Here is a 57,671-nt window from a genome sequence, read left to right as displayed (position 1 = left end):
AAAGACATCCTGATCAAAGCGAAAAAGCCGCTGATCATCTCTGGTGGTGGTGTTCATTACTCGCTAGCAACAGACGAGCTTGCTCAGTTCGCAGCGAAGCACAATATCCCAGTTGTTGAGACCATTGCTGGTCGTGCAACCATGCTACAAGACAACCCGCTAAATGCTGGCCCTATCGGTGTAACGGGTTCTAACTCTGCAAATTACCTAGCCAATGATGCCGATGTGGTACTGGCTATTGGTACTCGCTTGCAAGACTTCACCACAGGTTCATGGTCGGTATTTAAGAACCCTGAAATGAAGCTTATTAGCATCAACGTCGCGAAATTCGACGCCGTTAAGCACATGTCTTACCCAGTATTGGGTGATGCGAAAAGTTGTATGACCAAGCTGTCAGGCATTCTTGGTGACTGGCGCTCGGGAGATGACTGGTCAGGCCGTGCTAAAACACTGGCTGATGAGTGGAAAGCTTTGGTTCATCGCCGTACAAACCCGCAAGAAGGCGAGCTGCTACCTGGTATGTCTTCATACGCAGAAGTGATTGGCAAGCTAAATAAGTCAATGGAAGAAGGCGATACCGTACTGACAGCAGCAGGCGGCCTACCGGCTGAGCTATCAATGAACTGGCAGAACTACCAAATCGGTAAGTTCGATATCGACTTTGGTTACTCTTGCATGGGCTACGAGATTGCGGGTGGCTGGGGCGCGAAGATTGCCAACCCAGACAACGATGTGGTTGTCCTTGTTGGTGACGGTTCATACCTAATCCAGAACTCAGATATCTACTCTTCTGTACTAACAGGCCACAAGATGATTGTGGTGGTGTGTGACAACGGCGGTTTCGCGGTTATCAACAAACTACAGAACAACACAGGTAATGAGTCTTTCAACAACCTGCTTGAAGATTGCCGCCGCCCAGATGGCGAGCTAGCTCGCGTTGACTTTGCTAAGCATGCAGAAGCACAAGGCGCGATTTCAGAAAAACTGACGTCAATCGATGAGTTTGACGCTGCCTTTGCCCGCGCGAAAGAAGCTGACCGTACTTATGTAATCGTGGTTGATATCGACCCTGTGTCACCTGCGGCATGGTCTAAGTGTGATTGCTGGTGGGAAGTTGGTCTGCCTGAGGTCACTCGCAACGACCACACAGCCCAGAAAGTGGCTGAGTGGGAAGAAGGCCGAGCAACACAGCGTCGTGGCGTGTAACCCATCTTAGTGAATAAGAATCTCTGTAAACAAGAACACATTATTTCCAATATCTGAAACGCAGGTATCTCTCGTAATAAGCGGTGGGGATACCTGACAAGGAGTAAAGCTATGTTTAATGAAGAACGTCATTTTGAGCAGCCGATTCGTTGGGCAATGGTAGGTGGTGGCCGTGGTAGTCAGATTGGTTACTCGCACCGTAATGCTGCACAGCGTGATGGTCTGTTTAAATTGGTAGCTGGTGCATTCGACCTTGATCCTGAGCGTTGCCGTGATTTCGGTATCAACTTGGGCCTTGAAGGCGACCGTTGCTACGCCAACTACAAAGAGATGTTCGAGAAAGAAGCACAGCGTGAAGACGGTATTCAGGCAGTGTCTATCGCAACACCAAACTCTACTCACTACGAAATCTGCAAAGCGGCACTAGAAGCAAGCCTACATGTGGTCTGTGAAAAACCAATCACTTTCACCACCGAAGAAGCAGAAGAGCTAAAAGCTATTGCTGCGAAGAACAACCGTGTTATCGGCGTGATGTACGGCTACACCGGCTTCCCAATGGTGCAGCAGGCACGTGAAATGGTTCAGCGTGGCGACCTGGGTGAAATTCGTGTCATTAACATGCAGTTTGCTCACGGTTTCCACAACGAAGAATACGAGCTAAACGATCCAGGTCTGAAGTGGCGTGTAAGCCCAGAAGTTTCTGGCCCAACTTACGTACTGGGTGATATCGGTACTCACGCATTCTACCTATGTGAAGTTATGACTGGCCTTGAAGTTGACCGCCTGTCTTGTATGCGCCAGAGCTTCATTAAGTCTCGTGCACCGCTAGAAGATAACGCGCACGTGATGATGGAATTCAAGGGGGGTGCCGTAGGTACTCTATGGGCATCAGCAGTTAACTCAGGCTCGATGCACCAGCAGAAGATCCGCATCGTTGGCTCTAAAGCGTCAATCGAATGGTGGGATGAGCAGCCAAACCAACTACGTTACGAAGTTCAGGGCGAACCAGCACGCGTACTTGAGCGTGGTATGGGTTACCTACACCAAGATGCTGCAGGCGTTGCCTCTAACCGCGTTGGTGGTGGCCATGCTGAGGGTTACTTCGAGTCTTGGGCAAACTTATACCACCGCTTTGCGCTTGCGTTCGATGCGGCTGACCGTGACGACCAAGAAGCGCTAGCAGGTATCTGGTTCCCAGGTATCGATGCGGGTATCGAAGGCGTACGCCTATGTGAGAAGTGCGTTGAGTCAGCAGACCAAAACGCAGCTTGGGTTGAATACAAGTAATAGGAACGGACCATGACAAAGATTGCACTTCAGCAAGACCGTAAGCTGGATGCCATCGTGTTGGGACGTGCGGGCGTAGATCTTTACGCCCGTGAATCAAACACGGATATGGCAGATATTTCAGGCTTCAACAAGTTCGTCGGCGGCTCGGCAGCCAACATCGCAGTGGCAGTGAGCAAATTAGGCGGCAAGGTCGGATTTATAGGTTGTGTCGCTGATGATGCATTCGGCGGCTATGTGAAGCAGTACATGTCAGGCCAAGGTATCAACCTTGACGGCATGATGACAGACGACTCGGGCTCTCGCACTTCTGTCGCGTTTACCGAGATGAAGCCAAGCGACTGTACAGTGTTGATTTACCGCAACAAAGCGTCTGACTTGACCATCAAGCCAGAGCAAGTAGACCCAGAGTACATCGCAAGTTCGAAAGTATTAGTCGTAACCGGCACCGCGCTTTCTGAAAGCCCGAGCCGTGAAGCAACCCTAATCGCAATGGAACATGCGCGTCGCAGCAACACGCTAGTTGTATTGGATGTGGACTACCGCCCATATTCATGGCGTACCGATGTGGATGCATCTATCTACTACGGCATCGCAGCAGGGTTATCAGACATCGTTATCGGTAACCGCGAAGAGTTCGACATGATGGAAACCGTGTTGGCGCCGGGCAATAAAGATGACGATGCCACTGCCGAGCGCTTCCTGCGAGCAAACACCCAGGTTGTTGTGATTAAAGCGGGTGAGTATGGCTCTAAGGTTTACTGCCGCGACGGTTACAAGTTTGAACAAGGTATCTTCCGGGTTGAAGTCCAGAAGCCATTTGGCTCAGGTGACTCGTTTGCTGGTGGCCTGATTTGGACACTAGTAAACGGTGGTGAACTGGAAGACGGCGTGAAGCACGGTACTGCAGCTGCGGCGATTAACGTAAGCGGCAATAGCTGTACAGAAGCAATGCCAACCAAAGAACAACTGTTTGACTTTATTGAGACCAGAGAAAAAAACCTGTAATGGTCGCCATTTCGCGGCGAGACAAGGGTAATTAAGGTCAGCCGGGTCGGTGCCCATGGCTCAATCAGTCTGCCACAGGTACAAACCATCGAGACCCGGCTTTTTTATTTCAAAAAGCATCGAATAAACATAACTGTAAGAATAATAACGCTGAACTGAATGTCGCTAAGAAAAAGCAGGGCAGTGAGGAGAGAGAATCATGGGTAAGCATATCCCACCATTTGATAATAAAAACCAGCCAATCATTGATGTGAACGATGAAGTAACACCACTATGTTATTTCAACCAAGTTCGCCTAGCACAGGGTGAGTCGCATCAGCATGTTGTAGAAGGCTATGAGTCAGTTATTGTGCTAGCCGGCGGTACTTGTTCAATCACAGTCACTAACGGTGAAAAAACAGAAGTTTTCGACAACATTGGTAAGCGTAAATCAGTATGGGACGGCAACCCAGAAGCGGTGTATGTGCCACTGGGCTACAAAGCTGAAATCGAATGTGTGAGTGAAAATGCCGATGTCATGATTGCCGGTGGTAAGTTCGAAGAGTCGCTAGAACCATTCTGCGTACGAGAAGAGAACGTCGATATTGTTCAGTACGGTTCTGATGACACCAAAACACACCGTAAGATCAAGCACGTACTTGGCCAATCTAATGCCGATAACCGTGGCCGCCTGTTGGTCAGCGAACTGTTCACCGTTGGTGCGGGTGGTTGGTCTGGTTTCCCTCCTCACAAGCACGATGAAGACCGTGTTAAGCCTGACGGTAGCAAAGAAACGCTATACGAAGAGGTTTACCAGTTCCGCTTCAACCCTGATTTCGGTTTCGGCGCTCAGTTCTTGTATGAGCATGAAGACGACTTCGGCCCTGTATACCACGTACGTACCGGCTCTGTGATTGCCATTGATAAAGGTTACCACCCAAGCGTTGCTGCTCCGGGTTACGAGATGTACTACTTCACCATCATTGTGGGGAAAACAGAGAAGTCACTGATTCAGCACTTCGACCCGCATCATGAGTACCAAGTAGAAACTATTCCTGGCATCAAGGACATGATCGCCAAATTCAAATAACACGGAGGGCAATAATATGCTCGTAAACTTAAATGATTTATTGCCGCACGCAGCAGCGTCAGATTACTCAGTCCCATGTTTCAATGTATTTGGCTATGAAGATGCACGCGCAGTAGTTGAAGCGGCTGAGGAAGTGAATAAGCCAGTTATTTTGGCCTGTAACAAAGACGTTGTTGATTTCTACGGGGTAGAAACGGCCGCTGCAATGTTCCTAACCTTGGCGAAAAATAGCTCAGTTCCGGTCTGTTTGCATCTGGATCATACATACGAAGAAGAGATCGTATTCCGCGCATTGAAAGCTGGCTTTAGCTCGGTTATGTTCGACGGATCTCAGCTACCGCTGGAAGAGAACATTGCGCGAACTCGAAAAGTGGCGGATGTCGCCCACGCACTAGGCGCGTCGGTTGAAGGTGAAATTGGTTCTGTCCCTTATGATGAAGGTCGTGACCACATTAAGACCATTGACACTAGCCCTGCTGATGCAGCGCGCTTTGCTGAAGAAAGTGGTGCCGATTGTGTGGCAATCTCAGTGGGTAACGTACACCGTTTAACTGAACCAACTTGTACGATCAACTTTGGTTTGCTGGATAAAATCGCGAACGAAGTATCTATTCCATTGGTGATTCACGGTACAAGCGGCATTCGTGATGAAGATATGCAGGTGCTAAAACGTACCCGTGTCTCTAAATTCAACATTGGTACCTGCTTGCGTCAGGCGCTAGGTCACAACCTGCGCGACTTTATGAACGAAGAGCCGAACAAGTTCGACCGTATTTACTTCATGAAGAAGGCGATGCCGTTTGTGAAGGAAGAAGCGATACGCAACTTTAAGCTACTATCGTGAAAAAAACATACCCCAGCTTAATTCAGGCTGGGGTATAATTTATTGTTATTATTGCATTCTAGGAGGTCGGCGAAGTATGGAAGTTGCAGAACACGTACCTGCTGATTTAGACACATTACGAGAACTGATTGTTAAGCGGTACGATACACTAAGTGGCCGACTACAGCAGGTTGCTGACTTCGTAATGGCTCAGCCTATGCTCGTGGCTGTTGAAACGATGGCAACTATTGCTGAGCAAGCCAATGTGCCACTTTCAACATTAAGCCGCTTTTCTAATGCGATGGGTTTTTCTGGTTTCAGCTCTATGCAGGCGCTGTTCCGTGACCAATACCTGAACCGCCCTCGTGATTATAAAGAGCGAGTAAGAAAAGCGCGTGAGGGTGAAGAAGTTCGCCCCGAGTCGCCAACGGCTATTTTTGAAGATTTTGGTACAGCCAATGTCGATGCGCTAGAGCAATTGCAAATGCGGGTATCGCCGCAGAAGCTTGAACGTGCTGTTGCCTTGATGGATGCGGCAGACACGATTTATATCCAAGGCATGCGCCGTGCTTACCCTGTTGCCTTCTATATGTGGTATGCCTTGATGAAGTCAGATAATAACGTGGTGTTGCTCGATGACCACGGTGGTATGCTGACACCGATGACACGTCGAATGAATAAGAATGACGTATTGTTCACCGTCACTTTTGCACCTTATGCGCCTGAAACCAGTGAGTTGATTGAATCGGCTTACGAAAAAGGGGTACCAGTGGTGGCGATTACAGATAACCAGATGACCGCCCATGGCAGCAAAATGGACGTGTGCTTCGAAGTGCAAGAAGGCGAAATTATGGGCTTCCGCTCATTGAGCTGCTCGATGTACTTAGCTCAAACCTTGGCAGTCAGTTTGATGTGTCGTGAAACCGAATAGTGCTATCTGGCCTGATTAATTTAGGCTCCTTAGCAAACTCAGACTACATAAAACTGGCTTCGGCCAGTTTTTTTATGTGTGTCATCTTTATTCCATTAGTCGAAATGTCGGTAAATGACATTTATTCACCATTTCGCCTTCGGCTAGGATATAATGACTTATTAATTGTCATACAATACCCGCACTTTTTATAGGAACACCATGAAACTAGAGCGACGTGCCGATTTTATATTGGTAGCCACCACCATGCTTGCAGCTGCCGGTTGGATTTTTTCCAAGGAGGCGATACAAGGCTTACCAGCATTTGGTTTTGTTGGTTTGCGGTTCCTTCTAGCGTCGCTGTTACTATTGCCATTTTGCTTTCGCAGTATTCGCCAAGTAAAAAACAGCGATATGGTCAAGGCTATGGGGGTCGGGTGTATTCTTGCAACTGCGCTCTTGGTGTGGATCTATGCCATTTCAATTAGCGATACGCTAGGAGAGGGGGCGTTCATCATGAGCCTCTCCATGCTGTTTGTCCCGTTAGTGGCATGGCCGCTGTTTAAGCAAGCTCCATCACGCTTGTTTTGGATTTCGTTGCCTATTGCTATCGCTGGGCTATTGATGCTGTCATTGGGGGGCGGGAATGGATGGCAAGCGTCTGCCAGCCAGGTATGGTTTTTAGCATCCGCTGTTTTGCTGGCAGTCCATTTTAACTTCAATGGCAAATATGCCCGTCGTATTCCCACCTTGTTATTAACGTGCTTACAGCTGTTTGTCACAGGCTCCATGGGCTTAATTGCCTCCCTACTATTTGAGACCCGACCGGAATCGGTAGGCAGTGATATTTGGATGTGGTTCTTCCTCAGTGTGGTGGTCGCAACCAGTATCCGCTACGTAATGCAAACATCAGGTCAGAAGCATTCAACGGCCGCGAATGCCGCCATTATCATGTTATTAGAACCCGTGTGGACGGTGGTACTCAGTGTGTTGTGGTACGGTGAGGAGATGCCAGCCCACAAGGTGCTTGGTTGTCTGATGATTTTGTTTTCACTATTGATATACCGTGGCAGTGGCTTAGTGGTCGGCAAGTTCAAACAGTACAGAAAATCGCGGATGGAAAGGTTGCTGTAATAGGCCGTGTTGGAAAGTTTGTTATACAGATAAATAATAAAAAGTACCAAGAAAGCATTTGTTTATTTCGGCAAATGCTTTTTTATTAGATAACTGCTTTTTATTTCTATGCTAAATATAAGTCGGTATTGTATTTGCAAATTTTATTTAACTATCTGTGTAGGCTTTTTAATGTACAACTATGTCTAATTGTCATAACAAAATTTGACTCATATACCTAATAGGTGGCTATTTAACTATACAAAGAGGGGTAAGGTGTTTATTCTTAATTGAGTAAGCTAACTCGTTTTAGTGATTGCTGGTATTACCTATATATAAGATAAGTCTTAATCATATAGGTATTATTAATAAAAGTATAAATCGCTCAACATATTATCAGCATGAATGGTTGGTAGCCCAAAAGGAAGAAGTTTGATAGTGGTGGTTGAATGATATATATAGATACAGATAACTATCAGAAGAATGAAATAGTTAATTTAATATCCGAAAGCTTTCCAGGCTTTTTCACCGTTAGAAAGATGAGCGGTGAGCATGTTGCTTATAATCAAATCTATAAAAGCTTTTTCCCTTTTGAAGTCATGGGAAAGACCCTTAAGGATATCTCAGAGTTAGTTGACGATAGCGATGTGATTGATTTGCTGATCCAGTGTCAGCATAATGACGAGCAGCTTTTTGAAAGCGAAGAGTCCATTCTTGTCTTGATTGAGTCAATGGGCTCAAGCTATTTTGAGTCAGTTAGGTACTTTCTTGAAATCGATAATCAACCGCACGTTGCTTTGATGGCTTGGGATATCACCGACCGGGTGAAGGTTGAGAAGAAACTTAAGTTTCAACTCGAACGTGATGGTTTAACGGGAGCATTAAACAAACACGCATTGCTGATGCGTACCTACCAAGAAAATCAAACTATTGCTTATTTAGATCTCGATAATTTTAAGCAGGTTAATGATCACTTCGGGCATAGTGTTGGTGATGAAGTCTTAATTCTCTTTACTCAGTATATGCAGCAAGCATTAAGTCGACACGACTGTGTTTATCGGATAGGTGGCGATGAATTTGTCATTGTTTTTGACTGTGCATCAATTCAACAAGCAGAGAATATTCTGGTAGAAGCCCGATCGTATGTTGAGCGGAGTGAAAGGTTCAAAGGTGTTTCATTTAGCTTTGGCTTGGATGCAATGAGTAACCATGCAGATTTTGATGCATCATTAAAAAACGCCGATGTAAAACTCTACCAACAGAAAAGAATGCGTAAGATGAATACATTAGCTGTGTCATGAGTTTATCCGATTTGTAGCAGCAAGTGACTTTAAATCTTCGATATAAAAATCCGCGTGTAATAACGCGGATTTATATATACCCAAGCTACTTCAAGATGCAGTAACTTGGGTATATGACCACTCATTATTTCGGCCAGCTTTCTTCTTCAATTTTTGCCAAGGCAGCAGCGGCGCGTTGCAAGGCTGGAAGGAAGTGCAAAGCTTGTTCTGGCTTTAAGCGCATAATTGGCGCTTGGATAGCGATACCCAAGTTCGAACGGCCGTTTTTAGCTGGCACCAAAACTGCGACACAGAATAAACCTGGTAGGAATTCCTCATTATCAATGGCATAGCCATTGGCTTTGACGAGGGCTAGCTCTTCTTCAAGTGCCTCGAAGTCGATAATGGTTTTTTTCGTATACTGGGTGAGGGGCACATTGTTTAACAGGCGGCGGCGTTGTGATGGGCTCATATTCGCCAAAAAGAGTTTTCCTGTAGCAGAGCAGTGGACTGGTACTCGTGATCCTGGATGCAGGTAAAAACGCAGCGGGGCTTCGGTCTCGACTCGGTCGACATAAATGATCTCGCCACCCGATAGTGCGGTTAAGTTACAGCTTTCGCCCACCTCTTCTTTTAGCTGAGTCAGTACAGTGTGCCTAGCACTGTGCGTGGTGCTATTGAGCAAGAGCTTCTCTGCGAGGTTACGCAAACGTACGCCTGAGCTGTAGTGGCGGTCATCGCCATCACGCTGGATAATGCCTGCATTCTCGAGTTGTTGGAGCATGCGGTGCAAGGTAGGCTTTGGTAATCCGGTTTCTTCAACTAGCCCCTGTAGGGAGAAAAATTCGTCTTTCTCTGCAATTACTTCGAGCAAAGAGAAAAGGCGAAGCGTTGGGGTATCCCCTTCAATACGGGTAGGCTCTGTGTTTTTCACTATTTCTGCAATTGTCATATCTGTTTGATTCCTTTCAACATAATATTATCAACTTAATACTATACCCAAGTCATCTCGAACTCACTTATGTCCATTGATTATATCATTTATTTGAATCTGCGTTGACGATTTGCGATATAGTGATTAATATTTGCACATGTATCATTAAATGGAATTATTTGTCTCATTATTTGTTGTTTGTATTGTGAGGCCGATTAAGGCAGGCAGAATGAAAGCAATTAATAGAATCATAGAGCAAGCAAAGAAACACCCTAAACGCATTGTATTGTGCGAAGCCGAAGACAAGCGGGTATTGCTTGCTGCACAAAAAGTGGCTGCGCAAGGATTGGCGGAAATCATACTGGTTGGCGATGCGCAAAGGATCAAAAGGGATCTAGAGCAAATGGCGATGCCACTCGATGGTATTGAGCTTATCGACCCCAGAATGTCGCCTCACACACAAGGTTTTGCTGATGCTTTATATGAGCTACGTGCGAAGAAGGGAATGACATTATCGCAAGCAGAGCAGGAGGTACTTAAGCCGCTCTGCTTTGCTAATATGCTGGTGAGGCAGGGGAGAGCGGATGGCTCAGTTGCAGGTGCTGTTCACACCACTGGCGATGTTGTCAGGAATGCGATTCAGGTCATCGGTATGAGCCCAAACAGCGAGCTGGTGTCGAGCTTTTTCTTGATGATGTTATGCCAGCCTTTTCATCACCTTAAAGGCGGCATGATCTTCTCGGACTGCGGCCTAGTGGTGGATCCCAATGCTAAGCAGCTCGCCAATATTGCGCTATCGGCTGCTGAAAGCGCGAAAAGTTTGTTGATGGAAGAGCCGAAAGTGGCCATGTTGTCTTTTTCAACCAATGGTAGCGCGAAGCATATGGCGGTTGATAAAGTAGTCGAGGCATCCGAATACGTTAAGCAGCAGCAACCGAACTTGGCCATTGATAATGATGTACAGCTTGATGCGGCAATTGTGGCTGAGATCGCCCAGAAAAAACTGCCGAATTCCAAGGTAAAAGGGCAATCGAACGTGCTGATTTTCCCAAACCTGGAAGCGGGAAACATTGGCTACAAACTGGCTGAACGTGTTGGCGGTGCTATCGCCATTGGCCCACTCCTGCAAGGATTAGCCAAACCAGCCAATGATTTGTCACGAGGATGTAGTGTTGAGGATATATACCATGTTATTGCTGTGACAGTGGTACAAGCACAACAAGCGGCCAAGCTTGAACAGCACCAGCCAAAAGAAGTATTCATTCAAACGTAAGGACGCAAAACGTGGCAATAGAAAACCTTTTCCTGTTGCTCGCCGTGATAATGGTGGGCACCTACTTTCAGACCGTCACCGGATTTGGTTTGGGGATCATTGCCATTGGGGCAGCGACGGCTTTTGAGTTGACCACGGTGGCGATTATGGCCGCCGTGGTCAGCCTTGTGACATTGGCAAATTGCGCATTTGCTTTGCCGGGTGCGACGAGAAAGCTGGATTGGAAGGCGGTGAGGGCGGTGGTCATCGGGGTATTGCCTGGTGTTGTGGTTGGGGTCATGCTGCTGGAGTTTCTTAGCTACTCTGCCGCCAGTGCATTGCAGTGTTTGGTCGGGATTATGATCGTTTATAGTGGCGTTAATTTCATGCTCCGTCCGGCGCAGCAGTCAGAGCGTTCAGGGGATACCAGCTTCTTTGTGAGTGGTTTTGGTTCAGGGTTAACGGGTGGCCTGTTTGGCATGGCTGGGCCTCCGTTGGTTTATCAGTTTTATCGCCAGCCGTTTGATATCGGTATTATTCGTAACATGCTGCTGGTGGTATTTGCCTGCACTTCGGCATCACGCAGTATGTTTATTGGTGTGCAAGGGCAATTGAGTCAGGAAATTTTGATATTAACGGCTGTCGCATTGCCAGTAGTGACAATCACGACGTTTTTAGGTCGACGGTTTCCGCCTCCGTTCAGCGCAACAACCATGCGACGGGCGGTATTTAGCCTGTTGATGGTTATTGGCGTCTATCTCATTGTCACAGCTATCATGGGCATGGTGGCTTAGTATCGAGCCCGAGATGCCAATAATCTGATTATGTCGTTAATGTGCACTTGGCTAACAAGCTTATCGGCATCAAGGGCAAGGTTGTAACGGTAGTAGGGGCTGAGATCCAGCCCTACGCCCAGCCCGTAAATTTCGACTTGGTCTTGGTACTGGCTGACGACTTCTTTTAGGTGGTTATCCAAATAGTATTTATCGTTGGTCAGGTTGGTTGCGGTGTCCATCGGGCAACCGTCAGAGATGACAAAAAGAATGCGCCTCTGTTCACTTCGCTGGATAAGCCGCTTGCATGCCCAATCGACTGCTTCACCATCTATCCCTTCCTTAAACAAATCAGCTTTCAACAGCGCGGCGATATCTTTGCGGGCATGGCGCCAGTGACGATCAGCTTCTTTGAATATAAGGTGGCAACGCTCGTTTAGCCTACCGGGAAAACGTGGACGCCGTTGTTTTAGCCAGTCGCCATGTGCTTTGCCGCCATTCCAGCTGTTGGTGGTAAATCCCAACACTTCGCTATCAATATTGGCCATGCCCAGTGCTTTAACCATAGTGTCTATTAACATCGCGATTTGGTTCACGTGCTCACGCATCGAGCCGGAGCAATCAATGAGAAAACTCACCGTGCTGTTGGGCGAGGGGCGATACTGCTCTTGGCAAAATAGTCGCCTCTCGTTGGGTGAGCTAAGCAGCTGGCTCAACCGCCGGCCGTCAATGTAACCCTCTTCTTCACCGTATTGCAAGCCATCTCGCTGGGGCTGGTATAAACAATTTGCTAGCTGGCGGGAAAGTTGCCTTACGTTGATCCCTTGGTGCTGTAGTTGGCTATCTAGTTGCTCTCTTAGCTGTGTGAGCAATGCTTGACGAACTAATTTGGCAGCATGTACCTCGCGGTCGTATGCCGTGGTAAAAATCTGGTAGCGACTATGGTTTTCACGGTAAGCGTGGCTTACGCCGGTGGCTGCAGTGGCTATGGATTCATTCGCTGGGTTCTCGAAGTCAAGGAGCAATGAAAACGATGAGATGATCTTTTTGGTTTCATTCTCTTCGGTTTCATCTTTGGTTTTTTGCTCAGCTTCAATCATGCCATCAATAATGGCAGCAAGAGAAAGCGCATATTGGGCATATTGGCTTTGGTGCTGTCGGTGTCTTCGCAGCCCAGCCAATTCCGAACCAATGATAGGTACGATGCCAGCTCGTGTTGCTTCGATAAAGTCTTCAATATGGGGGGAAACAGGTATTGCGTTTAACCTGGAACGGCTGATTTGTACCACGGTGAACAACAGGTTTCCGAGATGGGTATCTGCCATTCCCGAGTGATAGAACGCCATCGCCCATGAGTCGAAATTGGCTTCGATATTGGTTTTCATGCCGAGCAAAGTGGTTGAGGGATGGGCGGCATAACTTTCGCATCTCAGTTGTTCCAGTATTTCAAAGATTAAACGTGCTATTGGTGCTTGCGGGCACAGTTGGCGATGTAATTCTGGATCTGAATAGCGCAGACGCAGCGAGATCGCATCAGCTTTACCTCGCTGAATAATAAAATCAGTTGCTGCTATCGAGGCTGCTTCTTGCTCTCTAAGATGGGGAGCATGAACCGGTACTATCTCGTTTTTTATATAGAGGTGATCCCCACGATAATGCAATTTTTGCTCATTACTTAATGCCCTGAGTGTAGAAACGCAAAGTTCTCGGCGCTTTTGATGTTCACGCTTGAGCGGCTTCATTCGGTTGCTCCTACTTTCGTTTGTACTAACCAAGACTCATTAAGTTCTTCGTTAAAGCAGCGTTGGTAGTATTCCGCGACGAGAGGGCGTTCATATTCATCGCATTTATTGAGGAAGGACAGCCGGAAGGCGAGGGCCGGGTTATTGAAGATCTCGCAGTTCTCAGCCCAAGTAATCACGGTACGGGGGGACATTAGGGTAGAGAGATCGCCAGCAGCAAAGCCTTTGCGGGTAAGATCGGCCAATGTGACCATACGTTCGATTAATACCCTACCGTTCTCGGTATCTTTGCTGGGCACGCGTGATAAAACGATGGCGGCTTCTTCGTGGGCTTCTAGGTAGTTGAGTGTGGCAATGATATTCCAGCGATCCATTTGGGCATGGTTTAGAGATTGCGTGCCGTGGTAGAGGCCAGAGAGGTTGCCAAGGCCAATGGTATTGGCGGTGGCAAATAGCCTAAATGCTGGGTGAGGCTGGATCACCTTGTTCTGATCAAGCAAAGTAAACTTGCCATCTCGCTCCAGTATTCGCTGGATCACGAACATAACGTCCGGGCGGCCTGCGTCATATTCGTCGAATATTAACGCCACCGGGCGTTGCAGAGCCCACGGTACAATGCCTTCTTGAAATTCAGTCACCTGCTTACCATCGCGAACGACAATGGCATCTTTGCCGACGAGATCAAGGCGGCTTAAATGCCCGTCAAGGTTGACTCGTACACAGGGCCAATTCAGCCGGGCGGCGACTTGTTCTATGTGGGTGGATTTACCGGTACCGTGCATACCTTGGATCATTGTCCGGCGGTCTTGGGCAAAGCCCGCGAGTATGGCAAGGGTCACTTCAGGGTTAAATCGGTACGCATGATCAATTTCTGGAACATGATCATCTCGGTAGCTAAAGGCAGGCACTTGGAGATCGGTATCGATACCAAATAACTGCCTTACGGATACCATTTTATCGGGTCCGCTCATCATTTTATCCGCCATTCCTTCTCTTCCTTTCTTAGCAAGGTTCCATTTTGAGCTGTCTTTTTGCTCAAGATTTATTCATTTTTTGTCATTTTGTACAAAACGGAAACGCCAAAATGGTAAAAATGCCACACTGATATCACTTTTCGGAATAATTTGTATCGAATATTGATTTTTGTTTGACGTATAAAATTCGACCGACTAGGGTTTAATTGAATTTAGGAAATCGAGACGAAATATTCCATTTAATGGATGCGTCATCCATCACCAAGGAGATACAGAGAATGAGCGAACTAGATGCACGTACTGTAGTAAGTGGCCCAACGAAAATGACCCCTTCAGAAGCCTTTGTTGAAACCATGGTTGCGAATGGCGTAACCGATATGTTCGGCATTATGGGGTCTGCATTTATGGATGCGATGGATATCTTCGCGCCGGCAGGCATCCGACTTATTCCAGTCGTACATGAGCAGGGCGCAGCCCATATGGCAGATGGATACTCGCGAGTATCTGGTAACCACGGCGTTGTGATCGGGCAAAACGGACCGGGTATCAGTAACTGTGTGACAGCCATTGCAGCGGCTTACTGGGCACACAGCCCGGTTGTCATTGTTACGCCTGAAACGGGTACGAATACAATGGGCTTGGGGGGCTTCCAAGAATGTAACCAGCTGCCGATGTTCCAAGAATTTACCAAGTACCAAGGACACGTTACTCACCCATCACGTATGGCTGAATACACTGGTCGTTGTTTCGATCGTGCCATGAGTGAGATGGGCCCAACCCAGCTGAACATCCCTCGTGACTATTTTTATGGCGAAGTGACTTGTGAAATCCCTAAACCAGCTCGGTTGGATCGCGGACCAGGTGGTGATCAGAGCTTGAATGATGCGGTTGAATTGCTAGCTGAAGCTAAATTCCCTGTCATTATTTCCGGTGGCGGCGTGGTCATGGGTGATGCCGTAGAAGAGTGTAAGGCACTGGCAGAGCGTCTTGGCGCGCCAGTTGTGAATAGCTACCTTCATAATGACTCTTTCCCTGCTAGTCACCCTTTGTGGTGTGGTCCACTTGGCTATCAAGGATCAAAAGCGGCAATGAAGTTGATTTCTCAAGCTGATGTCGTCATTGCACTGGGTTCTCGCTTGGGTCCATTCGGTACACTACCGCAGCATGGTATGGAGTATTGGCCTAAAGATGCCAAGATTATCCAAATTGATGCTGACCACAAGATGCTGGGCCTAGTGAAGAAGATTTCAGTTGGTATTTGCGGTGATGCGAAAGCGTCGGCGGTGGCATTAACCGAGCGACTAGAAGGTCGCAGCCTATCTTGTGACGCTACGAAAGATGAGCGCTTTAACAAGGTACAGGCTGAAAAAGAAATCTGGGAAAAAGAGCTGGATGAGTGGACGCACGAACGCGATCAATTCAGCTTGGATATGATTGAGCAAAATGCGCAGGAAAAACCGTTCTCAGGTGGTGAATACCTACACCCTCGCCAAGTGCTTCGTGAGCTTGAAAAAGCGATGCCGGAAGATGTCATGGTCTCAACGGACATTGGTAATATTAACTCGATTGCCAATAGCTACCTACGCTTTGAAAAACCACGCAGCTTCTTTGCCGCAATGAGCTTTGGTAACTGTGGCTATGCGTTCCCAACCATTATTGGTGCGAAAGCAGCGGCACCTCATCGCCCGGCCATCTCGTATGCGGGTGACGGTGCATGGGGCATGAGCTTGATGGAAACCATGACCTGTGTGCGCCACAACATCCCGGTGACTGCTGTGGTGTTCCATAACCGCCAGTGGGGAGCAGAGAAGAAGAACCAGGTCGATTTCTACAACCGTCGCTTTGTTGCGGGTGAGTTGGACAACCAGAGCTTCGCTGAGATTGCACGTGCGATGGGAGCTGAGGGTATTACTGTCGACCGCTTGGAAGATGTAGGTCCAACCTTGCAGAAAGCGATTGATATGCAGATGAACGAAGGTAAGACAACAGTCATCGAAGTCATGTGTACCCAAGAGTTGGGCGACCCGTTCCGCCGCGATGCACTGTCTAAGCCTGTTCGTCACTTAGATAAGTACAAAGATTACGTTTAATTTCGTAGCTAACTCTACGTAACCCACTTAGCCTGACCAGTATTGGTCAGGCTACCTAAGCACCCAAAAATTGATTGTACTACTTATTAACAACCTAGGGTGTAAGCCAAGCGAGGGATGGCTATGACTACGCGTACGTCGAAGATCAGCTCGTCGAAAATAAAACACTCAAATGATTCAAAGCCTATTTTTAATGAGGCGAAAAAATGGCTACCGGGCTTTTTACTTTGTAGTGTCATTGCAGCAGCAGCCTCATTTGTTTCGGCGCAATATGGCGGGCCAACATTTCTGTATGCGTTATTAATCGGGATCGCTTTTCATTTCTTATCAGACAATCATAAATGCATTCCTGGTATTGAAATGTCAGCAAAGAAATTAGTCAGAATAGGGGTGGCTTTATTAGGAGTAAGAATTGCAATTAGTGATGTGAATGCCATTGGAGCGGCTGGTGTTGTTGCCTTAGCAGGGGCGGTGATATTAACCATTAGCTTTAGTTTGTTATTAGCTCGACTATTAAAGCTGCCTTCCATGCTTGGGATTTTGTCTGGCGGTGCTACGGGAATATGCGGTATTTCAGCGGCAATGGCTATCTCATCAACCTTGCCCCAGAACCGGGAAAATGAACACTATACATTGTTAACTGCCATTGGGGTGGCGAGTTTTTCAACTGTAGCCATGGTGCTATACCCATTAGTGGTGACGGTGTTAGGGTTGAACACCTTTGAGGCCGGATTGTTCCTCGGGGGCTCTATTCATGACGTTGCCCAGGTCGTAGGGGCGGGGTTCATGGTGTCATCGGAAGTCGGCGATGCAGCAACGTTGTCGAAGATGTTCAGGGTGGCGATGCTGATGCCTGTGGTGGTTTTCTTCGCCTTTACATTTCGCTCAGCCCGTGAAGCTGGCAGTGATAAGGCGGCCGCGAAACAACCGTTAGTGCCACTGTTTTTGGTTGTATTCATCTTGCTGGTGGTGATTAACAGTATTGGCCTTATTCCAACGGAGGTTGTTACCTTTAGCTCAGATCTTTCTAAGTGGTGTTTGGTGATTTCTATTGCCGCACTAGGAGTGAAGACGTCATTTGAAAAATTATCAGAATTAGGCTGGAAGCCAATCATTCTTTTAATGGGCAACGCGGTATTTATTGCCGCTTATATGTTAGCCGTTGTGTTCATGTGGCGTTTTATTAGTTAGTTATCCAGTAAGTCGAATAACCATCACTATTAATGGCAGCGCAATCGTATTTTATTTTGCTGTGCCATTGAATATATGCTTACACATATTAGCCGGGGGAAGTATGAATTCTTTACCATATATAGGCTCGTTAACAAAGTATCTTACGTTGATTGATGAAATCAGCCAAGGCGATGAATTGGTCTTGTTTAGAGGCCAACCAAATAAAAGAAAGTCGTTACTACCATCTATTGCGCGGGAAAGTGAATATATCAGCACGATCGCGAAAGAAAAGGATATGCTCGACTGTCTTTATCGCTTGGGCCGAAACAAGCTTGAAACAGAGAGAGTGGACTATTGGCATTTATTGTCTGAAGCCCACCACCATGGTTTGAAAACACGCCTGCTGGACTGGAGTAGTAACCCATTGGTGGCTTTGTGGTTTGCTTGCCAAACGCCGGGCAACCATCCTCATGTCTATATTTTGAAAGCTGGCGGTCGACAAGTTGATAACTTTTCCTCTGACCCGTTTGAATTTAGTGAAACCAAAGTGTTCCAGCCTCCTGTCATACACCCAAGGGTCAAGGCGCAAAGTGGTTGGTATAGCATTCACCCTTCCGTTACCGATTCGGGCAATAAAGAGCGCTTCACGCCGTTTGAGCACGAGATTGCCAGTAGTGATGAAGTGTATGAAATTCCCATCCTGCCCGAGATGAAAGAGCAGTTGCTGATTGACCTCAATAAGTGCGGAGTGAATGAACGCCTCATTTATCCAGACTTGACGGGCTTATGTTTACACATCAATAAGCTATTCGAGCAGCCATCGACCTTGAGTTCCAGTGAGGACAACCCATCCAACGATGGGGTTGGTGAGGACAATGAGGCTTTGCTGGCGTCTAACTTGGTTGAATACCACCATACGCCTTCTTCTTCGGTGTTGGCGAATGAGTCATTGCAGCAATTAAATCAACGCGAAATCAATGGTGGTTTGCAGCAGTACCGCCATACCTATACCGATGATTTTGACTTTGATTAAACTCTGAAGCAATTTATTGGAATAATTCGTTTCATTAAGTGGAAATTATATTGACCAAACAATAGGTCGAGACTAAAGTTAAGTTAAATATTTGTTAATGAAATGGTGGGTTCGAGAATTTATCAGCCAGCGTACACATAAGCCAACCTTGACGGTTAGCTCGTAGCGAATAGCGATAAGTTCCATCGTAACCGTAACCTGGGAAGGTTTCATCTGAATTTTCAAATATAGGCGAATAAGATTGCTGATTTGGGATGAAATAGTATCAATGTCTCGTTTATCAATAAGTCTCATTGACGTGTTATTTACAGGAATATAACTTAACCAAAATTTAACATTTGAGTTTCGTAGTTGGTTGATAGGTCTTAGTAATACTTACTTTTAAAAGGATAGAAAAATGAATACTCAGTCTGTTGAAAACACTCAAAATGAAGTCAATGTCGAATTTTTACAGGCCTTCAATGATGCGTGGAACAACCATGACATTGATGCATTGATGAGTTTTGTCACAGATGACTGTGTTTTTCACACAGTAGCGGGGCCGGAACTCCAAGGTAGTACTATTTCTGGTCGCGATGCGGTTCGAGATAGCTTTCAGCAAGTATGGAAAAACTTCCCGGATGCAGCTTGGCTTGATGGTGAACATTTTATTAGTGGTGATCGTGCCGTCTCTGAATCCACCTTCAGCGCTACAAAGCCTGACGGCAGTAAAATAGAAGCTCGTATGGTGGATGTCTTCACACTTAAAGGCGGCAAAATCCAAGTGAAAAATGCGTTCCGCAAAGATCGCCCAGCCTTTTTTGAATCTAACTAAAGCACCTGAGTAGAGACTGAACTTAAGACGTTGACACGAAGGAGCTGACAATGAACTCTCTTGCTGAAAAGATACGCTCTCCGCAACAGGAGCAGTCACCAAATTCAACACAAACGGCCACTAAACCGTTCAATAAATATGATCCATCGTATGACCCTCTAACCGCGAAAACGCCAGGCCACGGTAGTGAATATGCGCCTACCTACTGGGTGGGAACAGCGGGCGAACCGCCAGCGGATGATGGGCCGATCCTCAGTGATGTGGATGTGGATGTCGCGATTATCGGATCAGGTTTCACAGGATTAACCACAGCTATCCACCTCGCTGAGCAATACGGTATTAAAGCGACCGTATTAGAGGCTAACCGAGCCAGCTGGGGGTGCAGCACCCGTAACGGTGGCCAAGCACAATGTGCGTCGGGACGCTTGAAGCGGTCACAGTGGATACAACGTTGGGGACTAGACACTGCATTGAAGATGCATGAAGAGTGCCTTGACGGGATGGAAACCTTCAAAGGTTTAATCAAAGATATCGACTGTGAACCCCAGCATGGAGGGCACCTTTATGTTGCCCACCGAGCGAAAGTCATGCCGACGCTGGAAAAAGAAGCCAAGTTGCTGCGTCAAACCTTTAACTATGATGCCCAAATACTTGATGCTGATACTGTTAAGCGACTTTATGTTGGGGATCAAGAAGCGGCTGGTGCCATGCATGAGCCAGAAGGCATTGGTATTCATGCGGGAAAATTAGCCTTTGGCTATTTGAAAAAAGCCCGTGCACTGGGCGCTACCGTTCATCCTGCTAGCCCTGTTATTGGCTGGGAAACCAAAAATGGCGTCCATCATCTGCGCACCCCTGGCGGTATTGTTCGTGCTCGCTCGGTCGGCATTGCCACGGGTGGGTATACATCGCAAGGGCTACACACCCAGCTGAAAAATCGCCTACTACCCATATTGTCAAACTCTCTGGTCACGCGTCCGTTAACGGCTGAAGAGTTAGCTGCGTGTAATTTCAAAACCAATCAAGTGATCACCGATACCCGAGTATTGCGTCATTACTATCGCTTGCTCCCTGATAACAGGGTTCAGATTGGCACACGCAGTGCGATAACCGGGAAAGCGGCCCCAGAGGCCAAGTATGAGCAAATGCTAAAGGCTGATCTGGCCAGAAAATTCCCAACACTTGACGGGATCCAAGTTGATTATTCATGGTGGGGCTGGGTGGATGTTAGCCACGACATGATGCCTCGTATCTATCAACCAAATGCCAAAGAGTCTATTTATTACGCGCTAGGTTATGGCGGTAATGGGGTGATGTACTCAGCCCAAGCCGGTAAACGCCTCGCACAGTGGATTGCTGGCGAGGGTAAGGAGCTCGATCTCCCTATTTTCCAATCTAAATTGCCTTTCCCTAATGTAAGAGAGGTTGTCGAATCAGAAGCTTTTGCGCCATTCAGGCGATTTGGTCAGCGGTTTTTGTACCGTTGGTATCACCTGAAAGACGAAGTCTTGTAACACGCCAATTAGAAACACCTGCTGTACGTAACACACATAAACTTTGACCAGGATGTCTTCGCACGTTGTTCCGTGGTCACCTTTAAATACTTCGCAATCACAGCGATAAAATAGAAAAGGTCACGACTATTATGTTCACGAAAAGCAAACTATTACCCTTTGTTACTGCTGTCAGCCTTGCCGTTTCATCACCGTTTGTAATGGCAAAGAATTTTAAAATGGCAATTGGTGACGCCGCTGGCGGCACACAATGGGAATTGGGCACTAAATTTACCGAGCTGCTAGAAGAAAAAACAAATGGGGAAGTGAAGGTCGACTTATTCCCAAATGGCCAGTTGGGTAATGAACAAGATACAGTGAATAACGCCGCGATTGGCTTACTCGACTTTTCGATTTTGGCAATTAACAACGTCACACCGTTCTCACCAACGGTAGGGCTGCTAACCATGCCTTACGTTATCCAAAGTGCGGATGAAGCAAAATTGCTCACCCAGGGTGAAGTAGGGCAAGAGCTCGTTGACAATACATTGCGCGATGCGGGTGTCAGGATCATCGGCTGGGCATATTCAGGCTTCCGTGTACTGACCAACTCTAAGCGTCCTGTTAAATCACCTGAAGATCTTAAAGGTTTGGTCATCCGTGTTCCACGTAATGAAATCATGATTTCGTCATATCAAGCATGGGGCGTTAACCCAACCCCAATGGCATGGTCTGAAACATTCACTGGCCTACAGCAAGGTGTTGTTGATGGGCAGGATAATCCATATATCACTGTTTATGCGATGAAGTTTAACGAGGTTCAGAAGTACGTTACCAATATTCGCTATATCTTCTCACTTGAGCCACTCATTATCAGCGAATCGATTTTCCAGCAGCAGTCACCTGAAATGCAGGCCACTATTCTGGAAGCGGGTCAAGAAGCAACCGATCACAGCTTTGCTTATCTCGCTCAAACAGAAGGCAAGATCCGCAAGGATCTAGAAGAGAAGGGCATGGTATTCACCGATCCTGCTAATGATGAAAAAGAGTGGATCGAAAAAGTCACGACAGCGGTATGGCCTAAGTTCTACGCTAGCATCGGTGGTAAAGAAAAGCTTGATGAAACATTGAAGTTACTGGGGCGTTAATACTACTGCCCATCAATGAAGACATGCTTTATTCAGGTGGTCGGCATCTGGATAAAGCATGAGGCCACTTGTTCCCCTTAAGTCAATAAACAACGCAATTACAGCAATAACAACAGGGGAATTGAAGTTGACTGGAGGCTATATGACTGTCACGCAAACCATTCGAAAGCACCTGAATAATATTGAAGAATATACGTGTTGCTTGCTACTTGCTGTTTTTGTTTTACTTTTATTTGCTCAAATCTTACTTCGTCAATTTTTCCAATACTCTATACCTTGGGGTGATGAAGTTGCCACTTACATGTTTGTTTGGTTTGCTTATTTAGGCGCAGTCGTTGCCGCAAAAATGTCAGCCCATAACCGAGTAAGTTTTCATTTCAAATTCTTCCCGCCCATCGTCAAAACTGTTTGTGAAACCATTGCTGATATGCTTTGGGTTGCGTTTAACGCCTACTTTGTTTACCTCAGCTACGACTTTGTTTTCAACAAGATGAACCTATTCTGGAAATCCCAAACGACAGGGATCCCGATGAAGTATTTCTACATGATCCTCCCTCTGGCATTTACTTTGATGACAATTCGAATTCTATGGAATAACTACGAACGTTTGTTTAAAGGGGTTGAAGCTGAAGATCCCGAAGCCAAAGAATTGAAGAAAATGCAAAAACTCAATGTTCAAAAGTCGCCAGTATAAATAGAGGCGAGGGAATTACTCATGGAAGATTATTTAACACTGATATTATTTGGCGGCTTCCTGGTCATGTTGATCTTAGGTGCGCCTATCACGGTATCGCTAGCAGGCGCGTCGATGGCGGCCTACTTGGTGCTTGATAAAAACCCCATTGCGTTAGTACAAATTGCTTTTACGTCAGTGGGAAACTTTCCGCTGATGGCGCTGCCGGCATTTGTGCTTGCAGGCGCGTTAATGGAAGCGGCTGGTATCTCAAAGCGGTTGGTTGATATCGCAGAAAGTCTCGCAGGGCCGGTAACCGGTGGCTTAGGCGCGGCAACCGTTGTCGCTTGCCTATTCTTTGGTGCGATTTCAGGCTCGGGGCCAGCGACCACCGCTGCGGTGGGTATGTTGATGGTGCCAGCGATGGTGAAACGCGATTATGAGCGCAGCTATGCTTCGGCTGTCACGGCTGCCTCCGGAGGGTTGGGGATCATTATTCCGCCGTCGATACCCGTGGTTATTTTTGGTATCTCGGCAATGGGCTTAATGCCACCTCCTGAAGCGATTGCACAGCATGGGCAGTTTGCCTCTTTATCTATCCCTAAACTGTTTGTTGCAGGTGTTGTGCCTGGGCTTATCATGGCGTCGACCTTGGTGTTCACCAATTACTTTATTGCTAAGAAGCGTGGCTATAAAGGGCTCACTGAAGATTGGTCTTTTGGTGATATTAGAGGTGCATTTCGACGCGGGATTTGGTCTATATTGGCACCGTTTTTGATTCTTGGCGGGATCTATAGCGGTATGTTCACCCCGACAGAGTCGGCCATTGTGGCAATTTTCTATTCGCTGTTTGTGGGCTTTGTTATTCACCGCGAGCTGGCATTTAATAACATCATTAAATCGCTGACGACAACAACTTGGATCACTGGCCGTGTCTTACTGATCTTATTCGCCGCTACGGTATTTGGTCGCTTGCTTATCGAACAGAAAATACCGGTAGTGGTTGCCGATTCATTGCTAAGCCTTACCGACAATATGTATATGGTGTGGGCGCTGACCATTATGTTGCTGTTGTTTATCGGGATGTTCATGGAAACATTGGCGGCAATCATGATTATCGTTCCGGTGTTATTACCGATTATGTACATGCTGGGTGCCGATCCAACCCATGTTGGTATCGTGGTGGTGTGTGCGTTGTCCATTGGCTTTGCGACCCCACCACTGGGAGAGAATATTTTTGTCGCATCCGGTATTGGTGGCTCCACCGTTGAGCAAATTACCGCACGTATACACCCATTTGTGATTGCTTCCGTTATAGGGGTATTCGTGGTGGCCTTTTTCCCTCAACTTAGCCTGTGGCTACCGTCGTTAGTTGGCTATTAATAATAGATTGGCTACTAATAGGTTGGCCACTAATTGGTTTGGTATAGCTTTATGAAAAATAGATTTATGAATAATCGCTTTAAGAAAAACAGTGTTGTGAATAATAGGTCTATGAAGAAAGTGAGTAGTTTGGTCATTATTGCCCTCTTAATTTTGTTAATTGGCAGGGTGGGGGCATTTGATGATACCGCTCAATCGGATGAAGGTTCATTGGTTGCTGACTTGCCTATTATTACTGAAGACGCTCAGCGGACGATAAGTTTACTGGATAAGGCGGTAAACCATATTAAAGAGCGAGGTAAGGACGGGGTGTCTGATTTTGCCACCCAGTCCCGATTCACCGATAACGAACTTTATGTGTTTGCCCTCGATACGGAGGGGATGTTTCTCGCCAGTGGTGGTTCGTCGGCTGGACTAATAGGTGACAATGTAACAAATACACCTGATACCCACGGTAAGCTTTTCTTTCGCGATATGATCGCGTTAGCAAAAGAACACGGTGAAGGGATTGTGGAGTATTACTGGACTAACCCGGTAGATAGTCGGGGTGAACCCAAAAGGACCTTGTTCAAGCGAGTGGGTGAGGTGATAGTGGCGGTAGGTTACTACCCGTCACGATCAACGGACTATCAAGCAAGGGCGTTTTTGGATGAAGCGACCAAAGCACTGATCACTGATGAAAAAGATGCACTTACTGAGTTCAATCATCATGAAAGTCCATTCGTGAAGAACGACTTGTATGTGTTTGTTTTAGATAAGCGTACAGGGGTATTTCTCGCTCATGGGGCAACACCTTATTTGGTTGGAAAGGTTTTCAATATTGAAGGTAAGCCAATGGTCGAAGACATGTTAAAACTGGCAGAGGACACAGGCCGAGGTGAAATTAGTTACCCGTGGCTGAATCCGACATCGGGCAAAGTTGAGAAAAAACACACTTATTACCGTATCCTTGATAATAAATTGGTGGGTGTTGGTTATTACCAAAGAGCGCCTTAGCCTTAGATAGTATGCGAAAGCATCATTTTGAATGGCTCGCCTTGATGAGGCGGGCCATTTTTTATGCCAATTATTTCATCATTATTGATCAAGTTTTGCGCATGTTACCTCGTCCACAAAGTGAATCATTTGTTTCATAATTGCTTTGAAAAGGTTTTTTTATTTCTATATGATTTTTGAAAAATAAATTTCGGCAATTTCTTTCTCGGGGGCGGTTCATGTCTAAGTTGCTTTCAAAATACCATGCACCAGATCAGTACGGAAACACTCAAAACATCACACCAGAGTCGGCTGAGTGGGGCTACGTAGGCTTCCAGGCGTATGAATTAGAAACGGGACAAAAATTGGAACTGCCTGCTAGTGACAATGAGGTTTGCCTTGTGCTAGTGGGTGGGTTTGCCACTATCACAACCGCCAATGAAACGTTCGAGAACATTGGTGATCGCATGGGGCCGTTTGAAAGAAAGAAGCCTTATGCCGTTTATGTCGCAAAAGGCGAGCCAATCACTGTTGTTGCTAATACCCAGCTAGAACTTGCCGTGTGTCAGGCGCCGGGTGAGGGTAATTACCAGACTCGATTGATTGCGCCTGAGAACATTGACGCTGAGCAGCGTGGGGTGGGTAACAACAAGCGCTATGTACATAGCATTCTGCCTGATTACAAAGAAGCTGACAGCCTGCTTGTGGTTGAAGTGTATACCGATGAGGGCTGCACGAGCTCGTACCCAAGCCATAAGCATGATCAGGATGCAGAGCCAAACGAAACTTACCTTGAAGAAACGTATTACCACCGTCTGAACCCTTCACAAGGGTTCTGTATGCAGCGTGTTTATACCGATGACAGGTCACTGGATGAATGCATGGCGGTATACGACAAAGATGTCGTGCAAGTACCAAAAGGTTATCACCCGGTTGCAACGATTGCGGGGTATGACAGCTATTACCTAAACGTAATGGCTGGGCCTACTCGCAAGTGGTTGTTCACTTGGGAAGATGATCATCAGTGGATCAACGAAGAGCAATACTCAGAAAAACACCAATAATTTAATTCCGGCAAAGGAGTGAGTCATGTTTAATATTGCGTTATTCGGCGCTGGCAGGATTGGCCAAGTGCATGCTGTAAATATTGCAAAGCATCCCAAAACGAAGTTGTACTCAATTATTGACCCCTATGTTGAAGGTGCAAATAAGCTAGCAGCAGAATACGATGCGCAAGTGCAAAGTATCGAGCAAGCAATGGCTGATCCGAATGTTCATGCGGTATGTATTTGTTCTGCGACCCACACTCATGCCGACCTGATAGAACTGGCGGCTCAAAATGGCAAAGTGATCTTCTGTGAAAAGCCAATTGATCTTGATATCAGTCGTGTTCGCGATTGTTTGGCAACGGTAAGAAAGCATAGTGTACCGATGATGGTTGGCTTCAACCGTCGTTACGACCCTCAGTTCCGCACTATCAAAAATCAGCTCAATGCGGGGGTAGTTGGCCAGCCTGAATCCTTGGTGATCACTTCTCGCGATCCGTCGCCACCGCCAGCTGAGTACACTAAGGTGTCTGGTGGTATGTTCCGTGATATGACAATCCATGATTTGGACATGGCTCGCTTTATTATGGGCGAGGATCCTGTGTCGATCACGGCACACGGCAGCTGCATGGTTGATCCTGCCATTGGCGAAGCTGGTGATATTGATACGGCGGTATTGGTACTTAATTTCCCATCTGGTGCAATTGCGACCATTAATAACAGCCGACGCTCAGGCTATGGCTATGATCAGCGTATCGAGTTGCATGGTTCTAAGGGCTTGCTACAAGCTGACAATGTGAAAGAGAACTTGGTACAGAACTGGGGTGATGACGGTTGTGTTGCTGCTAAGCCTCAACATTTCTTCCTAGAGCGCTATGAAGCGGCTTACATTGCTGAATGGCAAGACTTTGTCGATGTACTGGAAGGCCAAGAGCCTGAATGTGGCGGTGCCGATGGTGAGTTCGCTTTAGTACTGGCAGATGCTGCCCTTGAGTCGATGAAGCAAGGTAAAACCATTAAGCTTTAGCTTCTCGGTTTTTAAATCGAGATAACCTGCTCCTGAGTGACGGTGGGCTTAATTGAATCGTACCCCCGATATCGTCAACTAACCTACACTGTTCACTCTTTAAGCCTCGCGAATGCGGGGCTTTCTTATATCTACAATCTTTTTCTTTAATCGTTTTTTCTTTTAGGTGCTTTATTTAGCGCCAAAAATGCCGTTGTAGCAAAACGCTAAACAACGGCATTGTGAATACTATTTTTATTGCAGCTGGTTTTGGATTGCAGCAGGTCTTCGAGAGTAACTGGATACCGCAAAGTGGATCAGGCTGGATCAGCTATCAGCCACTATGGGAGCACTCGTACTCGCCCCTTGCCTGTAAGCCAATGATACCGCCAGTGTTTGTGCCAAGCATAATGAAGCCGACTGAGAGCGGAATGCATCCACTTGGGCTTCTTTTACTACAAAGCAAACATCGCTGAACGAAGCGAGTGGGCTGATTTGACTATCGGTGATAACAATTTGTTTTGCACCGGCTTGAGAGGCAACTTCACTCAGGGTGACGGTTTCCTGCGCATATGGGCTGAAACTAATAGAGAGTACCGCATCGTTTGGACCGATCATTGACAGTTGTTCTTTGAACATGCCGCCCAAACCATCGATGAGAAAGGCGCGGCGCTCAAGGTGACGTAGGGCATAAGTCAGGTACGATGCCACGCTAAATGAGCGTCTCAGGCCGATGAGATAGATGTTATCGGCCTTACTTAATATCTCCACCGCTTCTTCTAGTTTGTCTTCTGGTGTTTGTGAAGCCAGGTGATTCATTGCCTGTGTATTGGCACGGGCAAACTCTTGCAAAATCATCGCAGGCTTTTCGGGTGAGTTTTGCTCGGTTTCCAGCTCTTTGAATAGTTTGGCACGTTCGGTATAGCTGGTGGTTTCCTCCACCAAATTACGCCTAAATAGCTGCTTCATGTCGTTAAAGCCGCTAAAACCAAAGGCATTGGCAAATCGAATGAGGGTGGATGGCGGTACATCGGCTTGGTTGGCAATAACTGCAACCGTATCGAAGGCCACGCTATTAGTATTATCAAGCACATAGCGTGCGACTTGTTGCAAGCGCTTGCTCAGATCACCGTAACGAGTACGGATCTGATCTTGCAATTCAGTAAGGTTGGTAGCAACAGACATTATAAAACTCCCTTAGCGTGTACCACTATTCATTGTAAGGTGTTGAGCTTAAGTGTGAAATGTTTTTTTCATAAATTGACACATATATTCATTATTAGAATATACATTCCAAAGCGTGCGGGCAGTAAAGCATAGCCAGCACCCCGGCACTTTCTAATCGGTATGTACTCTAGAATGTCATCTGTATGAGGCTTTAAACGACGACCGCGCTATAACCGTTGATGATTTCTGCCACATTGCCGGTATTTCCCCGCTGGAGGCGACGATAGTGGTTTAGCGTTTTGGTGATGTACCTTGCGATGACATCTTCTTGTTTGGCGCAATTTGTTTGCCAAATTTGGCTGCCAACGGCATCAATGGGGTCATTTTTCTCAATCATCGATGAGACGAGCATAATTTCGTAAAAGCGTTGGTTATCCTCAATTAGCACTTCTTGCTTTAGGCCAAAATCTAATTCGATTAACTTTTGGCGTAGCGTAAATGGGTTGTTTACCGGACACAGCAAGAAATCAATATTCCTGTTTTGGTGGTGATGGTAAATCGATTCAACCAGTTCGGCCATTAAGTCGCCGCCTACGCCGGCGATGATAACAAGCTGTTTGCCCTCAAATTGACTAAGAGGGAGAGCCGAAACATCTTGGCAGTGCACTTCCCAAGCGCCTTCCGGATAGAAGCGTTGTAGGTTGCTTTCTACTGTCAACATTAGCTCAGGAACAATATCAACGAAATGAACACATTCTGCAGATAGTCGCGACAATAGGGCGGCACCGATAAGCCCATGGTCGCAGCAGCAATCCCAAATGTGGGTATAGCCAGGTGTTACCATTTGTTCTATCTGCTTTAATCTTTTACTGAGTTTCACTATGAAGCGCCTGATTACGTGTTAAACCGCGCGCATTTTAAAGGTTTTCTTTCCTATAGCAAGTCGCTTCTCTGGCAGAGAGATGAGCATTTGTGCGAAAAAAAAGCCACGCACCTAGGGGGGAAACGTGGCCACTTCAACGTGAAGCCCTACAGTAAAGTTAATTCGTTTTTGTATTTTTCAATTACTGATAAACCTATTTACTCTTCTTCTGGCGTTTCATATCGAAGACCACAGCGACGACGATGACCAAGCCCTTAACGACTTGCTGCCAGTAGGCGGAAACGTTCAGTAGGTCGAGTCCGTTTTGGAGTACACCCATTATCATGGTACCGATGATGGTGCCTTGAATGGTGCCGATACCACCGGCGTGCGAGACGCCACCAACGGTTGCAGAGGCGATGGCATCAAGCTCGTACATGACACCCAGACCAGGCTGACCAGAGTTGATACGTGCCGATAGGATAAGGGCAGCGATACCGGCGAGAAGACCCGCATAGGTATAAACTAAGATTTTGTATTTCTTAACATTAATACCTGACACATAGGCTGCTGTTTCGTTGCCACCAATGGCGTAGGCATATTTACCGAATCGGGTGTAGTTAAGCAGGATATAAGACACGATTGCCATGACTATGAATATAATCACCGGAACAGGAATACCCGCAACCGTGCCTTGGCCTATCCACTGGTAAGAATCAATCAGGCTACTGACTGGGCGCCCGTCAGAGTAGAGTAGGGCAGCACCACGGGCGATGATCATCATCCCCAGTGTTGCGATGAACGGGGGAATACCTGTGTAGGCAATCAAAGCACCATTGATATAACCACAAAGTGCACCTACGGCTAATGCCACAAGAATTGGCACAATAATCGGCAGTTCTGGCATGTTCGGGTACATCCGCATTCCCCAATCTAGGGTCTGCGCCATACTGGCTGATGCAACCGCGGCGACCGCAAGAACCGAACCGGACGACAGGTCGATACCTCGGGTAATAATGATGATGGTGACACCCAATGCCAATAGGCCGATACTGGCCATTTGGGTGACAACGTTAAGCAAGTTGGCAACGGTGAGGAATACCGGTGATAGAATCGACATCACCACACACATGGCAATGAAGACAAAATAGATCGCATACTTCGAAATAAATCGTTTGTAATTATGTGGCGATTTCGAATCAGACGTTGCTTCAATTAACTTCGCAATCATAATGACTTTCCTTGAATAATTTTATTGCGTCACCCTGTGCTATAGGGAGACTGTTAACTGTTCTGTTTTTATGTGGTGCTAGGCTAGGGCCATCGACATGATCTTTTCTTGGGTAGCGTCACTACCTTCGAGATGTCCTTTCAATTTACCTTCGTGCATCACCAAGACGCGGTCACTCATACCAATCACTTCAGGTAGCTCTGATGAGATCATCACCAAGCTCTTACCCATACCGGTAAGCAGGCGCATCAGCTTATAGATTTCCGATTTAGCCCCGACGTCGATACCTCGGGTTGGCTCATCAAGGAACAAAATGTCGGGTTTTGTTAGCATCCACCGCGCCAGCAGCACTTTTTGCTGGTTGCCGCCGCTGAGGTTGTCGATGGCTTCGCTCATGTGAGGGGTTTTCACTTTCAGCTTTTTACAATGGTCTTCACTGTCTGAGCGCATTTTGCGCACGTCGAGCACATTGGTCACGCGACTTTTGTAAGCGTCTAAGTGGGCAATAGAAGTGTTAGCGAAGATATCCAGCATCAGGTACAGCCCTGAATGGCGGCGGTCTTCGGTGAGGAAGGCCATTTTGTGGCTGATGGCATCTTGCGGGGTGCGGATCTCCACTTCTTCGCCATTGATCCAGATTTCACCGACGTCTTTATCGCGAACACCGAATAGAGTTTCGATAAGTTCGGTACGCCCAGCGCCCACCAGGCCGGCGATACCGAGGATCTCACCTTCATGCAGTTTGAAGCTAATATCTTCAAATGCGCCTTCAACGGCAAGGTTTTTCACTTCAAGGCGGATTTTGCCCGGCTTCGCTGTTGGGGGAGGGAACACATCGCCTAAGTCTCGGCCTACCATCATCTGTACCAACTCTTCATTATTGGTATCTTTGGCCTCACGTTCACCGATATAGCAGCCATCCCGGAATACGGTGATGTCATCACAAATTTTGAAGATTTCATCCATTTTGTGGCTGATGTAGACCATTGCTACACCTTGAGATTTAAGCATCTCGATAATTTCAAATAGATGGGCAACCTCTTTATCAGTCAATGCAGATGTTGGCTCATCCATAATGATGATTTTCGAATCGAAAGAAATTGCTTTGGCAATTTCGACCATCTGCATGGTAGCAACCGTTAGATCGCTCATTAAAGTGCGAGGGTCGAGGTCCAAATCGAGGCGTTTTAGCAGTGCCTCGGTGTCGGCATACATTTTGGTATGGTCGATTAAGCGCAGCGGGCCTTTTAGCGGCTCACGACCAAGCCAGATATTTTCTGCAATATTACGGTGCAGCACAGGTGATAACTCCTGGTGAATCATTGAAATACCACTTTCAAGTGATTCTTTAGCGCCCGAGAAGTCAACAAGCTCACCCTGATAGCGTATCGTGCCTGCATCCCTATGGTATGTGCCAAACAGCACCTTCATTAGGGTTGATTTTCCTGCCCCATTTTCACCCATGAGTGCCATTACGCGGCCTTTCTTTAGGGTCAGCTGCACATTATCGAGTGCCTTTACACCGGGAAAGGTTTTGGTAATACCGCGCATCTCAAGTATTACTTGGCTCATACTGATTTGCTCCAGAATGGGCTCTGCAACGTAGTCACAGTATGCAGAGCCGGATTATTAGGATGTTAGTGAGGGAGGTGGTTAGCCGTTTTTCGCTTGAAATTCAGCTAGGTTGTCTTGAGTGACAAGTTCAGCAGGGATCCAAGTGACTTTTTCGTTTGGCTTGTCGTTGATGGCGTTCAACGTTGCATCAATAGCGCCACGTGCTTGCGCGTTACCATCCTGGAATACGGTGCCATTTAGGCTGCCGCTTTTAATCGCCATGATGCCATCTGGTGTTGCATCAACACCGACAACAATGGTCTCGTCAAGTTTGCCTGCCGCTTGTAGGGCTTGGATTGCACCCAGCGCCATGTCATCGTTGTTTGCAAGGATGATGTCGATTTTGTCGCCTGAGTTGATCCAGTTTTCCATAACAATCATGCCCTGAGAACGCTGCCATAGGCCTGTTTGTTTACGAACAACTTGGAATTCAGGTTTATCAGAGAAGAATTCTTCTGCACCCTTAGTACGACCAAGTGCTGCTTCTTGGGTAAGCATACCCATAATGATACCGACATTGCCGCCTTCTTTTAGTTTGCTAGCCGCAAACTCAGCTTGGGTTTCACCAAATTTAACTTCATCAGAACCCACGTAGTAGACATTCTCAGGTAGGTAAGAAGGGCGACGGTTTAGGAAGACCAATTCGATGCCAGCTTTTTGGATACTATCTGTCATTGGTTGGGTTGCATCGGTATTTACCGGTACCAAGATAATGCCGTCAACTTGTTGGACAATGAAGTTTTGGATTTGGCCAAGCTGCTTAACAGTATCCTCTTTGGCGTCAACGAAAATTAACTCGACATCACCAAGCTCCTCGGCGTATTTCGCCATTGAGTCTTTCATATAAACCATGAAGGTATCGTCAAAGTTCGGGATAGCGACCCCAATCCTTGTTTTGCCTTCATCTTCTTCACCGCCACAGGCAGCAAGTAAAAGAACTGCACCCACTACGGCAAACTTGCGCAGTAAGCCTTTGGATAATGTTTTTGTCGTCGAAATACAGTGTGTGAGTAGAGAAGTAAATCCATGCATCAGTGATGGCATTGTTGCCTCCTTTATTATTGTGTACCAAAACGTCATCTTGGGCGGAATGTATGTTTCATAAAAATTGACGTTTTAGTGCTATTTGCTTTCTTGAACGGAAAATTTGTTCAGAAAGCTGTTTCACGTTGAGTTGGAATAAATTTATTATTTTTATGTAACAAACTATATGCCTCGGATTAATTAATGACCACCCCTGATTGAATTGAAATAACAAAATTGTTAACTGGGTCTCATTGAAATTTATGTTTCATATCACGCTTGATGTTTAAAGTATTGATTTTTAAGATTTTATTTTTGGTGTTTATTTGTGCTTTAAGCTAAGCCATTGATCTTTATTGGTTTGTTTGCTTAAAAATGAAATGTGAAAATAGTGTTGTACACATATGAAAAATATTTTTCATTTGCATCAGGGTGATTCAAAGATTGGCATGGAAATTAAAAGTTCTACCTAGATCACAAATAAATATGCTTGTTTCGTTTTTCATTTTAAATGAAATAAATATTTCGTATAGTCGACTTATCGAAACGGTGAGTGCTGAAACAGTTCGGTTTAACACGCTATGTGATAATCAGTTCAGTCACTATCAGAATGGTTCTTAACTACTTGATGTAGTTATAGAAAGGAGTGGAAAGGATGAATACCAGCAATAAGAAATTGGATCTTATTTGTATGGGGCGAGTGGCCGTCGACTTGTATGGGCAGCAAATTGGTGCACGCCTTGAAGATATGGGCACTTTCTCTAAGTACCTTGGCGGCTCATCGGGTAATGTCGCCTACGGTACCGCCAGGCAGGGGCTGAAGTCTTCTATGCTAGCGCGAGTGGGCGATGAGCATATGGGACGCTTTCTCCGTGAAGAGCTGCAAAGGGTTGGTGTTGATACCAGTAACCTGATCACTGATAAAGAGCGCCTGACTGCATTGGTGATCCTTGGTATTAAAGATGAAGATACCTTTCCACTGATATTCTACCGTGACAACTGTGCCGATATGGCTATCACAGCGGATGATATAGATGAAGACTACATTGCGTCAGCACGTTGCTTGGCAATTACTGGTACTCACTTATCACACCCAAATACCCGTGAAGCAGTACTGACCGCATTGCGCTATGCCCGCAAGCATGGCGTTAAAACAGCCATTGATATTGATTATCGCCCGGTGCTGTGGGGCTTAACTAGCCTAGGCGATGGGGAAACCCGTTTTATCGAATCGGGCAAGGTGACTGAGCAGCTGCTTGAAGTACTGGGGTTGTTTGACCTCATCGTGGGAACGGAAGAGGAGTTCCATATTGCGGGTGGCCCTACCGACACAGTAGAAGCGTTGAAAGCGGTCCGTGAGGTAAGTAATGCTGAGCTGGTATGCAAACGCGGTCCACTAGGGTGCTCAGTATTCACAGGTGATATTCCTAATGATTTAGATGAAGGGATCACTGTTCAAGGTGTGCGCGTTGATGTACTCAATGTCCTTGGTGCGGGTGATGCCTTTATGTCTGGTCTTCTTCGAGGTTATTTGAACGAAGAAGGTTGGGAAAAAGCGTGTGCTTATGCCAATGCGTGTGGCGCACTGGTGGTGTCTCGTCATGGTTGTGCACCGGCGATGCCATCAAAAGAAGAGTTGGACGACTATCTTGCACGTGCTCATGAAGTACCACGTCCCGACTTGGATGTTCGCTTGAACCATCTACACCGTGTGACGACCCGAGATAAAGAATGGGATGAGCTGTGTGTGCTGGCTTTCGACCACCGTATCCAATTTGTCGATATGGCCCGAGAAGCAGGTGCCGATATTGCGCGCGTTAAGCCATTGAAAAAGCTGATTCTACAGGCTAGCCGAGAAGTGGCTGAAGAAGCGGGCTTGAACGGCAAGGCAGGTCTGCTTTGCGATAGTACATTTGGTCAAGACGTATTGAATGAGATTACCGGTGAAGGCTGGTGGATAGGCCGCCCAATTGAGCTGCCGGCTTCCCGTCCACTTCAGCTTGAGCATGGCAACATCGGCTCTCAGTTAATTGATTGGCCACTAGAACATGTTGTTAAGTGCTTGGTGTTCTTCCACCCGGAAGATCAGCATTCACTTCGCCTAGAGCAAGAAAGGCAAGTGAAGGAAGTTTATCAAGCTTGCTGTAAAACCGGTCATGAATTGTTGCTTGAAGTCATCCTTCCTGCCGATATGGAACGTACCGATGCCTTGTATCTTCGTGCAATGCAGCGCTTCTATAACCTAGGCGTGAAACCTGACTGGTGGAAGTTGCCGCCAATGGCTGAAGCGTCTTGGCAAGCAGTTGACGATTTAATCCAAGAGCGTGATAGCCATTGCCGCGGAGTTGTCTTGCTTGGTCTCGATGCGCCAGAGGATGAGCTGAAAGCGGGCTTTAATGCTGCAGCTCGCAACGGCACTGTGAAAGGCTTTGCTATTGGCAGGACTATTTTCGGTCAGCCATCACGGCTTTGGTTGGCAAATGAAATTGATGACGCGGGTTTGATTGCACAAATCAAGCAAAACTACCACAACCTCATTTCGTTATGGCGTCAGCGCGGTTAGGGAGAGTAAAAATGAGTACTAATACGATTCGTCTAACAATGGCGCAAGCGTTGGTGAAATACCTGCAAGCGCAGAAAGTTGACATTGACGGCGACATTAAGCCGATGTTCGCGGGTGTGTTCGCTATCTTCGGCCACGGCAATGTTGCTGGCCTGGGTGAAGCGCTATATCACGCCAACGATGAATTACCGACTTACCGGGCCCATAATGAGCAAGCAATGGCGCACAGTGCCATTGCCTTCGCCAAGGCCAATAACCGCCAGCAGATGATGGCAGCAACGACATCGGTAGGGCCGGGCGCATTGAATATGGTTACTGCTGCTGCACTAGCGCATGTAAACCGCTTGCCTGTTCTTCTGCTACCGGGCGACACCTTTGCAACACGTGAACCGGATCCGGTGTTGCAGCAAGTGGAAGACTGGAGCGATGCCACCATTACGCCTAATGATTGTTTCAAGCCGGTAAGCCGCTTCTTTGACCGCATTACTCGCCCTGAGCAATTATTGAATAGCTTGCCACAGGCCATGCGTGTGCTGACTGACCCAGTCGAGTGCGGGCCTGCAACAATAGCACTACCGCAAGACGTTCAAACCATGGCGTTTGACTACCCGTTGCACTTCTTTAAAGAAACCGTGCATCGCGTGCGTCGACCGGGGGCCGATGAGCACGAGTTGGCCCAAGTTATCGAACTCATTAAAAATGCCAAGCAGCCACTGGTCATTGCGGGCGGTGGTATCCATTACGCCGGTGCTTTAAGTCAGTTCCGTGACTTTGTCGAAACTTATCAACTGCCTGTCGGTGAGACCCAAGCGGGCAAAGGTGCCTTGCCGTGGGATCATAGTTGCAACCTTGGCTCGATTGGTGTGACGGGGTCGGCAGCGGTAAATACCTTGGCTGCTGAAGCTGACGTGATTATTGCGGTCGGTAGCCGTTTGCAAGACTTCACATCGAGTTCAAGAGCGTTATTTAAACAAGATGCCAAGATTGTATCGCTGAACGTCAATGGATTTGATGCCACCAAACACTACGGCACGCCATTGGTCGCAGATGCCAAGGTAACACTGCCGAAACTAACCGCTGAGTTGGCGGGTTGGCAGACCGACGGAAGTTGGAAAGACAAGGCTGAAACATTGCGTCAGCAGTGGAATGAAACCGTGTCTATTGCAATGACCGATCGCGGTACCGAGCTTCCGACAGATGCCGAAGTGATTGGTGCGGTCAACCGCGCAGCCAGTGACAAAGACATTGTGGTATGTGCAGCGGGCGGCTTGCCTGGAGAGTTGCACAAGCTATGGCGTACCCGATACGACAAAGGCTACCACCTTGAATATGGCTTCTCTTGCATGGGTTATGAGATTGCCGGTGGGCTGGGCGTAAAAATGGCGAAGCCTGACTCTGATGTGTTTGTGATGATCGGAGATGGCTCTTATCTGATGTTGAACTCCGAAATCTCTACCTCAGTGATGCTTGGCCATAAGTTGGTGCTTGTGGTGCTTGATAACCGTGGTTTTGGCTGTATCAACCGCCTACAGCAAGCCTGTGGCGGTGCCGGGTTCAACAACCTATTGCAAGACTGCAACACCATCGAAGAAGGCGCGCCGAAAACTGATTTCGCAGCTCATGCTCGTTCGTTGGGGGCACAGGCTGAGAAAGTTGGCAACATTGCGGAACTAGAGCAAGCCTTGGTTCGCGCCAAGCAGGCGACATCTACCTATGTCATTACCCTCGATACTGATCCGTTGAGTACCACCGAATCGGGTGGTTCATGGTGGGAAGTCGCTGTACCTGAAGTTTCTGAGCGAGAGCAAGTCCGTGAGGCAAGAAAGCGTTACGAACTCGCCAAACAGCAGCAAGTTATTTAAGGAGAAGTAGTATGACTGTTCAATTAGGTATTAACCCACTGACATGGACGAATGATGACCTGCCATCTCTAGGTGCTGAAACGCCGCTGGCCACTTGCCTAACAGAAGGTCGTCAAGCGGGGTTTGCGGGCTTCGAACTTGGTAATAAGTTCCCTCGTGAGGCGAGTGTACTAGGCCCTATTTTGGCTAAGCATGATTTGAAACTGGTCTCGGGTTGGTATTCAGGTGAGCTGCTAACGCGTTCGGTTGAAGAAGAAATTGAAGCGGTTCAGCCCCACCTTACTTTGCTGCGTGAACTGGGTGCGAATGTGATGGTGTTTGCCGAAGTGACAGATTGTATTCATGGCCAGCAAGATACACCGGTTTACTTGCGTCCTAAATTCCCAGCCGAGAAGTGGCAGGAATACGGCAAAAAGTTAAGTGAGTTCGCTGCCTACACCAAAAGCCAAGGCGTACAGGTTGCTTACCATCACCATATGGGAACGGTTATCGAGAGTGCCGAAGACATTGATAACCTGATGGAATACACCACAGAAGATGTGGGTCTGCTGCTAGATACCGGGCACCTAACCTTTGCGGGGGCAGACCCTGTGGCGGTTGCTTCGCGCTGGGCGCATCGAATTAACCATGTTCACACTAAAGATGTGCGTGCCGACGTGTTGGCGGCAGTGAAAAACCGCAAAGACAGCTTCTTAAATGCGGTGCTGGACGGGGTATTTACCGTGCCTGGCGATGGTTGCGTGAATTATCCGGCGGTATTCGAGCAGTTAAAGCAAGCGAACTACCAAGGTTGGCTTGTGGTGGAAGCAGAGCAAGATCCCGCCGTCGCTCACCCACTGACTTATGCCACATTAGGTTTTAATAATTTGCAAAAAATGGCTCGCGAGGCCGAGCTATTGACTGGCGCAGGCCAAGCGTAATAACAGGAGCAAGAAATGGAAACAGTACAAAACTTCATTCAGGGTCAGATCAGCGAAAGCCATAGCCAACGCTTTGCACCTGTTTATAATCCAGCCACGGGTGAGCAGACTCGCCAGGTGGTATTAAGCTCTGCAGCAGAAACGGCAGAAGCCATTGCCGCTGCCGACAAGGCATTTCCGGCATGGGCGAAAACATCGCCGCTAAAACGCGCCCGTGTCATGTTCAAGTTCAAAGCCCTGCTTGAGCAAAACATGGATAGGCTTGCTCGTCTTATTTCAAATGAACACGGCAAGGTATATTCGGATGCTGTCGGTGAAGTGACCCGTGGTCTTGAAGTGGTTGAGTTTGCATGTGGTATTCCTCACCTACAAAAAGGTGAGCACTCGGCAAATGTCGGTACGGGTGTTGATAGCCATTCGCTGATGCAGCCACTGGGTGTGTGTGCGGGTATTTCGCCATTTAACTTCCCTGCAATGGTACCAATGTGGATGTTCCCGATTGCATTGGCGACGGGTAACACCTTTGTGCTGAAACCATCTGAAAAAGATCCTTCTATGGGTATCGTGATGGCGGAGCTGCTTAAAGAAGCTGGCCTGCCTGATGGCGTTTTCAATGTGGTGAATGGCGACAAAGAAGCTGTGGACGTCCTGCTAACTGACCCAAGAGTACAGGCTGTAAGCTTTGTAGGTTCAACACCGATTGCTGAGTACATTTACTCTACCGCTTCAGCGCACGGCAAACGTTGTCAGGCACTTGGCGGTGCGAAGAACCATTGTATCTTGATGCCTGATGCTGATTTAGACATGGCAACCAATGCGATAATGGGCGCCGCTTATGGGGCAGCTGGCGAACGCTGCATGGCATTATCGGTTGTGGTGGCTGTTGGTGATGAAACGGCTGATGAAACCATTGCCAAGCTGAAAGAGCAAATCAATGTTATGAATGTTGGCCCAGGCATTGTTGAAGGCCAAGAGAACGACATGGGGCCTGTCATTTCAGCCCAGCATAAAAAGAAGATCTGCGACTACATCAACTCCGGGGTAGAGCAGGGCGCATCTTTGGTTGTCGATGGGCGTGATATCAAGATTGAGGGCCACGAAAATGGGTTCTTTGTCGGCCCTACCTTGTTCGATAATGTTTCGCCTGACATGACTATCTATCAAGAAGAGATCTTTGGTCCAGTATTGGCGGTGGTTCGTGTGCCTGATTACCAAACTGGTTTAGAGCTCATCAACCGCCATGAATATGGTAACGGAACGGCTATCTTTACTCGCGATGGTGAAACAGCCCGTCAGTTTAGCGAAGATGTGTTGGCAGGAATGGTGGGTGTAAATGTACCAATCCCTGTGCCGATGGCGTTCCATAGCTTTGGTGGCTGGAAACGTTCGGTATTTGGGCCGCTAAACGTACATGGTAATGACGGTGTTCGCTTCTATACCCGCATGAAGACTGTTACTAGCCGTTGGCCAGCCAGCGTCCGTTTAGAGCAGCATAGCAGTAGTTTCGTGATGCCGACGATGGACTAAAGCGATACTGCTAAATAGCGATTTAAAGCCAGAATAGCCAATGCATATTCTGGCTTTTTTCTGTTAGGGCTGAAGGTATTTTTTGGAGCAGTCAATTTGCTCGAGCAGGCACTCTTTAATGATCCCGGCGAGCCAATTGGCGATGTTGCTGTGGCGATCTTTGACATGCACAAAGCTATTTACAGATAAGTGATAATCTTCAAGTGGAAGCAGTGGAGCAACCGATTTCATGCCTAGTTGTGGGAAGTATTGAATAGGGAAAAGAAGATTATGCGGTAAGTACATATCACTCTTGCTGGTTGCATCAATAAGCGCCATTAACTCATGTGTACGCATGCCTAAATTGGCATCGATGTTGTACTTTTTCAAAATATCGATAGCGATGGCACTATTCTCATTCCAGTTTGGGACAATCAAAGATGCAAGCTCATACTTGCCAAAGTCAGCGAGTTCGAGATCTTCTTTTTGAAGTAATGGTGATCCTTCCTTGCAATGTAAGTAGGGGTGATTTCTGTGAGAACTTTACTAATGATGTGCTTGCCATGCTCGGCTGTATTGTAATTGATGCCAAGAATGACCTTGTTTTGGCTCAAATCATCAAAGGTTTGCTGGGTCCAAGTAATGATTTCCAAGCTCGCCTTGGGTGCATGATGTTTTACTCGGTTATAAAGGTTGCCAGCTATACAAGGAAGAATCGGCGAGGCAACAGCAATACGTAATGTTTGCTCAATTTCAGCAGGGTTAAATTCAGTTAGGCTGTCTAACTCCCTCGATAACCCTTCAATATAAGCGGTGGCAACCGTGGCGATTTGGTGCGCGAGTGGGGTCGGCTCTAAACCCTGTGGTACCTTGACAAATAGCTGATCGGAAAAATGTTCACGCAGTTTTTTCAAACTGTGGCTAATTGCAGGCTGAGTCACATGCAAACGACTCGCGGCTTTGCGCATATTCTTCTCTTGGTATAGCACTACGAATAGCCTGAGCATGTTCAGATCTAAGGTGTTGGCGTCACGTTGCGGCATCACTTTTTCCATATTGTTTTTAATATACCAAGCTATTTCAAGGTTAGAAAATTTGCCTTCTGAACCCTGAACCTTGAAGTAACTTGGGTATAAGTATATCAGCCAACTCAATATCAGAGAGAGATGAATTACATAACAAAATATGAATTGCTTAAATAGCTTGGGTGATGATACCAACTTCATCTAGTCATTTGCCTTGGCAAAAATCTGACCAGATATTTAATGGGATTGGCGTTAGGCCAGTGATGAGGATGAGGGAAGGAGATGCTTCCCTCATGAAGATGGCCTAGTAGCCAAAGGCTGGACTTAGCACTTTGTAAATAATGGCAGGGTAAGCTTGCTCCATCATAAATAGACTATCTTGTTCCTTGCCATTGTTTGAGTGCGTGAAATTGGCATAAAAGAAAAATCGATCAACTGTTCTATATGAGTCAATAACGAACTCTGTCTCACCGCCTTCAAGTGGTGTGCCATCTGAAATAATGTGTTTTCCGTTTACGATAATGCTGACTGGGTGAGTGATCACTTTGTAATCATCTTCAGTGCATTGTTCTTCTTCACAGAATCCCAATGAATAAATTACATCACCATACTCAATGTGTGTGTCTCCGTCCGGAAGTCCCTTGGCTAGGTGATTGGATTGTGGCCAAATTTTACCAGCAGCAATATTTGCATCGTTCACAACCCATTGGTAGCTATGTTTGAAGTCTGTACTGCTGTGGCCAGGATCATTATCACCCGTTTCTTTTTCTGCGTAATAGGTAATGGTTAGGGTTTCATTTTGCCATTCACAAGCTGTAGCGACTGAAATTTGCGGGTGGCTGCCCTTAAAACTACATGCTTGATGCAGATCGGCAACAGTCATACCAAAACGTTCAGATACTTCAGTATACCAATTATCTGGAGTAGGCCTTTCCGGTAAGAGCTCATCGGGTAAGTGGGATGGCGGTAATTGTGGTTGGGGTTTATTTGGCACTTCTGTTTCTGGCAGATGTGTATTTGGAGGCAGTATTTTCCCATCGGTATCGTTGCTTGATGAATTACAACCAGCAAGTAACGCGATCATTAGTACGCTAGTGACTTTCTTCATTTGTCTCACCATAAAAATGACGGATTAAATGTGCATATCTAACCCATTAAAGATACGGTGTTTTTTATCATGATAGCCCTGATTGATATAATTACTTGTTTCTATATCAGTGATAAATGAGTTTTATTAGCGATGTCCCTCGGTGCCTTTATTGAAGGGGTGAACGATACTTTCAGGTAGGGAAATTAAGAATAATTTATCAATTGATAAATTATTCTGGTATACCAGAAATGTGAGCGATGTTTTGCTGCTTAGTAAGAATAGATAATAAACTAGATGTTGCAAAAATGTTTTGTTATTGTGTGTTTTGGTGATGTAAAGGGAGGCAGTTGATCCTCCGGTAAAAAGGACTAAAACACGGAGTGGTTAATTGTTATGGCATTAGGGGTAAGTCATCGAAAAAGTGGTGAAAGTCAAGAGATAAAGGCACTTGAAGCAGGGGTTGATGAGTATGGCTCATCGGAGTCGTTTCAATTATATACAGAGGCTAGCAGCGTAATGGCCTGCTCTCGTCAGCAAATCATCGGCTGCGATGTTAGCTTATCGATCGACTCTGTGGTTGTTGAAGAGCCGCTGCAAATTATTCTAAATTACCTTGATTTGGATGGTATACCAAAAGAACGTGAATATCTGGTGACCATGCGTACGCCTGGTGATGATCGCAATTTGGTCACAGGGTTGTTATTGGCCGAAGGGGTGATCCAATACGCCTCCGATATTGTCGGCATGAATGATCACCTCGACCTGGATGAATTAGCGCCTAATGAAATCACAGTCAGGTTATCGCCAAGGTTACGTGTTGACTGGTCGAAAATAAGTCGTGAAACATCCTCATTTTCCAGCTGCGGGGTTTGCGGTAAATCCTCAATGAAATCCCTAGAGTTGCGTGACATTCCCTCGCTAGACACACAATCGCATTGGTTAACCGATCAAACTGTACTGGCGCTTTCCAATAACTTACGCCAGCAACAGGCGTTATTTGAAACGACGGGTGGTGTACATGGTGGCGGCCTTTTCGATGAAGACGGACAGCTTTTAGCCATTAGCGAAGATATCGGCCGCCACAATGCTTTGGATAAATTACTGGGTGCGCGTGCTAGGGATAACAGCCTCACCGAACTGGGCAAGGTCGTCATGCTGACGAGCCGCATCAGCTTTGAACTGGTGCAAAAAGTACTGGTTGCAGGAGTACCGGTATTAGTGGCTGCAGGTGCGCCTTCTAACCTGGCTTTGAATATGGCAAAGCGATTTAACCTCACGCTCATTGGCTTCAACCAGCAAGGACGATTCAACGTCTATCATGGCGCGTTCCGATTACGCTTGCACAAAACAAACAAGTAACAGGGAATAGTGATGACAGTAAAGCAATATGATGGCTCAGCAGGCGGATGGGGCGCGCTGCTCAGTACGACAAAACACTTAGTCAAAAGTGAAAACGTCAGCAAAAATATCCGCAACCTACTTAAAACCAACCAAGACCATGGCTTTGATTGCCCGGGGTGTGCTTGGGGTGAAAACGACGAGAAAGGGCGGTTTAAATTCTGTGAAAACGGCGCCAAAGCGGTTAACTGGGAAGCAACCAGCCGCCGGGTGACTCCCGAGTTTTTTAGGCAACACTCAGTGTCGTGGCTAATGAAGCAGAGTGATTACTTCTTGGAGTACCAAGGTCGCCTAAGTCACCCGGTGAAATACAATGCTGAAACTGATTGCTATGAAGAAATGACTTGGGACGACGCGTTTGCATTGATTGGTCAGCACTTGAATGCGTTAGAAAGTCCACATCAGGCTGAATTCTATACCTCGGGCCGAGCTAGCAACGAAGCGGCATTCTTATACCAGCTGTTTGTTCGCCAGTTTGGTACCAACAACTTCCCCGACTGTTCCAACATGTGCCATGAAGCCAGTGGTGTCGCGCTGAAGCAAGCGGTCGGCATCGGTAAGGGGACAGTGACTATCGATGATTTTGAGTATGCTGATGCTATCTTCGTGTTTGGCCAAAACCCGGGCACTAACCATCCGAGAATGTTGGACACGTTAAGGCAAGCGACCCGACGTGGTGCTGCGGTCGTAAGCTTTAATACCCTGAAAGAACGTGGCTTAGAACGGTTTACCAACCCGCAATCCCCGGCTGAGATGCTGACAGGCAAGGGTACCGAGATCAGCCAGCGTTATTTCACGCCTAAACTAGGCGGTGATATGGCTGTAGTGCGCGGTATGGTCAAGGCTTTGTGTGAATATGATCAACAACAGCAAAGTGAAGGCCGTCGCAGTATTTTTGACCAAGACTTTATTGCTTGCCATACCCAAGGTGTTAATGATTACCTTGCGAGAGTAGAAGCTACCAGTTGGCAGGACATTGTCGAACAGTCTGGGCTGACAGAAGCCGAGATTCGCCAAGCGGCTGAAGTCTATCGTCAGTCCAAAAATGTTATCACAACGTGGGCAATGGGGATCACCCAGCACAAGCACTCGGTGAATACGATTCAGGAAATTGTTAACCTACAGCTGCTGTTTGGCCAGATCGGTAAGCCGGGAGCAGGGCTGTGCCCGGTTCGCGGGCACAGTAATGTTCAGGGTGACAGAACCATGGGCATTGATGAAAAGCCTACGGAGGCTTTTCTTGATAACTTGGCTAAGGTGTTCGATTTTGAACCTCCACGCGAGGCAGGCCATAACACGGTTGAGGCTATTAAGGCGATGTTGGCCGGTGAGAGCAAGGTATTCATTGGCCTTGGGGGCAACTTTGCCGCCGCAAGTCCAGATACCTCATTGACACAACAGGCATTAAGCAACTGTAACCTGACGGTGAATATTGCCACCAAGCTCAATCGCAGCCATCTAATTACCGGTTATGATTCACTTATTCTTCCTTGCTTGGGACGAACTGACATAGATATTCAGAAAGCCGGACCGCAAAGTGTGACCGTAGAAGACTCGTTTAGTATGGTGCATGCTTCTGCTGGTGTGGTTGAAAGCGATACCGCCGAGATGCGTTCTGAGCCCGCGATCATTGCGGGTATAGCGGCAGCGACGGTTGGCAACTCGCTGGTTGATTGGCACTACCTGACAGAAGATTACGGCCGAATTCGTGACTTGATAGCCAAGGCTATTCCGGGCTTTGGAGACTTCAACGAGAAAATTACAAATCCGGGGGGCTTCTATCTGGGTAACAGTGCCGGTGAGCGGCGTTGGAACACTTCGACCAATAAGGCGAATTTTTTTGCCCATGAGCTACCGGTTCACTTGTTACCAGCGAACTTGCGTGAGTTGAGCCAAGATCCGGTATTTGTTCTTCAGACCATGCGATCGCACGATCAGTACAATACCACCATATATGGGTTTGAAGACCGTTACCGAGGTATCTCCGGTGAGCGGAAAGTGCTTTTTGTTAATGCGGCCGATATAGCTGCTTTAGGAATGAATGACGGTGATTTAGTCGACGTTGAGTCACTGTGGCCTGATAAGGTTGAGCGTAAAATCTACGGCTTTAAATTGGTTGCCTATGATATTCCTGAAGGCAATATTGCTGCTTACTTCCCTGAGACGAACCCGCTAGTCGCTATCGATGGCAAAGGCGATCTGAGCGATACCCCAATCTCGAAAGCGATCCCAATTGTGCTAAGTTCCTCGGTTCAAGCTGATAATTTAATCCGTGTTAAATCGGGATAACGCTGGTTTTAGTCATGGCATTTACCAATATAATGGTATGGTGTACGATATGTGGTGAAACCGTAAAATAGCCATGGAGGTGATAAATGGAAGTGAGGCAAGCTGCTGTTGCAGACCTTGAAGGGATCATTGCGTTGCAACAGCAATGTTATGTGGGAAACTTAAATTCAGACGAAAAGCAGGAAGGCTTCCTCAATACCGTGCTTGATGAACAGTTAATAGCCCGTGCCATTGAGCAAGAGAGTGCGGTTTTTGTTGCGGTAGAAGAGGGGGTGGTGATTGGCTTAGCTGTTTGTGCCTCTTGGCAATATTGGTCTTTCTCACCAAGTTTGACTGAGCTAGCTTCTCGGTTATCTGAGGTTGAATATGATGGCATGGTATTCAATCGCAACAACTCTTACTTTTGGGGGCCTGTTTGCGTTAGTAAAGGTCACCGCGGTAAAGGTGTTTTTGAACAATTATTCCTATCAAGCAAAGCGGTTCTGTCTAAGAACTACCCATTGGTGTATTCCTATGTTCATTGCGATAACTTACGCTCTTTTGCCGCGCACACCGTAAAAGTAGGGTTTAGATACACTAAAGACTTTAATTTGTCTGGCCAGTGCTATAAGGGAATAGTGTATAAAACCACATAGCGATTACCTGAAATCTCGAAGCAAGGAATGCTGAACGATGAATATTGCCATTTACATTTATGATGATGCCGAAGTGTTGGATTTATCAGGCCCATTTGAAGTGTTCAGTACCGCTAAGCGTTTAACTAGTCACGATTGGAATGTCTTTTTGGTTGCGGAAAACTTGCAACCAGTGAAAGCTCGGGGCGGTTTTATGGTCAATGCCCATTATACCATCGAGGATCACCCTGCGATTGATTTGCTGGTGGTGGTTGGTGGCGTCCAAAGTGGTGAGGTTAAGAAAGAAAATGTCATACGCTGGATAAAGCAAGTCGACCAATCAGCGGCGAAAGTCGCTTCGGTTTGTACAGGGGCATTTCTATTGGCCAAAGCTGGCTTGCTTGATGAGTTAACTGTTACTACCCACAGGGAAGATATTCAAGAATTAGCAGAAACTTATCCATCACTGAACGTGGTTGCTCAGCAGCGATGGGTCGACAGTGGTAAATACATCACATCTGGCGGTATCTCGGCTGGCATTGATATGAGCCTGTATTTAGTATCACAACTAATATCTCGCGAATTAGCGGAAAATACAGCGCGTCAAATGGAGTATCGTTGGCAGGAGTGCTAATTACGCCATACAAGAGAATGGAAGGGAGTCAGTGATGCAGCAGGGCAGTTTGTTTTTTGGTAAAGATCCCCTAGTTAAAGAGCTATTAGGTACAGAGCTACCAATTATTCAATCGCCAATGGCTGGTGTACAAGATAGTGCTTTGGCTATCGCAGTATGTCAGGCGGGCGGGTTAGGCTCTTTACCTTGCGGGATGCTAACAATCGACACCTTGTTGAAAGAAGTGGCACGAATTAAGGCCGCTACTGACAAGCCCTATAACCTCAACTTCTTTTGCCACCAAATGCCAAGCTATCAGCAAGAAACTCATGATAAGTGGCAGCAATTACTCCAACCTTTTTTCGATGAGTTTGCACTGCAATGTAGTAGCCAGCCTAACGGTGCCAGCCGAATGCCTTTTAATCATGATATTGCTGACGCATTAGAACCGGTATCACCGCCAGTGATCAGTTTTCACTTTGGTCTGCCGGAGAAAGCATTGCTGCAAAGGGTGAAAAGTTGGGGGACGAAAGTAATATCATCGGCGACCACTGTGAAGGAAGCGCTGTGGTTAGAATCTCACGGTGTGGATGCCATTATCGCCCAAGGGGTGGAAGCGGGTGGGCATCGAGGCATGTTCCTGACGGAAGATATCACGACTCAAATCGGTCTCGCTGCGCTGCTCCCGCAGGTTGTCGATAGGGTAAACGTTCCCGTCATTGCTGCTGGCGGCATTGCGGACAGTCGGGGTGTTCAGGCCGCTTTAGCACTTGGCGCAAGTGCTGTTCAAGTTGGTACTGCCTACATGCTTTGCCATGAAGCGAAAACATCGCCTCTACATCGGCAGGCATTGAAAAGTGCTAATGCCGAGCATACTGCATTAACCAATATTTTCTCGGGGCGTCCGGCCCGGGGCATCGTTAACCGAGTAATGAAAGATCTCGGGTATATACACATGTCAGCCCCAGCATTTCCTTATGCGTCTATCGAAATGACTCAGTTACGTAGTGTGGCGGAAAAACATAACATTGATGATTTTTCTCCGCTATGGTCTGGGCAAAATAACGCAAGTTGCAAAGAAATATCAGCAATTGAGCTAACCAAGCAATTGATGGCTTTCTAATGAAAGGTCAAACGATAAGAACGAGCATTAGGCATGGTTAGCAATGGATGAAATCGTACAACTGGTAGTGTCTGATCGGTACAGACAGAAGATCCTTGAATGTGTTTGGCAACTTAATCTACCGCAGGGCTATGTTGCTGCTGGGTTTGTTAGAAATTTGGTTTGGGATCACTTGCATCATAAGGTGACTCCAACATCTCTCAATGATGTGGATGTCATTTATTTTGATACCAATGAGTTAGAAAGCGACAAGTATCTGTTATTTGAAGCGGAGCTCATAGCGAAAATGCCTAACGTGAATTGGCAGGTTCGTAATCAGGCTTATATGCATAGTCGAAATGGTGATGAGCCTTATCAAAGTTGTCTTGATGCGATGAGCTTTTGGCCTGAGAAAGAAACGGCGGTTGCGATAAGAAAAATCGGGAGCCATCGCTACGAATGCATTTCTGCCTATGGCTTTGATTCCCTGTTTGAGGGCAAGATAACCTATAACCCGAAACGGCCTTATGATTTATTTCGTTTTAGAGTTGAATCTAAAGGTTGGTTGAAGCAATGGCCAAACTTAGTTGTTATTGCTGATAGTGAGGAATGAATATGATAACTCATATCGATCATGTTGTATTATCCGTACAAATACCGGCTCCGGAGACCTTTGTCTAATATCGGAATGGCCCAGTGACGAGGTCCGGCGCAAAGGGAGATATTACTTCGGTGTATTTTCTCTACCCAGACAGTAATTTGATTGAAGTTAGCGTTTACAAGTGAGCTTTATAGGGAACAAAAAGGTATGGAAAGTAAAAGGATTAAGTTAGTTAAACCTTCTCTAACAATTGTCCCTCAAATGTTTGAGGCTATCATCGAAAGCCAGAAAGAGCTTTCGGTTTATTTGCCTTGGGTGCCATTCTCGCTCACTGAAGATGCCGTCAAAACCAATGCAGAAAAAGCGATAGAGAACTTTGAAAGTTTTAAAGAAGAGTTACGCTTTAGCATTATTTGCAAGCACACTGAGCGGTTGCTCGGCGTAATTGGCTTAATGATTACCGACAAGTCAGTGCCGTATTTTGAGATAGGGTATTGGCTGCGAACATCAGAAGTAGGCAAAGGCTATATTACGGAAGCAATCGGTTTACTTGAGCAATATGCTTTTGCCGAGTTGGATGCAAAGCGTGTGGAAATTCGCGCTGCTGAGTCGAATATTAAGAGCCGGGCAGTGGCGGAACGCTGTGGCTATCAGTTCGAATTAACCTTGCAGAATGCTTGTCGGCTGCCTTCAGGTCAGCTTAGCAATACGGTTATTTATGCCAAGTTAGGTGACGAAATATGACAAGGTGTGGGAAAGAGGGATAACCTTAACGTTCAGGATCTTTTAAGGCTCCCGTGATAGGGAGCCTTATTTATTACCGTGTTTGAGGGCTGCAATTGTTGCTAGTCAGCATCTTGAAAAGCTTATTGAGGGTTAAGGCCAAGTGTTTTCAAGACCAGCTTGAAGTTATCTTGACGTTCTTTCACCGCATGAACCTCGCCACTTACCGGGCAGGTATGGTCAGGACAACCTCGGTTAACGATACCAGAGACGGCATCGACGAACTCAGTACCTTTCAGGCCGCCGTCCACGTACTTTTTCAATTCTGTGTAGTAGTTCCAATCAGCGTATGGACCACCTTCATCATTGTAAGCTTGCACTGACGTTACCCAATAGAACAAGCCGGCAATCCACTTGATTTCCCGATTTTCCTCAGAGCTACAAATCAGTCCAGGGTTAGAACAGAAATCAAGATCAGCGTAGAGTGGGTTTGCTGGTGGCGCTTCAACAGTTACCCCATTCACGGTTGTGCCGATAGTATCCGGATCCACATGCGAGCGACCCATGAAGTGGTTCAATGTCCCGAAGTTTTGACGGCCAGTGGTTTGAATTACACCACGCCCCCACCAACCACAGCCTTCAACTGAGCCGTTCGTATCAGAGCCATCCCAAATGAATTTACCCGCCTTTTGATCTTCGTAGACTTTACAGTCGTCACGTTCCCAAACCTGCTTAGAAGTGTCGATTGCAGTAGGTACTTCATTACAGTGACCATTGTTTGTCCATCGACCCACGTTACCATTAACCAGCAGGCCAAGCTCTTCGAGTACGGCATCGGGCGCGGCAAAGATAGGTGCTGGAGCGCCGTACCATTTAGCATTGGTTAGTGCGCTTACTTCCATTTTGGCATCACGAGGGCAAGAATATGGGTGATCGACGCCTGTTACCGGGTCCTTTCCATAGTCGGCATATTTCTGACCGAGCTGACCACAACTGGCTGTCATAGGGTAGTCGACAGGCGCGCCGTATCTTACTTCAGACCAGTTGTTTTCATCACAGGCATTGTAGCGAATTGTTTCTTGCATACTTTGTGATAAGAACGCAGCGATAGCGACTTTCGCGTAAATAGCATTGGTTGCATCATCTGCTGTGTCATCCAGTAGCCAGAAGGTATTGCCCGCCACGCCGACATTGTGCATGGAATTTAGACCTGCTAAGAAATCGTTCCATTTATACACTGTCGACGGAATCCACTGTGATTGAGGGGTTTCAAACAGGAACGCTTGGTTGTTCATTGCTGACTCCGCATTTGCTAGCTCACTGTTAAGTGACGCAATGCGAGTTAATGGCCCATTTGTGACACTCTCACCCACGTAGTACAACGGTACGGTCGCGTTTTGATAGCGGGCGATTTTTGCATTTAAATCTGCCGTTTCAGTGTCGAACTGAATAGCAAAAACGTTGCTGTGTGCCGCTTTACGGATATTGTTCTCACCTGCGGTATTCCCCATGAAATACGCTGCGGCTTGCGATGTAGGGAACGAGGATAAGAGTGCTGGGGTTTGAAGGTAATCTGTTACCTGCTTGACGTATTCCAATGCATAGTGCCATTGGTCATCGGTTAAGGCAGGTGAAGTGCTCGACTTGGTGAAAGCCACAAAGTCTGCCTTGGTAAGGGACTCAGCGCTATATAGCTCAAAACTAAATAGCAGATCCGATGTTGCGCCAGATGCAGCATTCCATACCGCTCTTCTACCTGAGTGGGTATCGTAAGCAAAATCGCCAATACTGAGTGTCCAGCCGAATGTGGCTTGAGGTGCAAGCGTTGAAATAACAAGGTTATATGCTTGAGCCCAGCCTTTGACATCATCACTGAGTGCATTGATGTCATTGATATCGATGCTGCTACCGGTCGCGTCAACGGCTGCTGTTAGGGCTTGTTTTACTGCGATAGTGCCCAATGCTTGGCCCTTATCCGCTGTTGCGCTGTCTAGCACATCACTGTTGATAATGATCGAAGTAGAACCCGCTAGCTCGGCAGCTTCAATCAATGAAACGAAGGCATTGGTTAGCTTGGTGGCATCAGAAAGATCTTGGCTGTTAATCGTCTCAACCACTGTCGTCGATGGTGCACCTAAGCTTGCAGGGCTTGTGACAACAAAATGACTCGGCCAGCCATTAACTTCTAGCCTTACAGGATCCATAGGGTTTGGCAAAGAAAGGAGTGGTGCGGTTCCCGGAGGCGTACTATCACAGTTTAGGTGGTGAGCCCAGCTATCGTCGCTGCCAGGAACAGACGAAGTCCACCACTTCGCCTCATAGGCGATGTTGTCATTGACCATGATATCGCCGCCCGTTGCATGATCACCACGCGTCCAATTCGGGTAAACATTGAAGTCAATACACAGGTCATCGGCAGGACCCGGTGCAGGATCTGGGTCAGGTGTTGGGTCCGGATCTGGTGTTGGGTCTGGGTCAGGCGTTGGATCCGGGTCAGGTGTAGGATCCGGGTCAGGCGTTGGGTCTGGATCTGGTGTCGCGCCACTGACTAATTTCCATGGTGAATCCCACTCATTGGCATAGCTATCTGTTGGGCTTTGCCCTGCGTTGACCCACCATTTCGCTTCATAGACATTTCCATCAACTGTGACTTGTGAGCCGCCCGAATAGGTTTTGGTTGAATCATAGGGTTCAGCAGCATACAAATGGCTGCTTAATACGATACAAGCCAAGGTGGTCGCTATCTTGCTCATCCTAAACATAAATCTTCCTTTTAGCTGATTTTATATTTGTTGTTTCACGTTTTATTGGAGGTTAATAATTTGTATAAATTATCTTCTAAAAAAAAGTAGCAGCTCAGAATTGCTTTATCTGAAAAATTATCAGTGGCCATACATTTATGCGATGAATATCACGTGGGATTGTAAATTGATGACCAAGTTAGTTATTGAGTCGAAATAACAGTCACACGTCTAAGCGGAAGGATTCACAATCTTATTGAACACGCGTTGCAGCACTAAATCGAATGACTTTTAGAGTGAAGAATATCGCGTTATTTTTGTTTTAACATTATGAATTGAATAGATTTAGTTAGGGTATGCTTGAAATAGCTTGGGTTTATTCATTGAGCTAGCTATGCTAAGCGAATTTAGGTTAGCGAGGAACAGACATGTTTGAAACAAAAAGATTGATTATACGTCAATGGCGGGAATCGGACTTTGTTCCTTTTTCGGAGATAAATGCAGATCCTCAAGTGATGCGATTTTTCCCTTCGACATTAACAACAGAAGAAACTATGGCTCAGGCTCAGCGTGTTCATGCTTATATTGAAAAGCGGGGATGGGGCTTTTGGGCCGTTGAAGAAAAAGCGACCGGGCAGTTTATTGGCTTTGTCGGACTTCACCATCAAGATGAAGACTGTGGTATTCCCAATGCACCATTGGTAGAAATTGGTTGGCGGTTAAGTTCAAAATACTGGGGGCAGGGCTTTGCGCCAGAAGCGGCTAGGGCAGCGCTAGCATTTGCTTTCAATACACTGGCATTACCTGCGGTATATGCATTTACTGCATTACCTAATATACCTTCCAAGCGAGTAATGGAAAAGATTGGAATGGCAAATACCGGCAATGATTTTGACCATCCTAAGTTGCCAAAAGATCATGCATTAGCGCGTCATTGCCTGTATAAGATTACTAAGGAAGAATTTGAAGCCCAGTAAATGGCTGATTAACAAATAGGATATAACGATATGGATATCGCAATTGATAAGTTTGAAGATGAAGGTGTACTTACACTACTAGAAGAACATTTAGCCGATATGTACGCGACATCACCTCCGGAAAGTGTTCATGCTTTAGATGTCGAGGGCTTGAAAGCGCCATCAATTACGTTTTGGTCAGCCCGTGTTGATAACGTCCCTCTTGGGTGTATTGCCATGAAGCAGCTTGATGATAAGCAGGCTGAAATCAAGTCGATGCGAACGAGTACAAGTAGTCGTGGGCAAGGGGTAGCTACTCAACTTCTGGCGCATCTCATTGTAGAGGCGAAGGCGCGTGGCTATCAGAAATTGAGCTTAGAAACAGGCTCAATGGACTTCTTCAAGCCTGCACGTCGTTTATATCAAAAGCATGGTTTTACTTACTGTGAGCCCTTTGGCGACTATAGTTATGACCCAAATAGCTTATTTATGGAATTATACTTGTCAGAGTAGGGGGAATTGAGTTAAAGATAATATATAAGGATATATAAATAGTTGTTCATAGTAGTAACAGCTAGGGAAAGGAAAGGGACTTTATGGTACTAGAACAGTTTAAAGAGAAAGACTTTGCTCAGTTGATCAAATGGATTGATTCACCTGAACTAAATTACCAATGGGGTGGGCCAGCATACGACTTTCCCTTAACCACAGAGCAAATTGCCACTCATTGCGCCAACCCAGATATCACCCCTTACTTATTCAAAGTTAACGGTGACAATGTCGGTTTTGTTGAGTTACTAAAAGTGTCTAATACACAATATCGCTTATGCCGTGTCTTTATCGATGAAGCATTTCGTGGCCGTGGTTTAGCCAATAACATGCTTGAAGAAGTCATGCTTAAAGCCAAAAGCCAGTTTGATTGTGCCGAGATCAGCCTTGCAGTGTTTGAGCACAATAAAGCCGCGAAGAAGTGTTATGAAGAACTGGGCTTTGAAACCTATGATCAAGAAGTCGGCCGGGTTGTACCTAATGGGGATAGTTGGGATCTGGCATTGATGGAAAAGCGTATATAGTAAATTAAGCGCAATAGAGTTGAGGGCTGCCAAGATGAAGAGCTGGATATTCGTGATAAGTACATTATTTTTATCCGGCTGTCTTGGCATGCCAAGGGAAGTGGCCCCAGTCAAAAACTTCGAATTAGAACGCTACCTTGGTAAATGGTATGAAATAGCTCGCCTTGACCACTCGTTTGAAAAAGGGATGACGAAAGTCACGGCGGAATATTTCTTACGTGATGATGGCGGTGTGTCTGTCATAAATCGCGGTTATTTCGTACCCAACCAAAGGTGGAAACAGGCTGACGGCAAGGCATACTTTGTTGAATCATCTGATAAAGGCTATCTCAAGGTGTCTTTCTTTGGGCCTTTCTACGGCTCTTACGTGGTCTTTGAGTTAGATGATGACTACCAATACGCATTCATTTCTGGACCTAACCTCGAATACTTATGGCTGTTGGCCCGAACGCCAACGGTTGATCAACAAGTGATTGATGCATTTATTACAACAGTAAAAGATCGTGGTTTTAATACCGATGAGCTTATTTTTGTCGAACATTAGAAAATGCCCAACATTCACTAATGACAATATATCCCCAAGCTGCATCTTGAAGTCGCTTGGCTATAAATGAAAAGTGTATTACTTTAGGTGCCCCTACATAAAAAATAAGGCACTAAAATGGAATTAAAAGTATACCTTTCTGGTGAAATCCATACCGACTGGCGCGAGCAAATCATCCAGGGCTGCCAAGCGAATGACTTAAACATCTCGTTCTATTCTGCTGTTACCGACCATGATAAGAGTGACGCCGCGGGCGACGTGTTGGGCGCGGAAGAAAAGTCATATTGGCGTGATCATAAATCATCAAAAGTGAATGCAATCCGTACTCGTACCATGATTGAAAAATGCGACGTGGCCGTTGTTCGCTTTGGTGATAAGTATAAACAGTGGAATGCAGCATTTGATGCGGGCTACTGTGCGGCATTGGGCAAGCCTTACATTACCTTGCACAGCGAAGAACTTATTCATCCCCTTAAAGAAGTCGATGCAGAAGCTCAGGCATGGGCAACCACACCCGCTCAGGTCGTCGATATTCTTAAGTATATTGTCTGTAAGTAAAAACTGAGTTGAAGTGTTGGTAAGCCAATTACTCCCCTAATGGAATGGGGGATGGGGTATGAGAGAGTGGCTAACAAATTATCTTCTATGAAAAATCAGACACTATTGTAGGCTAATTTTACTCTGGATAGTGATGATTGTTGGCAGCAGTATCATGAAATCGGATAACTAGCAGCTTTACTTGTTGTCTAGTCCTAAAATAGGTTGACGCTTTTTATGTAGCCAGTAGGTATTCCCTACTGGCTTTTTCATGCACTTCACTTGGCGTTCTCATCCCCAAGCTAGTATGCGGTCTCAAGTCGTTATATATCGATATCGACTCTTTCACCAACACCATCAGTTCCTTTAGGGTATTGCACTGGTAGAGTAGGAACTCACTCTTTAGTATTCCATTAACCCGCTCAGCCAACGTATTCTGGTAGCAGTCATAACCGTCTGTCATTGAAGGTATCATGCTATTGGCACTCAACTTTTCCTGGTATTCCGATGAGCAGTACTGTAGCCCTCGATCTGAGTGGTGGATTGTTGCTGCATCTGTTTGGCGGTTCGTTATGGTCATCTCCAGCGCTTTTACCACATCGCTAGCCTTCATTTCATTACTCAGCTCATAGCCTAATATTTTCCGGGAGTAAGCGTCTGTAACGAGTGAGAGATAATGTGTCCCTTCATCTGTTTTGACATAGGTAATATCGCTCACAACCACCTGTTCTACATGATGAACAACTCTATCTTTCAAAAGGTTCGGATGCTTCCTGAGCCAGTGTTTACTGTTCGTGGTCTTGGTGTAGTTCTTCCTTGGCTTGACCAACAGGTTCTCGTTTTTTAAGTATCTAAATAGCCCATCTCGTCCCAGCTTTATTCCGTGTTTCTCTAGCTGGGGCTTAATCAACTGGTATAGCTTTCGAGTACCAACCCGAGGCATAAATTGGCGCCAGTACCTTACCATCTCTTTTACAGGCAATAGTTCCTCAGCACGCGCTTCAAGGCGCTGCTTCCATTGATGCACAGCTTGCCGGGATAAGTTGAACTGCCTACATGCAGTTGCAAGCTTTACTTTTCCTTGCTCTTTGGCAAGCCAGAGCGCTCGGCTAAGTACTTTTTTTCCAAGTCTATCCCGTGCTCTTTTTTAAGGATATCCACCATATCGCCGTAAATCATGTTCTTTAACTCGGCGTCGGCAAGGGCCTTTTCTAGGCGCTTAATCTTTTGTGCTGGCGTTTCTTTTGACTTAGACATAGTAAGAAAGTGCTCAATTGGCTTCGACCAATCTAACTTACCATGCTTTCTTAGCCATACAAGAACAGTACTTCGTCCCTGAATGCCATAGTGATCTTGGGTTTGTTTGTAGGTCATCTCTCCTTTTTCAACCTGAGCAACAACTGCGAGTTTAAAGCCCAATGTGTAATCACGCTGGGTTCGTTTGATCTTTGATTCACTTGATGAGTTCATTGATAAGTCTCCAATGTGTCAACTTATCTCAGGACGGGACATGTTAAACAACTAAGCCGGCACTTTTGTAGCTGGCTTTTTTCTATTTTAGCGTTAAGAATGTCTGTTACTGGGAGAGGTTTACAAAACAGCTGAATTCCAGTTATTGTTTAAGTAATCAATAAAGGTTTTTTCAGGGCACTATAGAAATTAACTCGTTTCCTAAACTTCTTAAAGCAAGACGTAAAGAGCTTAAGTGGACGCAAGGAAAATTGGCCATGTGGCTGCAAAAAGCAGACGCTGAATTTTGTGGCGTCGATGTGGTTTCAATTAGTAGGTGGGAGTGAAGTGGCATAGTTAATTTGGCCACCTGATTAGAGGTGATATCATCACCTCGGAAGTTAACAGGTGACACAATGACAAAACGAACCAGAAGAACATTTAGTCCAGAGTTTAAACTTGAAGCCGCGCAGTTGGTTCTTGACCAAGGCTACTCGGTAACTGAAGCCGCCAAGGCAATGAATGTAGGTAAATCCACCATGGATAAGTGGGTACGCCAACTTAAAGAAGAACGGCAAGGCATTTCACCTAAAGCTTCTCCGATGACCCCAGAGCAAATCGAGATCCGTGAGTTAAAGAAGAAGCTGGCTCGCCTCGAAGAGCATAATGAAATATTAAAAAAGGCTACCGCTCTCTTGATGTCCGACTCGCTGAACAGTTCTCGCTAGTCGAGAAGCTCAAGCAGAGCCACAGTGTCTCTACACTTTGTGATGTATTCAGCATCCATCGAAGCAGTTACAAGTATTGGTCTGGCCGCCCTAAGGCGATTAATCCTGATTATGTCGAGTTGTGTAGCGAAGTTAAAGCCGCGCACCGCATCAGTAATGGCTCTGCGGGTGCCCGAACTATCGCAGGTATCGTTACGGCAAAAGGAATGCCATTAAGCCGGTATCGTGCTGGCAA

Annotated in this window: 50 protein-coding genes and 1 pseudogene (1 of these 51 running past the window's edge); 38 read left to right on the top strand and 13 right to left on the bottom strand. The window is 46.5% G+C overall.

Annotated elements, in window-relative coordinates; genetic code table 11:
• From iolD (C9I98_RS00265) to C9I98_RS00230, 8 genes are all read left to right on the top strand, one after another.
• A protein-coding gene (iolD, locus tag C9I98_RS00265; RefSeq protein ID WP_036817282.1) for a 3D-(3,5/4)-trihydroxycyclohexane-1,2-dione acylhydrolase (decyclizing) crosses the window boundary here: on the top strand, positions 1 to 1,206 show its 3' portion. Its footprint begins 666 nt before the window's first position; only the last 1,206 of its 1,872 coding nucleotides appear in the window; its start codon lies off the left edge, out of view; its stop codon occupies positions 1,204 to 1,206.
• A gap of 111 nt (positions 1,207 to 1,317) precedes the next feature.
• Positions 1,318 to 2,493 carry a Gfo/Idh/MocA family protein gene (locus tag C9I98_RS00260; RefSeq protein ID WP_036817284.1) on the top strand — a complete coding sequence of 392 codons (1,176 nt, stop codon included), beginning with the start codon at positions 1,318 to 1,320 and terminating at the stop codon, positions 2,491 to 2,493.
• 12 nt (positions 2,494 to 2,505) lie between these two features.
• Positions 2,506 to 3,501: a 5-dehydro-2-deoxygluconokinase gene (gene iolC, locus C9I98_RS00255; protein ID WP_036817287.1), complete on the top strand. Its 996-nt coding sequence runs from the start codon at positions 2,506 to 2,508 to the stop codon at positions 3,499 to 3,501.
• Positions 3,502 to 3,700: 199 nt separating this feature from the next.
• Positions 3,701 to 4,570, top strand: a complete 870-nt coding sequence (locus C9I98_RS00250; protein ID WP_036817289.1) for a 5-deoxy-glucuronate isomerase — start codon at positions 3,701 to 3,703, stop codon at positions 4,568 to 4,570.
• A gap of 16 nt (positions 4,571 to 4,586) precedes the next feature.
• On the top strand, positions 4,587 to 5,414 hold the full coding sequence (locus tag C9I98_RS00245; RefSeq protein WP_036817291.1) for a class II fructose-bisphosphate aldolase: 828 nt from the start codon (positions 4,587 to 4,589) through the stop codon (positions 5,412 to 5,414).
• A gap of 76 nt (positions 5,415 to 5,490) precedes the next feature.
• Positions 5,491 to 6,324, top strand: coding sequence for a MurR/RpiR family transcriptional regulator (locus C9I98_RS00240; RefSeq protein WP_036817293.1), 834 nt, complete (start codon positions 5,491 to 5,493; stop codon positions 6,322 to 6,324).
• A gap of 201 nt (positions 6,325 to 6,525) precedes the next feature.
• A complete protein-coding gene (locus C9I98_RS00235; RefSeq protein ID WP_107271418.1) occupies positions 6,526 to 7,437 on the top strand; it encodes a DMT family transporter in 912 nt (303 codons plus the stop codon).
• Positions 7,438 to 7,865: 428 nt separating this feature from the next.
• On the top strand, positions 7,866 to 8,717 hold the full coding sequence (locus tag C9I98_RS00230; protein ID WP_107271417.1) for a GGDEF domain-containing protein: 852 nt from the start codon (positions 7,866 to 7,868) through the stop codon (positions 8,715 to 8,717).
• A gap of 124 nt (positions 8,718 to 8,841) precedes the next feature.
• Here C9I98_RS00230 and C9I98_RS00225 read toward each other — a convergent pair whose 3' ends face one another.
• On the bottom strand, positions 8,842 to 9,648 hold the full coding sequence (locus C9I98_RS00225; protein ID WP_107271416.1) for an IclR family transcriptional regulator: 807 nt from the start codon (positions 9,646 to 9,648) through the stop codon (positions 8,842 to 8,844).
• Positions 9,649 to 9,859: 211 nt separating this feature from the next.
• Here C9I98_RS00225 and pta point away from each other — a divergent pair, with 211 nt between their 5' ends.
• Together pta and C9I98_RS00215 are read left to right on the top strand one after the other, a co-directional pair.
• Positions 9,860 to 10,903, top strand: a complete 1,044-nt coding sequence (gene pta, locus C9I98_RS00220) for a phosphate acetyltransferase (RefSeq protein ID WP_036820385.1) — start codon at positions 9,860 to 9,862, stop codon at positions 10,901 to 10,903.
• 11 nt (positions 10,904 to 10,914) lie between these two features.
• On the top strand, positions 10,915 to 11,676 hold the full coding sequence (locus C9I98_RS00215) for a sulfite exporter TauE/SafE family protein (protein ID WP_036820388.1): 762 nt from the start codon (positions 10,915 to 10,917) through the stop codon (positions 11,674 to 11,676).
• Here C9I98_RS00215 and C9I98_RS00210 read toward each other — a convergent pair.
• Both C9I98_RS00210 and C9I98_RS00205 read right to left on the bottom strand, forming a co-directional pair.
• Positions 11,673 to 13,397 carry a cobaltochelatase CobT-related protein gene (locus tag C9I98_RS00210; protein WP_036820391.1) on the bottom strand — a complete coding sequence of 575 codons (1,725 nt, stop codon included), beginning with the start codon at positions 13,395 to 13,397 and terminating at the stop codon, positions 11,673 to 11,675. The two genes, C9I98_RS00215 and C9I98_RS00210, sit on opposite strands and share 4 nt — an antisense overlap.
• Complete coding sequence (locus C9I98_RS00205; RefSeq protein ID WP_107271415.1) at positions 13,394 to 14,383, bottom strand: AAA family ATPase; 990 nt, start codon at positions 14,381 to 14,383, stop codon at positions 13,394 to 13,396. Before C9I98_RS00205 ends, C9I98_RS00210 begins: the two co-directional genes overlap by 4 nt.
• 266 nt (positions 14,384 to 14,649) lie before the next feature.
• On the opposite strand from C9I98_RS00205, the gene xsc reads away from it, so the two are divergent.
• The 11 genes from xsc to iolG all read left to right on the top strand — a co-directional run bounded on the left by xsc (position 14,650) and on the right by iolG (position 27,226).
• Complete coding sequence (xsc, locus tag C9I98_RS00200; protein ID WP_036824208.1) at positions 14,650 to 16,461, top strand: sulfoacetaldehyde acetyltransferase; 1,812 nt, start codon at positions 14,650 to 14,652, stop codon at positions 16,459 to 16,461.
• Positions 16,462 to 16,584: 123 nt separating this feature from the next.
• Positions 16,585 to 17,652: a YeiH family protein gene (locus C9I98_RS00195; protein ID WP_107271414.1), complete on the top strand. Its 1,068-nt coding sequence runs from the start codon at positions 16,585 to 16,587 to the stop codon at positions 17,650 to 17,652.
• A gap of 103 nt (positions 17,653 to 17,755) precedes the next feature.
• Positions 17,756 to 18,667, top strand: coding sequence for an FRG domain-containing protein (locus C9I98_RS00190; RefSeq protein ID WP_081879132.1), 912 nt, complete (start codon positions 17,756 to 17,758; stop codon positions 18,665 to 18,667).
• A gap of 397 nt (positions 18,668 to 19,064) precedes the next feature.
• Positions 19,065 to 19,481 carry a nuclear transport factor 2 family protein gene (locus tag C9I98_RS00185; RefSeq protein ID WP_036831004.1) on the top strand — a complete coding sequence of 139 codons (417 nt, stop codon included), beginning with the start codon at positions 19,065 to 19,067 and terminating at the stop codon, positions 19,479 to 19,481.
• 50 nt (positions 19,482 to 19,531) lie between these two features.
• The gene (locus C9I98_RS00180) at positions 19,532 to 20,995 is read left to right on the top strand and encodes an NAD(P)/FAD-dependent oxidoreductase (RefSeq protein WP_036831006.1); all 1,464 of its coding nucleotides are present in this window, start codon (positions 19,532 to 19,534) and stop codon (positions 20,993 to 20,995) included.
• Positions 20,996 to 21,195: 200 nt separating this feature from the next.
• On the top strand, positions 21,196 to 22,122 hold the full coding sequence (locus tag C9I98_RS00175; protein WP_420848134.1) for a TRAP transporter substrate-binding protein: 927 nt from the start codon (positions 21,196 to 21,198) through the stop codon (positions 22,120 to 22,122).
• A gap of 142 nt (positions 22,123 to 22,264) precedes the next feature.
• Positions 22,265 to 22,816 carry a TRAP transporter small permease gene (locus C9I98_RS00170; protein ID WP_036831010.1) on the top strand — a complete coding sequence of 184 codons (552 nt, stop codon included), beginning with the start codon at positions 22,265 to 22,267 and terminating at the stop codon, positions 22,814 to 22,816.
• A 21-nt stretch (positions 22,817 to 22,837) separates the two neighbouring features.
• Complete coding sequence (locus C9I98_RS00165) at positions 22,838 to 24,178, top strand: TRAP transporter large permease (protein ID WP_036831012.1); 1,341 nt, start codon at positions 22,838 to 22,840, stop codon at positions 24,176 to 24,178.
• A 111-nt stretch (positions 24,179 to 24,289) separates the two neighbouring features.
• The gene (locus C9I98_RS00160; RefSeq protein ID WP_036831017.1) at positions 24,290 to 25,174 is read left to right on the top strand and encodes a cache domain-containing protein; all 885 of its coding nucleotides are present in this window, start codon (positions 24,290 to 24,292) and stop codon (positions 25,172 to 25,174) included.
• A gap of 218 nt (positions 25,175 to 25,392) precedes the next feature.
• The gene (gene iolB, locus C9I98_RS00155; RefSeq protein WP_036817991.1) at positions 25,393 to 26,217 is read left to right on the top strand and encodes a 5-deoxy-glucuronate isomerase; all 825 of its coding nucleotides are present in this window, start codon (positions 25,393 to 25,395) and stop codon (positions 26,215 to 26,217) included.
• Between the two features lie 25 nt (positions 26,218 to 26,242).
• Positions 26,243 to 27,226, top strand: a complete 984-nt coding sequence (gene iolG / locus C9I98_RS00150) for an inositol 2-dehydrogenase (RefSeq protein ID WP_036817988.1) — start codon at positions 26,243 to 26,245, stop codon at positions 27,224 to 27,226.
• Positions 27,227 to 27,532: 306 nt separating this feature from the next.
• On the opposite strand, the gene C9I98_RS00145 is transcribed toward iolG, so the two are convergent.
• The 5 genes from C9I98_RS00145 to C9I98_RS00125 form a co-directional block, all read right to left on the bottom strand.
• Positions 27,533 to 28,390 (bottom strand): MurR/RpiR family transcriptional regulator, encoded by an 858-nt coding sequence (locus C9I98_RS00145; RefSeq protein WP_036817987.1) that lies wholly within the window; start codon positions 28,388 to 28,390, stop codon positions 27,533 to 27,535.
• Between the two features lie 193 nt (positions 28,391 to 28,583).
• Positions 28,584 to 29,252 (bottom strand): tRNA (adenine(22)-N(1))-methyltransferase, encoded by a 669-nt coding sequence (locus tag C9I98_RS00140; RefSeq protein WP_036817984.1) that lies wholly within the window; start codon positions 29,250 to 29,252, stop codon positions 28,584 to 28,586.
• Between the two features lie 196 nt (positions 29,253 to 29,448).
• Positions 29,449 to 30,465 carry an ABC transporter permease gene (locus C9I98_RS00135; protein WP_036817982.1) on the bottom strand — a complete coding sequence of 339 codons (1,017 nt, stop codon included), beginning with the start codon at positions 30,463 to 30,465 and terminating at the stop codon, positions 29,449 to 29,451.
• Positions 30,466 to 30,543: 78 nt separating this feature from the next.
• A complete protein-coding gene (locus tag C9I98_RS00130; protein ID WP_036817980.1) occupies positions 30,544 to 32,037 on the bottom strand; it encodes a sugar ABC transporter ATP-binding protein in 1,494 nt (497 codons plus the stop codon).
• 81 nt (positions 32,038 to 32,118) lie between these two features.
• On the bottom strand, positions 32,119 to 33,123 hold the full coding sequence (locus C9I98_RS00125; RefSeq protein ID WP_036817978.1) for a sugar ABC transporter substrate-binding protein: 1,005 nt from the start codon (positions 33,121 to 33,123) through the stop codon (positions 32,119 to 32,121).
• Positions 33,124 to 33,757: 634 nt separating this feature from the next.
• Here C9I98_RS00125 and C9I98_RS00120 point away from each other — a divergent pair.
• The 4 genes from C9I98_RS00120 to C9I98_RS00105 are packed head-to-tail and all read left to right on the top strand — an operon-like array spanning position 33,758 to position 39,974.
• The gene (locus C9I98_RS00120; protein ID WP_036830815.1) at positions 33,758 to 35,665 is read left to right on the top strand and encodes a bifunctional 5-dehydro-2-deoxygluconokinase/5-dehydro-2-deoxyphosphogluconate aldolase; all 1,908 of its coding nucleotides are present in this window, start codon (positions 33,758 to 33,760) and stop codon (positions 35,663 to 35,665) included.
• An 11-nt stretch (positions 35,666 to 35,676) separates the two neighbouring features.
• Positions 35,677 to 37,527 (top strand): 3D-(3,5/4)-trihydroxycyclohexane-1,2-dione acylhydrolase (decyclizing), encoded by a 1,851-nt coding sequence (gene iolD / locus C9I98_RS00115; protein WP_036830813.1) that lies wholly within the window; start codon positions 35,677 to 35,679, stop codon positions 37,525 to 37,527.
• Positions 37,528 to 37,538: 11 nt separating this feature from the next.
• A complete protein-coding gene (gene iolE / locus C9I98_RS00110) occupies positions 37,539 to 38,447 on the top strand; it encodes a myo-inosose-2 dehydratase (RefSeq protein WP_036830811.1) in 909 nt (302 codons plus the stop codon).
• 15 nt (positions 38,448 to 38,462) lie between these two features.
• Positions 38,463 to 39,974, top strand: a complete 1,512-nt coding sequence (locus tag C9I98_RS00105) for a CoA-acylating methylmalonate-semialdehyde dehydrogenase (RefSeq protein WP_107271412.1) — start codon at positions 38,463 to 38,465, stop codon at positions 39,972 to 39,974.
• 63 nt (positions 39,975 to 40,037) lie between these two features.
• On the opposite strand, the gene C9I98_RS00100 is transcribed toward C9I98_RS00105, so the two are convergent.
• From C9I98_RS00100 to C9I98_RS00090, 3 genes are all read right to left on the bottom strand, one after another.
• Positions 40,038 to 40,391: a hypothetical protein gene (locus C9I98_RS00100; protein WP_051902521.1), complete on the bottom strand. Its 354-nt coding sequence runs from the start codon at positions 40,389 to 40,391 to the stop codon at positions 40,038 to 40,040.
• Positions 40,388 to 40,996, bottom strand: a complete 609-nt coding sequence (locus tag C9I98_RS00095; RefSeq protein WP_158262643.1) for a LysR family transcriptional regulator — start codon at positions 40,994 to 40,996, stop codon at positions 40,388 to 40,390. The genes C9I98_RS00100 and C9I98_RS00095 overlap by 4 nt, the downstream gene beginning before the upstream one ends.
• A 286-nt stretch (positions 40,997 to 41,282) precedes the next feature.
• Positions 41,283 to 42,086 carry a hypothetical protein gene (locus C9I98_RS00090; protein ID WP_036828443.1) on the bottom strand — a complete coding sequence of 268 codons (804 nt, stop codon included), beginning with the start codon at positions 42,084 to 42,086 and terminating at the stop codon, positions 41,283 to 41,285.
• 375 nt (positions 42,087 to 42,461) lie between these two features.
• On the opposite strand from C9I98_RS00090, the gene fdhD reads away from it, so the two are divergent.
• From fdhD to C9I98_RS00050, 7 genes are all read left to right on the top strand, one after another.
• On the top strand, positions 42,462 to 43,427 hold the full coding sequence (fdhD, locus tag C9I98_RS00085; protein WP_107271411.1) for a formate dehydrogenase accessory sulfurtransferase FdhD: 966 nt from the start codon (positions 42,462 to 42,464) through the stop codon (positions 43,425 to 43,427).
• A 12-nt stretch (positions 43,428 to 43,439) separates the two neighbouring features.
• Complete coding sequence (locus C9I98_RS00080; protein ID WP_107271410.1) at positions 43,440 to 45,755, top strand: FdhF/YdeP family oxidoreductase; 2,316 nt, start codon at positions 43,440 to 43,442, stop codon at positions 45,753 to 45,755.
• An 86-nt stretch (positions 45,756 to 45,841) separates the two neighbouring features.
• Positions 45,842 to 46,390 (top strand): GNAT family N-acetyltransferase, encoded by a 549-nt coding sequence (locus C9I98_RS00075; RefSeq protein ID WP_036831107.1) that lies wholly within the window; start codon positions 45,842 to 45,844, stop codon positions 46,388 to 46,390.
• Between the two features lie 37 nt (positions 46,391 to 46,427).
• Complete coding sequence (locus tag C9I98_RS00070) at positions 46,428 to 47,003, top strand: DJ-1/PfpI family protein (protein ID WP_036831112.1); 576 nt, start codon at positions 46,428 to 46,430, stop codon at positions 47,001 to 47,003.
• 34 nt (positions 47,004 to 47,037) lie between these two features.
• Positions 47,038 to 48,105 (top strand): NAD(P)H-dependent flavin oxidoreductase, encoded by a 1,068-nt coding sequence (locus tag C9I98_RS00065; RefSeq protein ID WP_036831115.1) that lies wholly within the window; start codon positions 47,038 to 47,040, stop codon positions 48,103 to 48,105.
• A gap of 43 nt (positions 48,106 to 48,148) precedes the next feature.
• Entirely contained in the window at positions 48,149 to 48,697 is a 549-nt protein-coding gene (locus tag C9I98_RS00060; protein WP_036831118.1) for a nucleotidyltransferase family protein, read from the top strand.
• A 195-nt stretch (positions 48,698 to 48,892) separates the two neighbouring features.
• Positions 48,893 to 49,429, top strand: a complete 537-nt coding sequence (locus C9I98_RS00050; protein ID WP_036831120.1) for a GNAT family N-acetyltransferase — start codon at positions 48,893 to 48,895, stop codon at positions 49,427 to 49,429.
• Positions 49,430 to 49,551: 122 nt separating this feature from the next.
• On the opposite strand, the gene C9I98_RS00045 is transcribed toward C9I98_RS00050, so the two are convergent.
• Positions 49,552 to 52,170 carry a cellulose-binding domain-containing protein gene (locus tag C9I98_RS00045; RefSeq protein WP_107271409.1) on the bottom strand — a complete coding sequence of 873 codons (2,619 nt, stop codon included), beginning with the start codon at positions 52,168 to 52,170 and terminating at the stop codon, positions 49,552 to 49,554.
• Between the two features lie 407 nt (positions 52,171 to 52,577).
• Between C9I98_RS00045 and C9I98_RS00040 the strand changes: the two genes are divergently transcribed.
• The 5 genes from C9I98_RS00040 (at position 52,578) to C9I98_RS00020 (ending at position 55,280) form a co-directional block, all read left to right on the top strand.
• Entirely contained in the window at positions 52,578 to 53,126 is a 549-nt protein-coding gene (locus C9I98_RS00040; protein WP_107271408.1) for a GNAT family N-acetyltransferase, read from the top strand.
• Positions 53,127 to 53,156: 30 nt separating this feature from the next.
• A complete protein-coding gene (locus tag C9I98_RS00035) occupies positions 53,157 to 53,618 on the top strand; it encodes a GNAT family N-acetyltransferase (RefSeq protein ID WP_036828292.1) in 462 nt (153 codons plus the stop codon).
• 83 nt (positions 53,619 to 53,701) lie between these two features.
• A complete protein-coding gene (locus C9I98_RS00030; protein ID WP_036829079.1) occupies positions 53,702 to 54,178 on the top strand; it encodes a GNAT family N-acetyltransferase in 477 nt (158 codons plus the stop codon).
• Between the two features lie 34 nt (positions 54,179 to 54,212).
• On the top strand, positions 54,213 to 54,722 hold the full coding sequence (locus C9I98_RS00025) for a lipocalin family protein (protein WP_036829077.1): 510 nt from the start codon (positions 54,213 to 54,215) through the stop codon (positions 54,720 to 54,722).
• Between the two features lie 117 nt (positions 54,723 to 54,839).
• On the top strand, positions 54,840 to 55,280 hold the full coding sequence (locus C9I98_RS00020; RefSeq protein ID WP_036829075.1) for a YtoQ family protein: 441 nt from the start codon (positions 54,840 to 54,842) through the stop codon (positions 55,278 to 55,280).
• A 214-nt stretch (positions 55,281 to 55,494) separates the two neighbouring features.
• On the opposite strand, the gene C9I98_RS00015 is transcribed toward C9I98_RS00020, so the two are convergent.
• Positions 55,495 to 56,729 (bottom strand): IS3 family transposase gene (locus C9I98_RS00015; protein ID WP_107271407.1). Its coding sequence is split into 2 segments (ribosomal slippage): positions 55,495 to 56,384 and positions 56,384 to 56,729, totalling 1,236 coding nucleotides; the frame shifts between segments, so codons are not numbered across the junction.
• 395 nt (positions 56,730 to 57,124) lie between these two features.
• Between C9I98_RS00015 and C9I98_RS00005 the strand changes: the two are divergent.
• Positions 57,125 to 57,671: pseudogene (locus tag C9I98_RS00005) on the top strand (transposase); the annotation flags it as partial.

Source organism: Photobacterium sanctipauli (genome assembly GCF_003026495.1).
GTDB classification, from domain to species: Bacteria; Pseudomonadota; Gammaproteobacteria; order Enterobacterales; family Vibrionaceae; genus Photobacterium; species Photobacterium sanctipauli.
The sequence above is the reverse complement of the archived record's forward strand: the minus strand, read 5'-3'. Positions and strand labels throughout refer to the sequence as shown.

Bases quoted from the DNA above. Each gene is read 5' to 3' on its own strand.
- C9I98_RS00130 (WP_036817980.1), bottom strand. From the start codon at position 32,037: ATGAGCCAAGTAATACTTGAGATGCGCGGTATTACCAAAACCTTTCCC.
- C9I98_RS00025 (WP_036829077.1), top strand. From the start codon at position 54,213: ATGAAGAGCTGGATATTCGTGATAAGTACATTATTTTTATCCGGCTGT.
- iolE (WP_036830811.1), top strand. From the start codon at position 37,539: ATGACTGTTCAATTAGGTATTAACCCACTGACATGGACGAATGATGAC.
- fdhD (WP_107271411.1), top strand. From the start codon at position 42,462: ATGGCATTAGGGGTAAGTCATCGAAAAAGTGGTGAAAGTCAAGAGATA.
- C9I98_RS00035 (WP_036828292.1), top strand. From the start codon at position 53,157: ATGGATATCGCAATTGATAAGTTTGAAGATGAAGGTGTACTTACACTA.
- C9I98_RS00170 (WP_036831010.1), top strand. From the start codon at position 22,265: ATGACTGTCACGCAAACCATTCGAAAGCACCTGAATAATATTGAAGAA.
- C9I98_RS00145 (WP_036817987.1), bottom strand. From the start codon at position 28,390: ATGTCTGTTGCTACCAACCTTACTGAATTGCAAGATCAGATCCGTACT.
- C9I98_RS00095 (WP_158262643.1), bottom strand. From the start codon at position 40,996: ATGCCGCAACGTGACGCCAACACCTTAGATCTGAACATGCTCAGGCTA.
- C9I98_RS00230 (WP_107271417.1), top strand. From the start codon at position 7,866: ATGATATATATAGATACAGATAACTATCAGAAGAATGAAATAGTTAAT.
- C9I98_RS00245 (WP_036817291.1), top strand. From the start codon at position 4,587: ATGCTCGTAAACTTAAATGATTTATTGCCGCACGCAGCAGCGTCAGAT.
- iolB (WP_036817991.1), top strand. From the start codon at position 25,393: ATGTCTAAGTTGCTTTCAAAATACCATGCACCAGATCAGTACGGAAAC.
- C9I98_RS00020 (WP_036829075.1), top strand. From the start codon at position 54,840: ATGGAATTAAAAGTATACCTTTCTGGTGAAATCCATACCGACTGGCGC.
- iolD (WP_036830813.1), top strand. From the start codon at position 35,677: ATGAGTACTAATACGATTCGTCTAACAATGGCGCAAGCGTTGGTGAAA.
- C9I98_RS00205 (WP_107271415.1), bottom strand. From the start codon at position 14,383: ATGGCGGATAAAATGATGAGCGGACCCGATAAAATGGTATCCGTAAGG.
- C9I98_RS00160 (WP_036831017.1), top strand. From the start codon at position 24,290: ATGAAGAAAGTGAGTAGTTTGGTCATTATTGCCCTCTTAATTTTGTTA.
- iolG (WP_036817988.1), top strand. From the start codon at position 26,243: ATGTTTAATATTGCGTTATTCGGCGCTGGCAGGATTGGCCAAGTGCAT.
- C9I98_RS00165 (WP_036831012.1), top strand. From the start codon at position 22,838: ATGGAAGATTATTTAACACTGATATTATTTGGCGGCTTCCTGGTCATG.
- C9I98_RS00190 (WP_081879132.1), top strand. From the start codon at position 17,756: ATGAATTCTTTACCATATATAGGCTCGTTAACAAAGTATCTTACGTTG.
- C9I98_RS00225 (WP_107271416.1), bottom strand. From the start codon at position 9,648: ATGACAATTGCAGAAATAGTGAAAAACACAGAGCCTACCCGTATTGAA.
- C9I98_RS00250 (WP_036817289.1), top strand. From the start codon at position 3,701: ATGGGTAAGCATATCCCACCATTTGATAATAAAAACCAGCCAATCATT.
- C9I98_RS00195 (WP_107271414.1), top strand. From the start codon at position 16,585: ATGACTACGCGTACGTCGAAGATCAGCTCGTCGAAAATAAAACACTCA.
- C9I98_RS00060 (WP_036831118.1), top strand. From the start codon at position 48,149: ATGGATGAAATCGTACAACTGGTAGTGTCTGATCGGTACAGACAGAAG.
- C9I98_RS00065 (WP_036831115.1), top strand. From the start codon at position 47,038: ATGCAGCAGGGCAGTTTGTTTTTTGGTAAAGATCCCCTAGTTAAAGAG.
- pta (WP_036820385.1), top strand. From the start codon at position 9,860: ATGAAAGCAATTAATAGAATCATAGAGCAAGCAAAGAAACACCCTAAA.
- C9I98_RS00120 (WP_036830815.1), top strand. From the start codon at position 33,758: ATGAATACCAGCAATAAGAAATTGGATCTTATTTGTATGGGGCGAGTG.
- xsc (WP_036824208.1), top strand. From the start codon at position 14,650: ATGAGCGAACTAGATGCACGTACTGTAGTAAGTGGCCCAACGAAAATG.
- C9I98_RS00235 (WP_107271418.1), top strand. From the start codon at position 6,526: ATGAAACTAGAGCGACGTGCCGATTTTATATTGGTAGCCACCACCATG.
- C9I98_RS00045 (WP_107271409.1), bottom strand. From the start codon at position 52,170: ATGTTTAGGATGAGCAAGATAGCGACCACCTTGGCTTGTATCGTATTA.
- C9I98_RS00240 (WP_036817293.1), top strand. From the start codon at position 5,491: ATGGAAGTTGCAGAACACGTACCTGCTGATTTAGACACATTACGAGAA.
- C9I98_RS00030 (WP_036829079.1), top strand. From the start codon at position 53,702: ATGGTACTAGAACAGTTTAAAGAGAAAGACTTTGCTCAGTTGATCAAA.
- C9I98_RS00040 (WP_107271408.1), top strand. From the start codon at position 52,578: ATGTTTGAAACAAAAAGATTGATTATACGTCAATGGCGGGAATCGGAC.
- C9I98_RS00125 (WP_036817978.1), bottom strand. From the start codon at position 33,123: ATGCCATCACTGATGCATGGATTTACTTCTCTACTCACACACTGTATT.
- C9I98_RS00070 (WP_036831112.1), top strand. From the start codon at position 46,428: ATGAATATTGCCATTTACATTTATGATGATGCCGAAGTGTTGGATTTA.
- C9I98_RS00175 (WP_420848134.1), top strand. From the start codon at position 21,196: ATGGCAAAGAATTTTAAAATGGCAATTGGTGACGCCGCTGGCGGCACA.
- C9I98_RS00050 (WP_036831120.1), top strand. From the start codon at position 48,893: ATGGAAAGTAAAAGGATTAAGTTAGTTAAACCTTCTCTAACAATTGTC.
- C9I98_RS00210 (WP_036820391.1), bottom strand. From the start codon at position 13,397: ATGAAGCCGCTCAAGCGTGAACATCAAAAGCGCCGAGAACTTTGCGTT.
- C9I98_RS00180 (WP_036831006.1), top strand. From the start codon at position 19,532: ATGAACTCTCTTGCTGAAAAGATACGCTCTCCGCAACAGGAGCAGTCA.
- C9I98_RS00135 (WP_036817982.1), bottom strand. From the start codon at position 30,465: ATGATTGCGAAGTTAATTGAAGCAACGTCTGATTCGAAATCGCCACAT.
- C9I98_RS00105 (WP_107271412.1), top strand. From the start codon at position 38,463: ATGGAAACAGTACAAAACTTCATTCAGGGTCAGATCAGCGAAAGCCAT.
- C9I98_RS00080 (WP_107271410.1), top strand. From the start codon at position 43,440: ATGACAGTAAAGCAATATGATGGCTCAGCAGGCGGATGGGGCGCGCTG.
- iolC (WP_036817287.1), top strand. From the start codon at position 2,506: ATGACAAAGATTGCACTTCAGCAAGACCGTAAGCTGGATGCCATCGTG.
- C9I98_RS00090 (WP_036828443.1), bottom strand. From the start codon at position 42,086: ATGAAGAAAGTCACTAGCGTACTAATGATCGCGTTACTTGCTGGTTGT.
- C9I98_RS00260 (WP_036817284.1), top strand. From the start codon at position 1,318: ATGTTTAATGAAGAACGTCATTTTGAGCAGCCGATTCGTTGGGCAATG.
- C9I98_RS00075 (WP_036831107.1), top strand. From the start codon at position 45,842: ATGGAAGTGAGGCAAGCTGCTGTTGCAGACCTTGAAGGGATCATTGCG.
- C9I98_RS00185 (WP_036831004.1), top strand. From the start codon at position 19,065: ATGAATACTCAGTCTGTTGAAAACACTCAAAATGAAGTCAATGTCGAA.